Annotated in this window: 53 protein-coding genes and 1 tRNA gene (1 of these 54 only partly in view); 15 read left to right on the plus strand and 39 right to left on the minus strand. The window is 66.3% G+C overall.

What is annotated here, in order from left to right; genetic code table 11:
* Positions 1 to 267: 267 nt before the first annotated feature.
* Both leuS and pabB read right to left on the minus strand, forming a co-directional pair.
* Positions 268 to 2,847 (minus strand): leucine--tRNA ligase, encoded by a 2,580-nt coding sequence (gene leuS / locus HDC95_RS10585; protein WP_259063430.1) that lies wholly within the window; start codon positions 2,845 to 2,847, stop codon positions 268 to 270.
* A 75-nt stretch (positions 2,848 to 2,922) separates the two neighbouring features.
* The gene (pabB, locus tag HDC95_RS10590; protein ID WP_396652694.1) at positions 2,923 to 4,236 is read right to left on the minus strand and encodes an aminodeoxychorismate synthase component I; all 1,314 of its coding nucleotides are present in this window, start codon (positions 4,234 to 4,236) and stop codon (positions 2,923 to 2,925) included.
* Positions 4,237 to 4,278: 42 nt separating this feature from the next.
* On the opposite strand from pabB, the gene HDC95_RS10595 reads away from it, so the two are divergent.
* The 3 genes from HDC95_RS10595 to HDC95_RS10605 are packed head-to-tail and all read left to right on the plus strand — an operon-like array spanning position 4,279 to position 6,960.
* Positions 4,279 to 4,962: a DedA family protein gene (locus tag HDC95_RS10595; protein ID WP_259063431.1), complete on the plus strand. Its 684-nt coding sequence runs from the start codon at positions 4,279 to 4,281 to the stop codon at positions 4,960 to 4,962.
* A gap of 4 nt (positions 4,963 to 4,966) precedes the next feature.
* Positions 4,967 to 5,995 carry an App1 family protein gene (locus HDC95_RS10600; protein WP_259063432.1) on the plus strand — a complete coding sequence of 343 codons (1,029 nt, stop codon included), beginning with the start codon at positions 4,967 to 4,969 and terminating at the stop codon, positions 5,993 to 5,995.
* 14 nt (positions 5,996 to 6,009) lie between these two features.
* Positions 6,010 to 6,960: a 3-methyladenine DNA glycosylase gene (locus HDC95_RS10605; RefSeq protein WP_259063433.1), complete on the plus strand. Its 951-nt coding sequence runs from the start codon at positions 6,010 to 6,012 to the stop codon at positions 6,958 to 6,960.
* On the opposite strand, the gene HDC95_RS10610 is transcribed toward HDC95_RS10605, so the two are convergent.
* Positions 6,864 to 8,069, minus strand: coding sequence for a glycoside hydrolase family 3 N-terminal domain-containing protein (locus HDC95_RS10610; protein WP_259063434.1), 1,206 nt, complete (start codon positions 8,067 to 8,069; stop codon positions 6,864 to 6,866). The genes HDC95_RS10605 and HDC95_RS10610 overlap by 97 nt on opposite strands.
* Before the next feature lie 63 nt (positions 8,070 to 8,132).
* Between HDC95_RS10610 and HDC95_RS10615 the strand changes: the two genes are divergently transcribed.
* Positions 8,133 to 8,693, plus strand: coding sequence for a DUF805 domain-containing protein (locus HDC95_RS10615; RefSeq protein WP_259063436.1), 561 nt, complete (start codon positions 8,133 to 8,135; stop codon positions 8,691 to 8,693).
* Between the two features lie 19 nt (positions 8,694 to 8,712).
* On the opposite strand, the gene HDC95_RS10620 is transcribed toward HDC95_RS10615, so the two are convergent.
* The gene (locus tag HDC95_RS10620; RefSeq protein ID WP_259063437.1) at positions 8,713 to 9,369 is read right to left on the minus strand and encodes an NAD(P)H-binding protein; all 657 of its coding nucleotides are present in this window, start codon (positions 9,367 to 9,369) and stop codon (positions 8,713 to 8,715) included.
* Between the two features lie 106 nt (positions 9,370 to 9,475).
* Positions 9,476 to 10,543, minus strand: a complete 1,068-nt coding sequence (locus HDC95_RS10625; protein ID WP_259063687.1) for an NAD(P)/FAD-dependent oxidoreductase — start codon at positions 10,541 to 10,543, stop codon at positions 9,476 to 9,478.
* A gap of 115 nt (positions 10,544 to 10,658) precedes the next feature.
* Here HDC95_RS10625 and HDC95_RS10630 point away from each other — a divergent pair.
* The 3 genes from HDC95_RS10630 to HDC95_RS10640 all read left to right on the plus strand — a co-directional run bounded on the left by HDC95_RS10630 (position 10,659) and on the right by HDC95_RS10640 (position 13,007).
* Positions 10,659 to 10,734 (plus strand) — tRNA-Ala (locus tag HDC95_RS10630).
* Positions 10,735 to 11,202: 468 nt separating this feature from the next.
* A complete protein-coding gene (locus HDC95_RS10635; protein WP_259063690.1) occupies positions 11,203 to 12,876 on the plus strand; it encodes a sodium:solute symporter family protein in 1,674 nt (557 codons plus the stop codon).
* Positions 12,873 to 13,007, plus strand: a complete 135-nt coding sequence (locus HDC95_RS10640; RefSeq protein WP_310503252.1) for a putative transporter small subunit — start codon at positions 12,873 to 12,875, stop codon at positions 13,005 to 13,007. The genes HDC95_RS10635 and HDC95_RS10640 overlap by 4 nt, the downstream gene beginning before the upstream one ends.
* A gap of 50 nt (positions 13,008 to 13,057) precedes the next feature.
* Here HDC95_RS10640 and HDC95_RS10645 read toward each other — a convergent pair whose 3' ends face one another.
* The 3 genes from HDC95_RS10645 to HDC95_RS10655 are packed head-to-tail and all read right to left on the minus strand — an operon-like array spanning position 13,058 to position 16,213.
* Positions 13,058 to 14,635 (minus strand): tripartite tricarboxylate transporter permease, encoded by a 1,578-nt coding sequence (locus HDC95_RS10645; RefSeq protein WP_259063438.1) that lies wholly within the window; start codon positions 14,633 to 14,635, stop codon positions 13,058 to 13,060.
* Entirely contained in the window at positions 14,628 to 15,191 is a 564-nt protein-coding gene (locus HDC95_RS10650; RefSeq protein ID WP_259063439.1) for a tripartite tricarboxylate transporter TctB family protein, read from the minus strand. Before HDC95_RS10650 ends, HDC95_RS10645 begins: the two co-directional genes overlap by 8 nt.
* Complete coding sequence (locus HDC95_RS10655) at positions 15,188 to 16,213, minus strand: tripartite tricarboxylate transporter substrate binding protein (RefSeq protein ID WP_259063440.1); 1,026 nt, start codon at positions 16,211 to 16,213, stop codon at positions 15,188 to 15,190. The genes HDC95_RS10650 and HDC95_RS10655 overlap by 4 nt, the downstream gene beginning before the upstream one ends.
* Before the next feature lie 159 nt (positions 16,214 to 16,372).
* Between HDC95_RS10655 and HDC95_RS10660 the strand changes: the two genes are divergently transcribed.
* Together HDC95_RS10660 and HDC95_RS10665 are read left to right on the plus strand one after the other, a co-directional pair.
* Positions 16,373 to 17,968 (plus strand): sensor histidine kinase, encoded by a 1,596-nt coding sequence (locus HDC95_RS10660; protein WP_259063441.1) that lies wholly within the window; start codon positions 16,373 to 16,375, stop codon positions 17,966 to 17,968.
* Positions 17,965 to 18,648: a response regulator gene (locus tag HDC95_RS10665; protein ID WP_259063442.1), complete on the plus strand. Its 684-nt coding sequence runs from the start codon at positions 17,965 to 17,967 to the stop codon at positions 18,646 to 18,648. The genes HDC95_RS10660 and HDC95_RS10665 overlap by 4 nt, the downstream gene beginning before the upstream one ends.
* A gap of 6 nt (positions 18,649 to 18,654) precedes the next feature.
* Here the strand turns inward: HDC95_RS10665 and HDC95_RS10670 are convergent, their stop codons facing one another.
* The 10 genes from HDC95_RS10670 to rplU form a co-directional block, all read right to left on the minus strand.
* On the minus strand, positions 18,655 to 19,344 hold the full coding sequence (locus HDC95_RS10670; RefSeq protein WP_259063443.1) for an SDR family oxidoreductase: 690 nt from the start codon (positions 19,342 to 19,344) through the stop codon (positions 18,655 to 18,657).
* Positions 19,345 to 19,362: 18 nt separating this feature from the next.
* Positions 19,363 to 19,743, minus strand: a complete 381-nt coding sequence (gene rsfS, locus HDC95_RS10675; protein WP_259063444.1) for a ribosome silencing factor — start codon at positions 19,741 to 19,743, stop codon at positions 19,363 to 19,365.
* Positions 19,743 to 20,867, minus strand: coding sequence for a hypothetical protein (locus tag HDC95_RS10680; protein ID WP_259063445.1), 1,125 nt, complete (start codon positions 20,865 to 20,867; stop codon positions 19,743 to 19,745). Before HDC95_RS10680 ends, rsfS begins: the two co-directional genes overlap by 1 nt.
* Positions 20,864 to 21,466, minus strand: a complete 603-nt coding sequence (nadD, locus tag HDC95_RS10685) for a nicotinate-nucleotide adenylyltransferase (RefSeq protein ID WP_259063446.1) — start codon at positions 21,464 to 21,466, stop codon at positions 20,864 to 20,866. Before nadD ends, HDC95_RS10680 begins: the two co-directional genes overlap by 4 nt.
* A gap of 5 nt (positions 21,467 to 21,471) precedes the next feature.
* The gene (locus HDC95_RS10690; RefSeq protein ID WP_259063447.1) at positions 21,472 to 21,696 is read right to left on the minus strand and encodes a hypothetical protein; all 225 of its coding nucleotides are present in this window, start codon (positions 21,694 to 21,696) and stop codon (positions 21,472 to 21,474) included.
* 52 nt (positions 21,697 to 21,748) lie between these two features.
* Entirely contained in the window at positions 21,749 to 23,014 is a 1,266-nt protein-coding gene (locus tag HDC95_RS10695) for a glutamate-5-semialdehyde dehydrogenase (protein ID WP_259063693.1), read from the minus strand.
* 107 nt (positions 23,015 to 23,121) lie between these two features.
* A complete protein-coding gene (gene proB, locus HDC95_RS10700; protein ID WP_259063448.1) occupies positions 23,122 to 23,916 on the minus strand; it encodes a glutamate 5-kinase in 795 nt (264 codons plus the stop codon).
* Positions 23,913 to 25,424 (minus strand): GTPase ObgE, encoded by a 1,512-nt coding sequence (gene obgE / locus HDC95_RS10705; protein ID WP_259063450.1) that lies wholly within the window; start codon positions 25,422 to 25,424, stop codon positions 23,913 to 23,915. The genes proB and obgE overlap by 4 nt, the downstream gene beginning before the upstream one ends.
* 75 nt (positions 25,425 to 25,499) lie before the next feature.
* A complete protein-coding gene (rpmA, locus tag HDC95_RS10710) occupies positions 25,500 to 25,760 on the minus strand; it encodes a 50S ribosomal protein L27 (RefSeq protein ID WP_259063452.1) in 261 nt (86 codons plus the stop codon).
* Between the two features lie 20 nt (positions 25,761 to 25,780).
* On the minus strand, positions 25,781 to 26,089 hold the full coding sequence (gene rplU, locus HDC95_RS10715; protein ID WP_033107562.1) for a 50S ribosomal protein L21: 309 nt from the start codon (positions 26,087 to 26,089) through the stop codon (positions 25,781 to 25,783).
* Between the two features lie 215 nt (positions 26,090 to 26,304).
* Between rplU and HDC95_RS10720 the strand changes: the two genes are divergently transcribed.
* Entirely contained in the window at positions 26,305 to 26,574 is a 270-nt protein-coding gene (locus tag HDC95_RS10720; RefSeq protein ID WP_259063454.1) for a DUF4031 domain-containing protein, read from the plus strand.
* Here the strand turns inward: HDC95_RS10720 and HDC95_RS10725 are convergent.
* Complete coding sequence (locus HDC95_RS10725) at positions 26,536 to 28,890, minus strand: Rne/Rng family ribonuclease (protein ID WP_259063455.1); 2,355 nt, start codon at positions 28,888 to 28,890, stop codon at positions 26,536 to 26,538. The two genes, HDC95_RS10720 and HDC95_RS10725, sit on opposite strands and share 39 nt — an antisense overlap.
* Before the next feature lie 295 nt (positions 28,891 to 29,185).
* Here HDC95_RS10725 and HDC95_RS10730 point away from each other — a divergent pair, with 295 nt between their 5' ends.
* The gene (locus HDC95_RS10730) at positions 29,186 to 29,803 is read left to right on the plus strand and encodes a vitamin K epoxide reductase family protein (RefSeq protein WP_259063456.1); all 618 of its coding nucleotides are present in this window, start codon (positions 29,186 to 29,188) and stop codon (positions 29,801 to 29,803) included.
* Positions 29,804 to 29,898: 95 nt separating this feature from the next.
* On the opposite strand, the gene ndk is transcribed toward HDC95_RS10730, so the two are convergent.
* Genes ndk through ileS form a run of 4 tightly spaced genes read right to left on the minus strand, consistent with a single transcriptional unit; the run spans position 29,899 to position 35,444 of the window.
* Entirely contained in the window at positions 29,899 to 30,315 is a 417-nt protein-coding gene (gene ndk / locus HDC95_RS10735; protein ID WP_259063457.1) for a nucleoside-diphosphate kinase, read from the minus strand.
* A gap of 1 nt (position 30,316) precedes the next feature.
* Entirely contained in the window at positions 30,317 to 30,745 is a 429-nt protein-coding gene (locus tag HDC95_RS10740) for a DUF4233 domain-containing protein (protein WP_259063458.1), read from the minus strand.
* Complete coding sequence (locus HDC95_RS10745; protein WP_259063459.1) at positions 30,742 to 32,094, minus strand: folylpolyglutamate synthase/dihydrofolate synthase family protein; 1,353 nt, start codon at positions 32,092 to 32,094, stop codon at positions 30,742 to 30,744. Before HDC95_RS10745 ends, HDC95_RS10740 begins: the two co-directional genes overlap by 4 nt.
* Positions 32,091 to 35,444 carry an isoleucine--tRNA ligase gene (gene ileS, locus HDC95_RS10750; protein WP_259063460.1) on the minus strand — a complete coding sequence of 1,118 codons (3,354 nt, stop codon included), beginning with the start codon at positions 35,442 to 35,444 and terminating at the stop codon, positions 32,091 to 32,093. The genes HDC95_RS10745 and ileS overlap by 4 nt, the downstream gene beginning before the upstream one ends.
* A 303-nt stretch (positions 35,445 to 35,747) precedes the next feature.
* Here ileS and HDC95_RS10755 point away from each other — a divergent pair, with 303 nt between their 5' ends.
* Positions 35,748 to 36,398, plus strand: coding sequence for a pentapeptide repeat-containing protein (locus HDC95_RS10755; RefSeq protein ID WP_259063461.1), 651 nt, complete (start codon positions 35,748 to 35,750; stop codon positions 36,396 to 36,398).
* 43 nt (positions 36,399 to 36,441) lie between these two features.
* Here HDC95_RS10755 and HDC95_RS10760 read toward each other — a convergent pair whose 3' ends face one another.
* The 8 genes from HDC95_RS10760 to HDC95_RS10795 form a co-directional block, all read right to left on the minus strand.
* The gene (locus HDC95_RS10760; protein WP_259063463.1) at positions 36,442 to 37,419 is read right to left on the minus strand and encodes an ArsA family ATPase; all 978 of its coding nucleotides are present in this window, start codon (positions 37,417 to 37,419) and stop codon (positions 36,442 to 36,444) included.
* Entirely contained in the window at positions 37,410 to 37,694 is a 285-nt protein-coding gene (locus HDC95_RS10765; protein WP_259063464.1) for a cory-CC-star protein, read from the minus strand. Before HDC95_RS10765 ends, HDC95_RS10760 begins: the two co-directional genes overlap by 10 nt.
* Before the next feature lie 3 nt (positions 37,695 to 37,697).
* A complete protein-coding gene (locus HDC95_RS10770; RefSeq protein ID WP_259063465.1) occupies positions 37,698 to 39,425 on the minus strand; it encodes a carbon starvation protein A in 1,728 nt (575 codons plus the stop codon).
* Between the two features lie 85 nt (positions 39,426 to 39,510).
* On the minus strand, positions 39,511 to 41,013 hold the full coding sequence (locus tag HDC95_RS10775) for an ABC transporter ATP-binding protein (RefSeq protein WP_259063466.1): 1,503 nt from the start codon (positions 41,011 to 41,013) through the stop codon (positions 39,511 to 39,513).
* Positions 41,013 to 41,870, minus strand: coding sequence for an ABC transporter permease (locus HDC95_RS10780; protein ID WP_259063468.1), 858 nt, complete (start codon positions 41,868 to 41,870; stop codon positions 41,013 to 41,015). Before HDC95_RS10780 ends, HDC95_RS10775 begins: the two co-directional genes overlap by 1 nt.
* Positions 41,867 to 42,820 carry an ABC transporter permease gene (locus HDC95_RS10785; RefSeq protein ID WP_259063470.1) on the minus strand — a complete coding sequence of 318 codons (954 nt, stop codon included), beginning with the start codon at positions 42,818 to 42,820 and terminating at the stop codon, positions 41,867 to 41,869. The genes HDC95_RS10780 and HDC95_RS10785 overlap by 4 nt, the downstream gene beginning before the upstream one ends.
* 7 nt (positions 42,821 to 42,827) lie before the next feature.
* Positions 42,828 to 44,447, minus strand: coding sequence for an ABC transporter substrate-binding protein (locus tag HDC95_RS10790; RefSeq protein ID WP_259063471.1), 1,620 nt, complete (start codon positions 44,445 to 44,447; stop codon positions 42,828 to 42,830).
* Positions 44,448 to 44,484: 37 nt separating this feature from the next.
* Positions 44,485 to 45,651, minus strand: a complete 1,167-nt coding sequence (locus HDC95_RS10795) for a dipeptidase (protein ID WP_259063473.1) — start codon at positions 45,649 to 45,651, stop codon at positions 44,485 to 44,487.
* A 179-nt stretch (positions 45,652 to 45,830) separates the two neighbouring features.
* Here HDC95_RS10795 and valS point away from each other — a divergent pair, with 179 nt between their 5' ends.
* On the plus strand, positions 45,831 to 48,419 hold the full coding sequence (gene valS / locus HDC95_RS10800) for a valine--tRNA ligase (RefSeq protein WP_259063474.1): 2,589 nt from the start codon (positions 45,831 to 45,833) through the stop codon (positions 48,417 to 48,419).
* Complete coding sequence (locus HDC95_RS10805; RefSeq protein WP_259063475.1) at positions 48,419 to 48,634, plus strand: hypothetical protein; 216 nt, start codon at positions 48,419 to 48,421, stop codon at positions 48,632 to 48,634. Before valS ends, HDC95_RS10805 begins: the two co-directional genes overlap by 1 nt.
* 76 nt (positions 48,635 to 48,710) lie before the next feature.
* Here HDC95_RS10805 and HDC95_RS10810 read toward each other — a convergent pair whose 3' ends face one another.
* Together HDC95_RS10810 and HDC95_RS10815 are read right to left on the minus strand one after the other, a co-directional pair.
* Complete coding sequence (locus HDC95_RS10810; protein WP_259063476.1) at positions 48,711 to 48,941, minus strand: hypothetical protein; 231 nt, start codon at positions 48,939 to 48,941, stop codon at positions 48,711 to 48,713.
* Positions 48,938 to 49,558 (minus strand): helix-turn-helix domain-containing protein, encoded by a 621-nt coding sequence (locus HDC95_RS10815; RefSeq protein WP_259063477.1) that lies wholly within the window; start codon positions 49,556 to 49,558, stop codon positions 48,938 to 48,940. Before HDC95_RS10815 ends, HDC95_RS10810 begins: the two co-directional genes overlap by 4 nt.
* Positions 49,559 to 49,637: 79 nt before the next feature.
* Between HDC95_RS10815 and HDC95_RS10820 the strand changes: the two genes are divergently transcribed.
* Positions 49,638 to 51,689: a M3 family metallopeptidase gene (locus HDC95_RS10820; protein ID WP_259063478.1), complete on the plus strand. Its 2,052-nt coding sequence runs from the start codon at positions 49,638 to 49,640 to the stop codon at positions 51,687 to 51,689.
* Positions 51,690 to 51,705: 16 nt separating this feature from the next.
* Here HDC95_RS10820 and HDC95_RS10825 read toward each other — a convergent pair whose 3' ends face one another.
* The 6 genes from HDC95_RS10825 to HDC95_RS10850 all read right to left on the minus strand — a co-directional run.
* Entirely contained in the window at positions 51,706 to 52,074 is a 369-nt protein-coding gene (locus tag HDC95_RS10825) for a hypothetical protein (RefSeq protein ID WP_259063479.1), read from the minus strand.
* Positions 52,075 to 52,151: 77 nt separating this feature from the next.
* Complete coding sequence (locus tag HDC95_RS10830; RefSeq protein WP_259063480.1) at positions 52,152 to 53,030, minus strand: ketopantoate reductase family protein; 879 nt, start codon at positions 53,028 to 53,030, stop codon at positions 52,152 to 52,154.
* A gap of 26 nt (positions 53,031 to 53,056) precedes the next feature.
* Positions 53,057 to 53,599, minus strand: coding sequence for an NUDIX hydrolase (locus tag HDC95_RS10835; protein ID WP_259063481.1), 543 nt, complete (start codon positions 53,597 to 53,599; stop codon positions 53,057 to 53,059).
* Positions 53,596 to 54,864: an ATP-dependent Clp protease ATP-binding subunit ClpX gene (gene clpX / locus HDC95_RS10840; protein ID WP_259063482.1), complete on the minus strand. Its 1,269-nt coding sequence runs from the start codon at positions 54,862 to 54,864 to the stop codon at positions 53,596 to 53,598. The genes HDC95_RS10835 and clpX overlap by 4 nt, the downstream gene beginning before the upstream one ends.
* 83 nt (positions 54,865 to 54,947) lie before the next feature.
* Positions 54,948 to 55,799, minus strand: coding sequence for an aldehyde dehydrogenase family protein (locus HDC95_RS10845; RefSeq protein WP_259063483.1), 852 nt, complete (start codon positions 55,797 to 55,799; stop codon positions 54,948 to 54,950).
* Positions 55,796 to 56,820 carry the 3' portion of an aldehyde dehydrogenase family protein gene (locus HDC95_RS10850; RefSeq protein ID WP_259063484.1) on the minus strand. 418 nt of this gene lie beyond the right edge of the window, so 1,025 of the gene's 1,443 nt are visible here — the last part of the coding sequence; its start codon lies off the right edge, out of view; it ends in the stop codon at positions 55,796 to 55,798. Before HDC95_RS10850 ends, HDC95_RS10845 begins: the two co-directional genes overlap by 4 nt.

The raw sequence follows: 56,820 nt of genomic DNA on the forward strand, positions 1-56,820 counted from the left end.
CTGCGGTTCTGGTTCGAGAAGGGCTCGGACCTCTCCACACACACGCCCGAGGACCTGCGCCGGGTCGCTGCGACGCTGAATCGTCGACCCCGACCCACTCTCGAGCTACAGACTCCAGCCAACCGACTCAACGAGCTACTACTCGCCGCATGACCCCGGCGTTGCTCCCACCACTTGACATTGCCCGGTCATAACCAACCGAAAGCTCCTTTCAGCATTGCGAGACGGGGGGGTCGTGGATGCGGCGGCGCAGAGCAGGCGGAGCCGTCACCCCTTGACGGCGAAGCTCACGATCTTCGGCGCTCGCACGATGACGCGCATGATCTCCTTGTCGCCGAGCGCACGGATGACGCGCTCATCGGCGCGCGCCAGCGCCTCCAGGTCGGCCTCGCTGATGCGGGCGGGCACCTCGAGCTGCGCGCGCACCTTGCCGCCGATCTGTACGACCGCCGTGACGGTGTCCTCGACGAGCAGCGTCGGGTCGGCCTGACGCCAGGTGACCAGCCCCACAGAGGGCTCATGGCCGAGGCTCTCCCACATCTCCTCCGCTGTGTGCGGAGCGATGAGGTCGAGCATCACGGCGATCGTCTCGGTGGCCTCGCGCACGGCGGGATCCGCGGCGCCGCTACCTGCGTCGATCGTCTTGCGGGTGAGGTTCACGAGCTCCATCAGACGCGCGACCAGCACGTTGAACTTCGTGTGCTCGACGAGCGCGGGCGCATCAGCGAGCAGGCGGTGTGTGCCACGACGCAGCGCAGCATCGCCGCCCTTGAACAGCACGTCGACGGGGCTGTCCACGTCGTGGCTGAGGCGCAGCGCACGCGCGAGGAACTTCTGCGCACCCGTCATCGAGACGTCGGCCCAGTCCTTGTCGTCCTCCACCGGGCCGGCGAACGCGAGGCCGACGCGCAGTGCGTCTGCGCCGTACTTGTCGAGCTCCTCCTGGAAGAGCACCAGGTTGCCCTTGCTCTTGGACATCTTCGCGCCGTCAAGGATCACCATGCCCTGGTTGATCAGACTGCTGAACGGCTCGGTGAAGTCGATCACGCCCATATCGAAGAGCACCTTGGTGATGAACCGCGCGTACAGCAGGTGCAGGATCGCGTGCTCGACACCGCCGATGTATGAGTCGACGGGCGCCCAGCGCGACGCTTCCTTCGGGTCGAACGCGACGGTGTCGCTGGTCGGCGAGAGGAAGCGCAGGAAATACCACGAGCTGTCCACGAACGTGTCCATCGTGTCCGGGTCACGCAGCACCGGGTCGCCGCTCGCCGGGTCGACCGTGCGCACCCACGACTCGGCAGCTCCAAGCGGAGACGCGCCCTTCGGGGAGAGATCGAGGCCGTCGACGCTCGGCAGCTTCACCGGCAGCTGGTCCTCGGCGACGGGGATGATCCGGCCGTCCTCCGCGTGCAGCATCGGAATCGGCGTTCCCCAGAACCGCTGACGCGAGATCAGCCAGTCACGCAGGCGGTAGTTCTTGGATGCGCGGCCGGTGCCGTTCGCCGTCAGCTGCTCGATCGCACGCGCCACGGCGTTGCGCTTGGACAGCCCGTTCAGGTCGCCGGAGTTGATCATCCGTCCCTCGCCTGTGAGGGCGATGCCGGTGACAGACGGATGCTGGTCGTCCAGGCTCGGCAGCGTGTCGATCGGCACGCCATCCTCATCGACCTCGATGACGGGCATGGCGCCGGTGATCGGCGCCGTCGTGTCGACGACCACCTTGACGGGAAGGTCGAAGGCGCGCGCGAAGTCGAGGTCGCGCTGATCGTGGGCGGGAACGGCCATCACGGCACCGTGACCGTAGTCGGCGAGCACGTAATCGGCGGCCCAGATCGGCAGCTTCTCGCCATTGACCGGGTTGATCGCGTAGCGCTCCAGGAACACGCCGGTCTTCGGCCGGTCGGTGGCCTGCCGATCGATGTCTGTGGTCTTCTGCACCTTCGCCAGGTACTCCGCGAAGCGCGCACGCACCTCATCAGAGGCATCCGCCACCAGTTCGGCGGCGAGTTCGGCATCCGGTGCCACGACGAAGAACGTCGCGCCGTGCAGAGTGTCAGGGCGCGTGGAGAACACCGTCACCGGCTCCTCACGGCCCTCGATCACGAAGTCGACGTCCGCGCCGATCGAACGGCCGATCCAGTTGCGCTGCATCTGCAGCACCTTGTGCGGCCACGACCCCTCGAGCTGGTTCAGGTCATCCAGCAGACGATCTGCGTAGTCGGTGATCTTGAAGTACCACTGCGTCAGCTTCTTCTTGATGACCTCGGCACCGCAGCGCTCACAGCGCCCGTCGATGACCTGCTCGTTCGCGAGCACGGTCTGGTCGTTGGGGCACCAGTTGACGGGGCTCTTCTTGCGGTACGCGAGGCCGCGCTCGTGCAGCTTGAGGAACAGCCACTGGTTCCAGTGGTAGTACTCCGGGTCGGAGGTGTGCAGCTCGCGCGTCCAGTCGAACGAGACGCCGTAGGCCTTGAAGCCCTCCTTCTGCTGGGCGATGTTCTGGTAGGTCCACTCCCGCGGGTCGGCACCGCGACGGATCGCCGCATTCTCGGCGGGGAGGCCGAACGAGTCCCATCCGATCGGATTCAGCACATTGTGCCCACGGTGACGCCAGAAGCGCGCCACGATGTCGGAGTAGAGGTAGTTCTCGGCGTGGCCCATGTGCAGGTCGCCCGAGGGGTACGGGAACATCGCCAGCACGTACTTGCGCGGGCGGGTGTCCTCAGCACCTCCTGCGAGGAACGTCTCGTCGTCCGCCCAGTACTTCTGCCACTTGGCTTGGATGGCGTGCGCCGATGACGACTCGTCGACGGGCTCGGCGGAGGACGACAGATTTTCAGACAACGAACGGCCAATCTCAGGAAGCGGACTGCACAGATTTGAACTGCAGAAGTCAAGAACTTCCAGGATATCCGATACCTACGAACGCCAGGCTTCCGGGAGCTCGGCGCCCAGCGCGGCCAGCGGCGCGCGCGCCTTGGTCGTCACCTCTTCCACTTCGGATGCTGCGTCAGAGCCCCACGTGATCCCTCCGCCGGCGCCGACCACGGCGCGATCGCCGTCGATCAGGATGCTGCGGATCACCATCGCAAGATCCATCGCGCCGTCCGCGCCGACGTAGCCGAAGCATCCGCTGTACACACCGCGGGGTGCTCCGCCCTCCAACTCATGCAGCAAAGTCATGGCCGACAGCTTCGGAGCACCGGTCATGCTGCCGGCCGGGAACGCGGCATCCCACAGCCGCCCGACCGTCAGCCCCTCGGCCGGTCGCCCGCTCACCGTGCTGACGAGCTGGTGCACGGCCGGATACGACTCGACCTGCCACAGTCCGTCGACGCTGATCGTCCCCGGCACGCACACGCGAGAGAGATCATTGCGCATCAGATCGACGATCATGACGTTCTCAGCGCGCTCCTTCTCGCTGGCGAGCAGCTCTGCGGCGAGCGCATCGTCGGATGCCGGATCAGCGCCGCGCGGACGCGTGCCCTTGATGGGTCGAGTGCGGATACGCCCGCTCGACGCATGCAGGAATGTCTCCGGGCTCGCGCTGAGCAGCGCTCTTCCACCGATCCGCACGAATCCGCCATGGTGCGCTGGCGTCGCTGTCCGCAGCCGCAGGTAGGTCTCGACATCGTCGTGCGACCCGTCGATCTGGAATCGGGTGGTGAGGCAGAGCTGATACGCGTCTCCCGCACGGATGGCGTCTCGGCACCGCTGGATGAGTGCCGCGTACTCGCCAGGGGTGTGGCGAGCGGATGCTGTCGCTGGTGTCGTTTCGACTGGTCGCTGCGCTCGCTCAACGCGTTTCGTCTCACTTCGCTCGCTCAACGATGCGCGGAGGTCCGCCAAGCTCTCCCCCAGCTGCCAGACCGCACCCGTCGCGTGGTCGACGGCCACTGCTGCGGTCACCCGCAGCCATGCCGGTCCGCCCTCTGAGCGAGCGGCAGGAGCACCGGCCGCCGCTGCCCCGCTCTCGTAATCCAGCCATCCGACCCAGCCGCCCCGGAAAGGCGGACCGTCGTGGACGACGGGAGGTGCGACGTCGAGCCGCACGTCCGCCGGGCCCCGCCGATCGATCTCCCCGACCCCGAGCACGCTCCAGCCGACTGCGGCTCCGGCTCCGGCATCCAGCCAGAACAGCTCCTCATGCCGTGCAGAGAGTGCCCGGAAAAGCGCCACGAGGTCGATGGCCGAATCAAGGCGGCGGAGCTCGAGCGACGGAAGGCGAGTCACCTTCTCAGCGTACGGGTCCGTGGAGCACGTATTCTCGTGAGGGTGGACGACATCCTGCTCTGGATCCTCGACGCCGTCCAGGCCGTCGATCCTGTCGCCCGCACGCTCATCGCGGGTGTCGCGGTATTGCTGGAGACCAGCATCCTGATCGGCCTCATCGTCCCTGGCGACACGATCGTGATCATCGCTTCGATGGGGGTCGACGGCATCGTCGAGACCATCGCGATGGTCATCGCCGTTTTGGTGGGCGCGCTGATCGGCGAGAGCATCGGATTCTGGCTCGGCCGGTGGCTCGGTCCTCGTATCCGCCGGTCCTGGATCGGCCGTCGCGTCGGTGAGGGCCACTGGGAACGTGCGGAACAGTACCTGCAGCGTCGTGGCGGACTCGCGATCTTCCTCTCGCGCTTCCTGCCTGTGCTGCATTCGCTCGTGCCCCTGACCGTCGGGATGAGCGCATACTCGTACCGCCGCTTCCTGGCATGGACGGCACCAGCCTGCCTCATCTGGGCGACGGCCTACGTCAGCATCACCTCCCTCGCTGCAGGCGGCTTTCGCGAGCTCGTCGACCGGGTGCACTTCGCCGGGTACATCTTCGTCGGTGTGATCATCGCCTTCCTGCTGCTGATCTACATCGGCAAGAGGCTGCTCACCCGTGGGGAGAGCCGTCACATGCGCGTCGCTGTGGACGACGCAGATGAGGACACCGCTTCAGACGTGAAAGACTGAAGCGATGTCCGAAGACAGCGCCCCCCGCGCCAGGATCCACTGGTTCGCACGTTTGGAGCACCGCCTGCACGTCTGGCGCGAGAGCCGAGCGCGCCGACGTGGCCGCACGGCGACCGTTCTGCCCTTCGCCGGATACGGCGGAAGCGGCTGGGTGCGCGTCGTGGGCAGGGTGCTGATCGTTCCTCCTCCCCATCGCACCGAGAGCGGCGAGTACGCGAGTGTGCGCGGGTGGCGCAGCTTCGTCGGCATCCCGGTCAGCTTCGCGAGCGTGCACATCACGATCGCCGGACGCACGCACGTGGTCGTCGCAGACCGCGGCGGCGTCGTCGACACGGTCATCGACGCGGACCTCCCCGCGGGGTGGCAGAGCTTCGCGATGTCGGTCGAGGGGCAGAAGCCGGTCGAGGCGTCCGCGTTCATCGTGGCCGACGACGTCGACTTCGGTGTGCTCTGCGACATCGATGACACCGTCATGGTCACCGCCCTTCCCCGTCCGTTCATCGCCGCATGGAATTCCTTCGTGGTCGACGAGCATGCCCGCCTCCCCGTTCCCGGTATGGCGGTGCTGCTCGAGCAGCTGATGCGTCAGCACCCAGGCTCACCGATGATCTACCTCTCCACGGGTGCCTGGAATGTCGCGCCGACGCTGAGCCGGTTCATGAGTCGCCATCTGTTCCCCACCGGATCCATGCTTCTCACCGACTGGGGCCCAACGCATGACCGCTGGTTCCGCAGCGGCCGGGAGCACAAGCTCACGAACCTGCGCCGTCTCGCCGCAGAGTTCCCGCACGTGCGGTGGCTGCTGATCGGCGACGACGGCCAGCATGACGAGGCGATCTACACCGAGTTCATGCAGGAGCAGCCGGACTCGGTCGCCGGAGTGGCGATCCGCCGGCTGTCCCCCGCCGAGGCCATGCTCGCCGGTGGCCGGGCCACCAGGGACGACCACCCCGAAGACACCGCACCGTGGGTCGCGGCATCCGATGGTGCGGGGCTCCGCGAACAACTCACCGACGCCGGCATCCTGCACTGAGCCGATCGACGCGCATGCCTGCACCTGTTCTCGATCACGCGACGTGGACAGATCGCGAACGCGCGCATCGGGTGCGCGCGGATGAGCTCACCGCCGCGCATCGCGAGCGTGCGGCACGGGGAGACAAGCATCCCGTGTGGGATTTCCTCTTCACCTACTACTCCTACTCGCCGTCGCAGCTGCGCCGCTGGCACCCCGGCGCCGGCGTGCAGCTCGATGCCGCAGAGGAGAGACTCGGATGGCGCTGGTACTCCCCCGGTGCGGCACCGGGTTCTGCTGTACCGGACGCCGACGCGTTCGCCAGCGAGAAGGACGCGCTCGCGGGTCTCATCGAGCGGATGCTGCGACGCACAGCCGCCCGGCCCGGACAGTTCGGCTGCTTCGGGCTGCATGAGTGGGCCATGGTCTACCGCGACCCCGAGCACCGGCACACCGCCCCGCTGCGGCTGGGCCAGGACGGCACCGATGCGGTGGTGGAGGCGCACGACCTGCGCTGCACGCACTTCGACGCGTTCCGCTTCTTCACGCCGGACGCTGTCCCGCGCAATCGCCAGCGGCTGAGCCGCACCGACCAGCCGGAACTCGAACAGCCGGGATGCCTGCACGCCGGCATGGATCTGTACAAATGGGCCACGAAGCTCGGTCCGCTCGTCCCCGGTGAACTGCTGCTGGACACGTTCGATCTCGTGCGTGACATCCGTCTGCTCGACATGGAGGCGGCGCCCTACGACCTGTCCGCGTGGGGCGTCGTCCCCGTGCCGATCGAGACGGCCGACGGCAAGGCCGAGTACGTCCGCCGCCAGCGTGCATTCGCCGATCGAGGCAACGAGCTGCGCAGACGGCTGCTGGCGGCGTGGCTCGGTGCGGGTCAGGTTGCCGGGGCGCAGTCCGCGCAGGCCGCCCAGACGGCGCCGGATGCCGCGCGCTCCAGCCGCAGCGTCATGGTCCGCTCCGCGGCATCCTGAAGGCGGTCAGCCGGCAGCGTGCCGGTGCCAACGGCCGCGGCGATGCCGGCCGCAAGCTGGCTCGCCGTCTCAGGTGTGGAATGGGCGATCATCAGCACCACGTCGTTGCCGGCCGCGATCGCCGCCACCGCGTTCGCCACGGGGTCGGAATACTCCGCGATGCCTGTCGACTGCAGCATTCCCAGATCGTCTGTGATCATGACGCCGTCGAACCCCAGTTCGTCACGGGCGATCTCATGCCAGCGCGCAGAGAGCGACGCCGGCGCCTCGTCCACGGCCGTATAGTCGAGGTGGCCGAACATCAGCACCGAGGCGCCCGCGTCGATGCCGGCGACGAACGGCAGCGCGTCGCTCTGCCGCCACTCGTCCAGCGTCTCGTCCGTGCGAGGAATCAGTGCGTGCGAATCACCGGGGGCGGCTCCGTGGCCGGGGAAGTGCTTGAGCGTGGAGGCGACGAACGGCTCTTCTGCGGTGACCGCCGCTGCGACCCGTTCTGCCGCTGCAACGGGATCGGCACCGAGCGAGCGTCCGTAGATGAACGACGAGCTGTCGGACGTAGTGTCGGCGACCACCCCGAAGTTCACGTTCGCCCCACCGCGCGCCGCGAGTGACGCCCGTGCGGCGAATGCGGCGCCGGTCTCGCCGGCGGGCCGGTCCTTGAGGACCTGCGACGCCGGGAACCGGTCCCATGGCAGCCGCGAAACGTACCCGCCCTCCTGGTCGATCGCGATCAGCGGCGGCAACGCGGGGTCGACCGTCAGAGCGGCAGTCACCGTACGCAGCTCCGCCTCGCTCGTCGGGACGTTCGCGCCCATCAGGATGAATCCGCCGAGTCCGCCGGTCTCCATATAGGCGGAGAGCGCGGCCGGATCAGCGGACGGGATGTGGCTCATCACGACGCTCGAGGCCTGCTGCGCGGTGCTCATCTCCGACACGAGCTTCGCGGCGCGCGCGGCCGGACCACCGGCATCCGCAGGCTCGACCACGGCGGGGCGATGGCTTGCCGAACCAGGTGCCGCTGAGGCCATCCCAGTCGAGACCAGTGCGGTCGAGATCACAAGTGCCCCCGCCGCGGCCGCGGCGACCCAGAACGGGAGATGTCGGCGCATGCCCCCACCCTACGTCCTACCCCTCACACCCGACATGCTTGAATGTGTGCGGAGAGGACCCACATGTCGACACCGCACGTCCCGCCCGCGAACTGGTACCCGGATCCATCTGGCGGGCAGTACCTGCGCTTTTGGGACGGCGCGGCGTGGACGACCCACACCCGGCCGACCGCCGATCCCGTGGTCGCTGCGGGCGCGCCGGTGGCAGCGCCGATGGTTCTCTACCCTCAACATGTTCCGGTTCACGCTCCCATCGGCGCCTGGCGCGGACCTGTCGATTCCCGACCGCTGGTGCGTAACATGGTCGATGCCGTGCGCGTGTGCGTGCAGAAGTATGCGCGCTTCGACGGTCGCGCGAGCCGGCCGGAATTCTGGTACGCCGAGCTGACCTCGCTGCTCGTCGTCTTCGCCGCTCTCTTCGTAGTGTGGATCCCGTTCGTGGGCTGGCTGGCACTGCTTCTGCTATGGGTGTTCGCCATGGCATCGATCGTGCCGCTGCTGGCCGTGACGGTCAGGCGCCTGAGAGATGCCGGCTTCCACTGGGCATGGATCTTCCTCTACCTCGCACCGTTCGGCGGCATCGCGCTGCTGATCATGTGCGCGCAGCCGTCGAAGCATCCGTAGCCGCCGCCGGTGCGCAGGCTCAACGCACCAGCGCCACTTCGATGGGCTCCGACGTCTCTGCGGTCCCGTTGCCGAATCGGATCGTACGGCCGATCGTCAGCGGTTCGTTGAGCGCTGCGACGATCACGGCCGCGACGTCAGCACGAGACACGGCGCCGCGACCTTCGGGATCCAACTCGATGCGCCCGGTGGGCTCGTCGAAGGTGAGCGCACCCGGTCCGAGAATCGTTCCCTCGAGCGCCGTACCTCGCAGGTGCTCGTCGGCGGACCACTTCGCATCGGCGTAGGCGAAGAACGAATCGTCCCTCGACACCCCGTGGTCTGCCTTCGAACCCAGCCACGACACCATCACGTAACGGCTCACTCCCGCCAGCAGGGCGGCGTACATCGTGCGTATCGCCGCATCGCGGTCGACCGCATAGGTGCGTTCAGGGTCCCCACCGCCCGCGCCGGCCGACCACACGATCGCATCATGACCGCGGATGACCTCTGCGAGAGCGGCCGCATCCATGGTCTCGACGTCTGCCACGAGCGCGGTCCCGCCTGCGGCCTCGACATCGGCGATGTGCTCGGGGTTGCGGATGACGGCGGTCACTTCGTCGCCGTTCGCGACGAGAAGCGGCGCGAGCAGAAGGGCGATGCGGCCGTGGCCGCCGAAGACGATGATGCGGGACATGAGGATCTCCTGTCTGACGGCTCGACACCCAGGCTATCCGTCCATTGTCGCTGAAGGGCGGATTCCGCACCGTAGACTCACTGCGGACGACGGTCACAGGAATCGACTAGGCGATGACATCCGATCCTGTCATCGACAGGGCGCGTTGCACGCCCTTCGCCGCCGTACGTCCGGCGCGATTGGCGCCGATCGTGCTCGCCGAGGGGCCGTAACCGACGAGCTGGACGCGCGGGTCTTTGACCGCCGTCGTGCCGCGTCCATTGCGGTCGAGTTGGATACCGCCCGCGTCGCTGCGCAGATGCAGGGGTGCGAGGTGGGCGATGGCCGGACGGAATCCGGTCGCCCACAGGACCACGTCGACCTGTTCGAACAAGCCGTCCGCCCAGCGCACGCCGTCGGGCTCGATGCGCTGGAACATGGGTCGCCGGTCCGCATATGCGCCGAGTCGCTCAGCCTCGCGCTCCTGCGGACGCAGCATGAGCCCGGTGACGCCGACGACGCTCTGCGGAGGCAATCCCCGCGCGACGCGCTGCTCGACGAGCGCGACAGCGGCGGCACCGGCTTCGGGCGTGAAGTCGTCGTCGCGCCAGACCGGTTCACGGCGCGTGACCCAGAGCGTTTCGGTGATCGGCGCGAGGGCGCCGAGAAACTGGACGGCGGATGCTCCCCCGCCGACGACAAGAACGCGCTTGCCTCGGAAGTGCTCCGGACCCGGATAGTCGACGGTGTGCAGCTGCTCGCCGACGAAGGTCTCCATCCCCGGATAGTGCGGCAGGAACGGCTGCGTCCACGTGCCGGTGGCGTTGACGATGGTGCGAGCGCGCCATTCCCGCTCGCCCGCGTGGACGCGGAGCATCCCTTCACCGTCGGTGACCCTGTCGATGTGGACAGGCCGGATGACGGGGAGCTCGTGCATTCTCTCGTACTCCGCGAATGATGCCGGCACCACGACGTTCGCCTGTTTCGCATCTCGCGCCGGCGGCGTCGACCCCGGAAGCTCCGCGACACCGTGGACGTCGTTCATGGTGAGCGCATCCCAGCGATGCTGCCATGCACCGCCAGCGATCGCATTCGCGTCGAGCACGAGATGCTCGGTGCCGAGTCGCTTCAGATGGTACGAGGTGGAGAGGCCCGCCTGTCCGGCGCCGATGACGATGCTCTCCACGATCTGCATATCCATGACAACGCATACATCGATGTGGATGTTCCCATCGTCGGCTCGATTGGCGGTGGTCGCTTCCTGTGTTGTATTCTTTTGAAGTTGCCCCGCTCGCGCGGGCGGCGAAGATGGGCCTGTGGCGCAGCTGGTAGCGCACCTGCATGGCATGCAGGGGGTCAGGGGTTCGAGTCCCCTCAGGTCCACCATGAAGAAGCCCTCGGGAAGCCGGGGGCTTCTTGCGTTGCCCGCACCGACGCTCCGGCCCGACTCCAGGAGTTCCCTGGGAACTTGCTATGGTGGCAAGGATGCTCATGTCCGCATGAGCAGGGAGCGCCTGTTCGCGTTGCGCTCCCATGCGACGCGCGCCCGCCGCGCACGTCCGCAATCATTCGACTCCCGCTGAGGATGCGCCGGTGATCGGCGTGCCCGAAACGCGGACGACCGTGAAAGGAGCCGCACCCCGGGCCTCTCGTCTGTGCGCTGCCATGCGCCTCAGTGGTCCAGGTTCGTTCATCGCCATGCTCACAGTCTCAAAACTCCACATGACCATCTACTCCCCCACTTAGCGAGCGCTCACTCCATCGACCAGCGGCACTGCCGCATCAAAGACGAGAAAGTGAGAACACCCGGTGGGAGACCTCCAAACACTCTCGGGACCGATCGTGGTCCTGCTCATGCTGCTGTTCTTCGGCGGCAGCCTATATATGTCGATCCGCATCTCCCGCAAGAAGGAGAACGCCGACGGCTACATGACCGGCGGCGGCAAGATCGGATTCGGCATCTCCGCCGCATCCATGACCGCCACCTGGATCTGGGCGTCATCGATGTATGCCTCAGCCACGTCCGGCTACATGTACGGAATCTCCGGCCCCGTCCACTACGGACTCTGGGGCGCCCTGATGATCCTGCTCATCTATCCCTTCGGCCGTCGCATCCGCAAAGTCGCGCCGAAGGCGCACACGATCGCCGAGGTCATGTTCGCCAGGCACGGACGCTCCAGCCAGCTCCTGCTCGCCGGCTCCAACGTACTCGGCAGCGTCATCAGCCTCACATCGAACCTGATCGCCGGCGGCGCCCTCATCTCGATGCTCTCGCCCTTCAGCTTCACCCAGGGCATCGTCGCGATCGCCATCGGCGTCCTGGCCTACACGCTGTGGTCGGGCTTCCGCGCGTCCGTCCTCACCGACTTCGCGCAGGTGCTGGCGATGCTGGGCGCCGTCGCGATCATCGTCCCGGTGGTCTTCTTCGCCGCAGGCGGGCCCGACCTCTTCGTCACCGGGGCGTCGAATCTCACCCCGCAGCAAGGAGACTTCTTCTCGTCGGACGCGTTCTTCAACCAGGGCGCCCCGTACATCGCCGCCGTCCTCGCCTACGCGATCGGAAACCAGACGATCGCTCAGCGGCTCTTCGCCGTGCGTGAGGACCTGATCAAGAAGACGTTCGTCACCGCGACATTCGGTTACGGTGCATCCATCATCGGTATCGGCATGCTGGGCGTGCTCGCCCTGTACGCGGGTGTCGAGCCGATGGACGGCGACGTGAACAACCTGATCCCGCAGATGGCTGCAACCTATCTTCCGCCGGTGCTGATCTGTCTGTTCTTCGTGATGATCATCGGCTCGCTGTCCTCGACCGCCGATTCCGACATGACGGCGCTTTCGTCGATCATGATGGCCGACGTCTACGGCCAGAACATCGCTGGCAAGAAGAACGCCAACCCGAAGACGATGCTGCTCGTGGGACGACTGACAATGGTCGGTGCCACCGCAGCGGCGCTCTGCTTCGCGTCGATGCAGTTCAACATCCTCGACCTGCTGGTGTTCGTCGGCGCGATATGGGGAGCGCTCGTGTTCCCGGTGATCGCGAGCTTCTACTGGAACCGTGTCACCAACGTCGCGTTCAGCGTCGCAGTGGTACTCGGCCTCGCGGCGTTCCTCCCCGTGCGCTTCGAGTGGATCGACCTGTCAGGCGGTCTCGGCATCGTCAGCGATGTGCTTTCGGTGATCGGCATCGGCGTGGTGCTGGCGCTCATGGCATTCGGATTCTTCGGTCTGAGAATCGCCATCGGAGTCGGCGCGCTGTCGATCGTGGCATCCGCTCCGTTCGCGATCGGTTTCCTGCACATCTATCCGGTGCTTTCGGGATCTCTCGTCGCCTACGCCGTCAGCACGATCGTGTGTGTGGTGCTCACGATGCTGAACCAGAGGAAGCGGTTCGATTTCGATCTCATCAAGCAGCGCACCGGCGAGTTCGACACCACAGAGACCGAGATCATGATCGCCACCGAGCGGCTCCTGAAGGACGAGGATGCCGCCGGCGACGGTGCACTTGCAGGAAAGGACGCATGATGGAGATCATCGCAATGACCGCGTACGTGCTCATTTGGCCGGTGATCGTCATCGGCACTCTGGTCGTGATCATCCGCGCCTTCATCAAAGACGCGCGTGAGGCGAAAGAGCAGGGCCGTCAGATCATCTGATGAGCCTTCGGATGGGCGGCAGCAGGGGCTTCTGCTGCCGCCCATCTCTCTCACCGATCGCGCAGCTGCTCGGCGATCTCCTCGTCCACGGTGCGAATCGTTGCGGTGTCGATGTCGGACAGTGCCGCCTCGAAACGCGCCTGGCGGCGCTTCAGCCAGATGCCCAGCACGATGATCAACACCATCGCGGAGTAGATCACGATCGAGATGGGACTGTGCACGAGGTACAGCGCATCCCCCTGGCTGATCGCCATGGCCTTGCGCAGCTGCTCCTCGGCCATCGGGCCCAAGATCGCTCCGACCACCATCGGCGAAACCGGATACCCGTGCCGGCGCATGAAGAAGCCGATCACGCCGAGCAGCAGCAGCACGCCGATGTCGAAGATCGTGAAGTTCGCCGCATACGCGCCGAGCCCCGCGAAGACGAGGATCCCGGCATAAAGGTACGGGCGCGGGATCTGCAGCACCTTTGCCCACATGCCTACCAGCGGCAGGTTCAGGATGATCAGCACGACGTTGCCGATGTACAGGCTCGCGATCAGCGCCCACACCAACGCCGGCTGGCTGTCGAACAGCAGCGGGCCAGGGCGGATGCCGTAGGTCTGGAATGCCGAGATGATGATCGCCGCCGTGGCAGTGGTCGGCAGCCCCAGCGTCAGCAACGGGACGAGCACACCAGCCGCCGCCGCGTTGTTCGCAGCTTCCGGCCCTGCCACGCCCTCGATCGCTCCCTTGCCGAACTGCCTCCGGTAGGGATCCTTGGCGAGCTTCTTCTCGGTCGCGTATGACAGGAAGGTCGCGACGTCCGCACCGCCCGCCGGGATCGCTCCGATCGGGAACCCGATCGCCGTCCCACGCAGCCATGGTTTCCATGAACGCTTCCAGTCGCTCTTCTTCATCCAGGAGCGCCAACTGCCGGAGACGGGGATGATCGGCAGAGCACCGCTGCGCAGCCGGGAGCCGACGTAGAGCGCCTCGCCGACCGCGAACAGGCCGACCGCGACGATCACGACGTCGATGCCATCGCCCAGGTTCGGGATGCTGAAGGTGAAACGCGCCTGCCCGGTCAGAGTGTCCGTGCCGACCAGTCCGAGGAACAGGCCGATCGACAGGGACACGATGCCGCGAATCGGACTCGCTCCCAGGAGCGCGCCCACTGTGAGGAACGCCACTATCATCAGTGCGAAGTAATCCGCAGGGCCGAGTGTCACGGCGAAGTCGGCGATGAACGGCGCAAACAGTGTGAGGAGCGCTGTGGCGATCGTCCCCGCGATGAAGGAGCCGATGGCCGCTGTGGCGAGTGCCGTCGCGGCCCGGCCCATCCTGGCCATCTTGTTGCCCTCGAGGGCCGTGACGATGGATGCCGATTCTCCTGGGGTGTTCAACAGGATCGACGTCGTCGACCCGCCGTACATGCCGCCGTAGTAGATGCCGGCGAACATGATGATCGCGCTGGTGACATCCAGCGTGTATGTCAACGGCAGCAGCAGCGCGACAGTCATCGCAGGGCCGATCCCTGGAAGCACACCCACCGCCGTGCCGAGCAGCACGCCGATGAACGCGAACAACAAGTACTGCGGCTGCAGCGCTGTCGCGAAGCCGTCCATGAGCAGTTGCAGGCTATCCACCGAACACCCCCATGCCCTCGAACAGGCCCGGAAGGATCGTGCCGAAGGGCGGCAGCGACAGCCCGAGCAGACTGCCGAACACCAGCTGCGTCAGCACGCCGAGTCCGAGTCCCAGCAGAAGCGCCTTCCACCAGGTCGATGCCCCCAGCGCCAGCGAGGCGCCGGTGAAGAGCACGACCACAGCCGCCGGCCAGCCGGCGATCGGGATCACGATCATGAGCGACGCGAACGCCAGCGCGAGGAGGATCACGATCTTCCAGGATGTGCGCGCCTCGGTGTCGATGTCCTCGCCCTCATCCGGAGCGCCCACGTCACCGCGCAGAACCGCCACGAACGCACCCAGCGACGACAACAGCATGAGGCCGGTGACCGCATACGGCACCACCCGCGCGCCGAGGACGTTCGAGGATCCGACCGGCTCGCGGATGAAGCCGGTCATCACCAGCGCGATCACGGAGAACACGATGATCACGCCGACGAACACGAGCTCTCCGAGCCTGCGCGACCGGGGAGCGCCGGCGATCGCCGACGCTCCCGTCGTGATCTGGTTCGTCATTCGATCAGGCCGATCGTCTTGAGTGTCTCCTTCGTCGTCGAGATGTCGCCATCGAGGAACGTGGAGAAGTCATCGCCGACGAGGAACGCGTCGGTCCAGCCGTTGGTGTCCAGGATCTCGGTCCATGCGGCACTGTCGTGCACCGCAGTCACGAGCTCCTCCAGAGCCTTCTTGTCGTCGTCCGAGACGTCACCGGGGGCGATGAGTCCCCGCCAGTTGGTGACGACGAGGTCGACGCCCTCATCGGCGAGGGTGGGCACGTCAGGCAGGAGCAGCGCCGGCTCCCCTGACGACACGGCGAGGGCCTTGAGCTCGCCGGCTTCGACCTGCTGAGAGAACTCCCCCACGCCTGAGATGCCTGCCTGCACTTGACCGCCCAGCAGCATCGTGAGCGCCTCACCGCCACCGGAGTTGGCAATGTAGTTGAGGCTGCTCGGCACGTCCGCAGCATCCACGCCGGCATCTGTGAGCAGCAGTGCGGCGAGGATGTGGTCGATACCGCCGGCCGAGCCGCCGGTGACCGCCATGCCCGCTCCCTCGTCCACCCAGGCGTCGATGAAGTCCTCCAGCGTGTCGTACGGGCTGTCCTTCGGTACGACGATCACGAGCGGCTCTTCTGTGAGCTTCGCGATCGGGGTCATGTCCTCGATGCGCACATCGGATGCGTTCGTCTCCACCGCGCCGACCATCACACTGCCCGTGATCATGAGGGTGTTCGGATTGCCTTCCGTGGCGAGCGAGGCGAGTCCGACGGTGCCACCGGCCCCGCCGATGTTCGAGACCGGCGCAGAGGAGACCAGCGATTCATCGTTCAGGGCCTGCCCGAATGCACGCGCCGTCTGGTCCCAGCCCCCACCGGGATCCGCTGGCGCGATCACCGAGACGCTGTCGATGCTCGAGCCGCCGCCTTCGGCCGAGCCTCCGCCCCCGCCGGCAGGGGTTCCTGCGCACGCGGCGAGGCCCAGTGCGGCGACGCCGATCAGTGCGCCGAGCGTGATTCGGGTGCGAGTGTGCTGTGTCATGAACTCCTCCTCGAGTCCTTCCGCCCGACGCCGATGCCGGGAGCAGGTGACGCGAGCCTAGAACCGCCCACATCGTCGGTTCTGCTTGTGTTCAGAACGAGGAGTTCTGGTCATTTCGTAACCTGCACCGTGTCGCCTCGCCTCGCCTAGCATGGGAGCGTGGTGAAGGCGATGACGCTCCGCACGCAGCTCGTGCTGCTGCAGGTCGTCATCGTGCTCGCGATCGTGCTGACGGCAGGCCTCGCCGCCATGCTCATGCAGGAGCGGCAGATCCGCGAGGCATCGCAGGAGCGCATGGTCGCCGTCGCGCAATCCGTCGCCCAACTGCCGACGATCGTCGAGGCTTACCGTTCGCCGGACCCCTCTGCGGTGATCCAGCCGATCGCCGAACTCATCCGCGACTCGTCCAACGTGGCGTACGTCGTCGTGACGGATGATCGGGGCATCCGGTTCTCGCACCCGAACCCCGATCGCATCGGCGAGCCGGTATCGACGGATCCCAGCGTCGCGCTGTCCGGCGACACGTACGTCGGAACCCAGACCGGCACCCTCGGCGAATCGTGGCGTGTGAAGGTGCCGGTGTTCGATGCGGACGGCGTCGTGATCGGGCAGGTGTCCGTCGGCATTCTCGAGTCCGAGATCCGCGCGGATTTCCTCGGCGACATCACAGGCTTCCTGCTCGCTCTCGGCGCCGCCACCGTGATCGGCGTGATCGCCGCGACCGGCGTGGCTCGCATTGTGCGTCGCCGCTTCTACGGGCTCGAACCGGAAGACATCCGCGGGCTGCTGGAGACCAGAGAGGCGACGCTGCACGGCATCCGGGAGGGCATGCTCGCGCTGGACGAGAAGGGAGTGGTCTCCCTCTGCAACGACGCAGCCGCCCGGCTGCTGGGCCTGTCGGGGCCCGCAGGGGCCCTAGGGCGTTACGCATCGGAGCTGCTGGACGATCTGGCCGTCCTCATAGATGAGACGGACATTGACGACGATGCCGCCCCACAGCGACTCGTGCTGTCGGGCGAACGCGTTCTCGTGGCACGAGCGGCACCGGTGCGCGTGCAGGAGCGGCGTGTGGGCACGGTGGTGACGCTGATGGATCGCACGGAGCTCGACCGTGCTCTGCGCGAGCTGGCCGGTGCGCAGAGCCTCGCGGAAGGGCTGCGCGCGCAACAGCACGAGTTCTCCAACACATTGCACACGATCGGAGGTCTCATCGAGCTGGGCGAGTTCGATGCTGCCAGGCGCGTGGTCGATCGTGCGGGAGACGGCGGGGCGCTCAGCAGACTGGACGTCCCTGATGGCGTGCAGGACATCGAGCTCGCGGCGATCCTGCTGGCCAAACGCGCACGTGCGCGAGAGCTGGGTGTGGAGCTCACGATCTCGGACGACGGCCGGGTTCCGGCGCGTCAGGGCGATGGCGATCTGGGCACGGTTGTGGGGAACCTTCTGGACAACGCTCTGGATGCGGCGGGCCGCGGCGGTCACGTGGCGATCTCGATCGAACAGACCGATGAAGACGGCATCCGCATCCGCGTCGAAGACGACGGCCCCGGCGTGCCGATCGAAAGGCGTGGCGACGTCTTCCGCCTCGGATATTCGACGAAGACCGATGATCGACAGCGCGGATACGGGCTGACTCTCGTCGCTCGCGTCGTGGAGCGTCTCGGCGGCTCCGTCGAGCTCTCTCCCGCCGACAGCGGCGGTGCGCGTTTCACCGTGAGGATCCCTGCATCCGCGCTGGCGGAGGCGGACGCATGAACCGTTTGCGCACCCTCATCGTCGAGGACGACTTCGCTGTGGCGCACGTCACCCGTGGCTTCGTGGAACGACACCCCCACTACGAGGTCGTCGGCGTCGCGCCGACGGGAGCAGATGCTCTGCGCCTGCTCGACGAACTCGAACCCGACGTCATGCTGCTCGATGTCTACCTGCCGGACATGTCAGGGATGACCGTGCTTCGGCGGGCTCGTGCCGCCGGCGCACATGTCGAGGTGGTCGCCGTCACCGCGGCGCGCGATCTGGAGACCGTGCGACGCGCCCGCGCGCAGGGCGTGCATCACTACGTCGTGAAGCCGTTTCCGATGCGGACGCTGCACGAGCGGCTCGATGACGTGTGGCGGGTGATGGCGCGTGATGCCGAGTTCACCGCCACCGGCGAGCTCGACCAGGCGAGCGTCGACGCGCTCATGAGGCGCGATGCCATCGCCATGGCCGGTCAGCGCAAAGGGGTCTCGCGTGTGACACTGCAACGCGTCGTCGAAGCGATGCAGGATGGTCGTGACCCGCTCTCGGCCAGCGAGCTCGCCGAGGTGCTCGGGATGTCGAGGGTCAGCGCGCGACGCTATCTCGAACGACTCGTCGAATCCGGACTCGCAATGAGCTCCCCGACCTACGGCGGGGTGGGAAGACCGGAACTGCGGTATCAGCTTCGCGGGTGAACGCGTCTACCGTCCCGGCCGCACCGTCAGGTCGACGATCTGTGCATCGCGCGGCAGGTCGAGAGCGGTCAGGATCGTGGTCGCAACGGAGTCGGGATCGATGAAGAGCTCGGGATCGTAATCGCGGCCCTCCTGCTGATGTACGCGCGCCTGCATCGGGGTCGAGGTGCGCCCAGGGAAGATCGAGGTCACTCGCACGCCGTTATCGGCCTCTTCGGCACGAAGTGCATCAGCGAGCGCCTTGAGTCCGTGCTTCGATGCCGCGTATGCAGACCAGTCCGCGTTGGCGCGCAGACCGGCACCGGAGTTCACGAACACCACCTGGCCGTGCGATACCCGCAGCACGGGAAGAAGCAGACGCGTCAGCTCGGCCGGAGCGACCAGGTTGACAGCGAGCTGCCGCTCCCACAGCGTCGGCGAAAGATCGGCGACGCTCCCCAGATCCACGACGCCCGCGACATGCACGAGCGAATCGATGCGCTCGGGAAGATTCTGCTTGGACAGCGCCCAGGAGATGCGGCCCGGCTGCGCTAGATCACCGACCAGCGTCGATGCACCGGGGAACTGCGCCGCGATCTCGCGCGCACGCCCTGCATCCCTGGCGAAGAGCACGAGCTCGTCGCCTCGATCCAGCAGTCGGCGTGCGAGTGCCGCTCCGATGCCCGACCCGGCGCCAGTGATCAGATGGACCGTCATATCAGGGCCGCCACCACGTCACGGGCGGTCGGCTGCCGGCTCGGACACATCGATCGGAACGACAGGGCAGTCCTTCCACAGGCGCTCCAGGCCGTAGTAGACCCGCTCTTCCGAGTGGAACACGTGCACGATGAGATCGCCGAAGTCCAGCAGTACCCAGCGGGCCTCCTGTCGTCCTTCGCGTCTGACGCGCTTGTGCCCGGCTTCGATCAGTTTGTCCTCGATCTCGTCGGCGATCGCGGCAACATTGCGCTCGCTGTTGCCGGTGACGATGAGGAAGATGTCCACGAGCGGAAGAGGTTCCGACACGTTCAGTGCGACGAGATCCTCTCCGCCCTTTGAGATGGCGGCGGATGCTGCCAGTTGCAGCATCTCTTCGGCGTTTTCAGGTGATTGCATTAGAAGATATTCGTGGTGAATGCGACGATGAGCGCCACCGCGAGGGCGAGCGCGAGCCCGCCGGCCGTGATCGCCAGAGTCAGCATGAGCTTGTTGCCCTTTTCAGGCGCCGGGGGTCGGATGACCTCACCGGCAGGTTTGATCGTGCTGATCGCGGAGCTTGCCGCGATCGGCGTTGGAGAGGATGCCGGTGGCAGCTCTCCGTCGATGAGAACGGCATCCGATTCCTTGCCGTCTGCGGCGCCGTGTGCGTGCCCCTGGGAGCCGATCCCGCGCGGGAGCTCGTAACTGCCCGTCACAAGAATCTCACCTGTGGAGGCGACCGGCCCCGACAGAGATCGCTCGCCCGGTGACGGGGTGAAGATCAGAGTGTTCGGAGCAAGATGCTGAGAACCGCCCGAGTCCGCGGTGATCAGCTCATCGAACGACGGTGCGAACGAGGGCACCTCGCTCTTTTCTGCAAGCAGTCCATTGCCGAACGTGGGACTGACGACGTGGTTCTCGCCCGTCTCGATCGGCTCGGCGACGGGAAGCTCGTCGGCTTCCTCGTCGCCTGCGGCCTCATCCTCGTCGGGCGCAGCGAGGACCAACGAGTCGATCGGGTCAGCATCGGCGGCAGGCTCGTCGTCACGCGGAACGTCACCGGTGGCTTCAACTGCGACAGCCGCACTCACGGGCTCGACATCGACAACCTCTTCGCCGAGATCGTCATCTTCGTCGCCCGCGTCGCCCGAGGGCGCGTGCTCCTCGTCGGCTGCCGGTCCCGCGAACGAGGGCACGCCGGAGACGAGCACGTCGTCCGAGTCGCTGTCCGTCGCGTCCGCCGCCGATTCCTCCGGTGTGATCACGGGGACGGACGCCGTGCGGATGCGCTCCTGCTCACGTACCTGACGCCGGGTCAGCGGTGCGTCATCAAGGTCGACATCGCCGTCTGCAGTAGGAGCGGCGGCGACGTCAACGGGCTCAGCGGGACGCGGCAACGGAACCGCCGGCGTAGGCTGCGCTTCTCCTGCAGCAGCCGCTGCCTCTTCCTCGCTGATCACCGGTGTGGTGCCGGTGAGACGAATCTCCCGCAGCTGCTTGCGGGTCAGCGGCTTATTCCCCTGCTGATCCGATGTACTCATGCCTTGCTCCGATACAGATGATGCTTCGCTATGTATTGAACGACCCCGTCGGGAACGAGATACCAGACCGGCTGATCATCGGCCACACGCTCTCGACAAGCTGTCGACGAGATCGACAGGGCCGGAACCTCCAACTGGCTGACGTTTTCGGTCGGCAGTCCATCTGTGCTCAGGATGTGTCCTGGACGGGATACCGCGACGAAGTGGGCCAGTTCCCACAACTCATCATGGTCCCTCCAACTGAGAATTTGCGCTACGGCATCCGCTCCGGTGATGAAGAAGAGCTCCGCATCGGGACGCTCCTGCTTCAGATCACGCAGAGTGTCGATCGTGTAGGTGGGGCCTTCCCGATTGACGTCGACTCTGCTCACGGTGAACTGCGGGTTCGACGCGGTCGCGATCACCGTCATCAGATAGCGATGCTCGCTGGGGGTGACATTCGACTTCTGCCACGGGTGGCCAGTCGGTACGAAGACAACCTCATCGAGGTCGAAGGAGTGCGCGACCTCGCTCGCAGCGACCAGGTGCCCGTGGTGGATCGGGTCGAACGTTCCGCCCATCACTCCGATTCTCGGGGCGCGCGTGGTCGTGGTCTTCATACGCCCTAGTGGCCGTGCCCTGCCCCGTGTCCGTCCTTGCCGTGCTTCTCAGCCCAGGCCTCGGCCTTGGCCGAGTGACGGTTCGCGACGTTGCGATAGGAGAAGGTCACCAGGCCGAGCACTGCGAACAGCCCGGCGGCGATGAGGCCGAAGATGAGAGTCTCCATGGCCACGTTACCGTGGTGCTCCGTTTCGGCTGCAGCCATCGCAATCTGTGCGACGAGGTTCATCCTGACTCCGTTTCGTGACCGGTTGCGAGAAGACGCTCGTCCATCCTATCGCTCAGGGGCGCGTCTGACCTGACCCACGCGCGAGCCACTTCGTGCTCGTCAGCTCTGCGAGCCCCATCGGACCGCGCGCATGAAGCTTCTGGGTGGAGATCCCGACCTCAGCGCCGAATCCGAATTCGCCCCCGTCGGTGAACCGTGTGGAGGCGTTCACCATGACCACCGCGGAGTCCACCTCGGCGAGGAACCGCTCGGCGTTGCGGGAATCGATCGTCACGATCGACTCGGTGTGTCCGGTGCTGTACTGACGGATGTGCGCGAGTGCATCATCCAGGTCGTCGACGACCTTCATCGCGATGTCGAGGCTGAGGTACTCGGTGGCCCAGTCCTCCTCCGTGGCGGGAATGATATTGGCCACCATCCCTGCGACGACGTCGTCGCCGTGGATCGCGACGCCCTCGCTGTGCAGCGCATCGGCGATAATCGGAACGAGATGCGGCGCCGCCTGCCGCAGTACCAGCACGGTCTCCACGGCATTGCAGACGCTGGGCCGCTGAACCTTGGCGTTCACGACGATCTCCCGCGCCCAGTCCTCCGGCGCGGACTCGTCGAGCACGATATGCACGTTGCCGGCGCCGGTCTCGATCACCGGGACGATCGACTCCGTGACGACGGTCTCGATCAGCGACGCGCTTCCTCGCGGAACGAGCACATCGACGAAGCCGCGCCCGCGCATGAGCGCCATCGCTCCGTCGCGCCCGAAATCGTCCACCGTCTGGATCGCCTCCGCGGTGATACCCGATTCTTCGAGTGCGTCGCGCATCACTCGCACGAGCACCGTGTTCGACTCACGCGCCGCGCTGCCGCCGCGCAGCACGCTGGCGTTCCCCGAGCGCAGCGCGAGGGCCGCGATGTCGACGGTCACGTTGGGCCTGGCCTCGTAGATCACACCGACCACCCCGAACGGCACTCGCACCTGCTCGAGCGACACTCCGTTCGGCATCCGGTGGCCGCCGACGACCTGGCCGACGGGATCCGCGAGAGCGGCGACGTCGCGCACAGCAGACGCGAGCGCGGCGACGCGCGTCTCGTCAAGACGCAGTCGATCGATCAGTCCCTCGCTGATCCCGCTCGCCCGGCCGCGCTCGATGTCGCGTGCGTTGGCCTCGATGATCACCGCGGTGTGCGCCTCGAGCGCTCGCGCGATCGCCTCCAGCGCACGAGCCTTGTCATCGCTGGTCATGCGCGCCGTGGCGCGAGACGCCTCCTTCGCGAGCACGAGACGATCCTGCGCGGTGTCCGCCGGCTCGGCCGGACTCATCGTCCCGGACAACGCAGAAGCATCAGTCGAAGAAGCGGTCTCGGAAGCGGCGTCGATCATCCGGTCATTCTACCGACGCTCGTCAGCGCGGAGCGTTCGATGACGCCTCAGACGGCCGCGGTCTCCGCCGGTTCGAACCAGGTACCGATGTCCCGGCCGTTGAGTGCATCGGCGACGAGGTCGGCGCTCGTGACGAGAACGCCGATCCCGGATGCTGCGGCGAGTCTCGCCGCGGACACCTTGGTCGCAGCCCCTCCGGTTCCGACACTGTTCACGACGGTCGCACCGAACTCGAGACCGGCGAGGTCGGCATCGGCGGCGATCAGCTCGATCGGCTCCGCGTCCGGCTCGGTCGGCGGCTTGGTGTAGAGCGCCTCGATGTCGCTGAGGAGCACCAGCGCGTCAGCCTGGATCAGCTGCGCCACGAGAGCGGCGAGCCGGTCGTTGTCGCCGAAGCGGATCTCCTGCGTGGCGACGGTGTCGTTCTCGTTCACGATCGGAAGGATTCGCAGACCCAGCAGGCGCTCCATCGCACGACGCGCGTTGCTGCGCGACATCGAGTTCTCGAGATCGCCGGTGGTGAGCAGCACCTGGCCTGCAACGACCTTGAACGGCCGCATGGCCTCCTGATAGCGGTAGACGAGGATGTTCTGTCCCACCGCGGCCGCAGCCTGCTGCGTCGCGAGGTCCGTGGGCCTGGCATCCAGATCCAGGAACGGGATGCCGGTGGCGATCGCTCCCGATGAAACGAGCACGATCTCGCATCCGCGCCCGTGCGCTGACGCCAGGGCGTGGACGATCATCGGTATGCGCCACGACGACTCACCGCTGATCGACGAAGAGCCGACCTTCACGACGATGCGCTCGGCTGTCGCCAGCTCTGCGCGTGTGCGTGCGGTCATGCGCCTTCCCCGTCGAAGTCCTCCTCGACCGTGACGCGACGCTTCAGGTCCTGCTCGGCTCGGATCGCAGCCTTCTCGTCCATCCGCTCGTAGTACTTCTCGCGGCGCTCGCTTGTCGTGCGGCGCGAATTCGGCGCGAGACGCGGGTCGGTGCCGCGGGGCGCAGTCATCAGCTCGGCAGCCGAGGCCATCGCGGGCTCCCAGTCGAACACCAGACCCTCGCCCTCGCCGATGACGACGGTGGCACCAGGTGCCGCACCGAGACGGAACAGCTCCGTCTCGACACCGAGACGTTCGAGGCGGTCGGCGAGATATCCGACGGCCTCTTCGTTCTGGAAGTCGGTCTGCTGCACCCAGCGCACCGGCTTCTCGCCGAGGATGCGATAGTACGTGCCGTACGATCCGCCCTCGATGCGGATCGTGAAGGGCTTCTCCGACCCCTTGGGTCGGATGACGACCCGCTCGGTGGGAACCTCGACCGCGGCCTCGGCCCGGTGCTTCTCGACGATCTCGCCGAGCGCGAAGGTCAGCGGACGCAGCCCCTCATGCGATACGGTCGAAATGTCGAAGACGCGGAATCCACGAGCCTCGAGCTCTGGGCGAACGAGGTCGGCGAGATCCCGAGCCTCGGGAACGTCGATCTTGTTCAGTGCGACGAGTTGCGGTCGCTCCAACAGCGGAGTCTGGCCCTCTGGCACCTCGTAGGCAGCGAGCTCGCCGAGGATGACATCGAGATCCGAGATCGGATCGCGGCCCGGCTCGAGGGTCGCACAGTCGAGGACGTGCAGCAGCGCTGAGCAGCGCTCCACATGGCGGAGGAACTCGAGTCCGAGACCACGGCCTTCGCTCGCACCTTCGATGAGCCCCGGAACGTCCGCAATCGTGTAGCGGGACTCGCCTGCCTGGACGACGCCGAGGTTCGGATGCAGTGTGGTGAACGGGTAGTCCGCGATCTTCGGACGCGCCGCGGAGACGGCTGCGATAAGGCTCGACTTGCCGGCCGATGGGTAGCCGACGAGCGCGACGTCGGCGACCGTCTTGAGCTCGAGCACGATGTCGCCCTCGAACCCGGGAGTGCCGAGCAGCGCGAATCCTGGAGCCTTGCGCTTGGTGGTGGCGAGTGCGGCATTGCCGAGGCCGCCACGGCCGCCCTGGGCGACGACGAAGCGCTCACCGGGAACGACCATGTCGATGAGCACGTCGCCGTCGGTGGTCTTCACGACGGTGCCTACCGGAACGGGAAGCTCCAGCGCCTCTCCGTCGAAACCGGAGCGGTGATCCCCCATGCCGAAGCCGCCATTAGCCGACTTGCGGTGCGGTGAGTGATGATACGAAAGCAGCGTGCCGGTCTGAGTATCGGCCACGAGCACGATGTCGCCGCCGTTGCCGCCGTTACCGCCATCGGGACCGCCGAGGGGCTTGAACTTCTCACGGTGAACGGAGACACAGCCGTTGCCGCCCTTGCCGGCGCGCAGATGCAGCGTCACCGTGTCGACGAACGAGACCATGTCTGGATTACCCCTCAGATACGCGGACGGGGCGAGCCGAAGCCCGCCCCGAACCGGATGTGTGCTGTGCTGCGATTACTCGGCAGCAGCGGCGACGATGTTGACGACCTTGCGGCCGCCCTTCGCGCCGAATGCGACAGCGCCCGCCTCGAGAGCGAACAGCGTGTCGTCACCGCCACGGCCGACGTTGATGCCGGGGTGGAAGTGGGTGCCGCGCTGACGGACGATGATCTCGCCTGCGCTGACCTGCTGACCGCCGAAGCGCTTCACGCCAAGTCGCTGGGCGTTGGAGTCACGACCGTTGCGGGTGGAGCTTGCGCCCTTTTTGTGTGCCATGTCCTGAGCCTCTTCTGTGCTTACTTGATGCCGGTGATCTTGACGCGCGTGAGGTCCTGACGGTGGCCCTGGCGCTTCTTGTAGCCGGTCTTGTTCTTGAACTTCTGGATGATGATCTTCGGGCCGCGGAGGTTGCCGATGACCTCAGCGGTCACCTTCACCTTGGCCAGCTTGTCGGCGTCGGTGGTCACCGTTGCGCCGTCGACGAGGAGCACTGCGGCCAGCTCGATCTTCTCGCCCTGGGCGGCCTTGACACGGTCGAGCTGAACGATCGTGCCGACCTCGACCTTCTCCTGCCGTCCACCGGCGCGCACTACTGCGTAAACCACTTCATACCTGTTTCGTTGGGGAGCTCACGGCTCCGTAAATCTCACGGGAAGACTGTGCCTGCGTTCGTCGCAAGTCCGACGGGTGCGAGCACAAGGCTGTACCGCGCCGACCCGTGGGGACGACTCAGCTCGCGCACCAAAGGACAACTTTACCGGATAGATCGCTGAGTCGCAAAGCGAGCCGACTCGCGTGTTCGGCGCCGTAGGATCGCTGGGTGACCGTTCTGATCGACGACCCTATATGGCCTGCGCACGGACGGCTCTGGGCACACCTGGTCAGCGAAGACAGCCTTGAGGAACTCCACGCGTTCGCGCTCCTCAACGACCTTCCGGCTCGGGCCTTCGATCTCGATCACTACGATGTGCCTGCCGACGCACTCCCCCGGCTCATCGCCGCCGGCGCCGTGCACGTCGGCGGCAAGGAGCTCACGAGGAGATTGATTGCCTCAGGACTCCGAATCCCCGCCCGCGACCGCCGTCGCTGACGAGTTCACGGACACCGGGGTGCCTGTGAGTGCCGCCGTCGTCACCCGACGCCTGTTGCGACCCTGACCCGGCGCCTTCGGCTCGGGAAGGGCATCCAGCACGGAATCGAGCAACTGCTCGGCCTGAGTCTTCGGCGCCGCCTTGCCGCGCTCGGATGGGCGCTTCTTGCGGGGCTTCTTCGGACGCTCTGCCGCGGCCGGCTGCTCGGCGTGAGCCGTTGCAGGCGCCTCGGCAACGGCCTCCGCTGCAGTTTCCGCACTCGGAGCGCGCGTCGACGCGGCGATCTGCGCGAGGGCCGTCTTGGCGCCTTCGGGGATGCTGTGGGTCGCCGCGCTCGACGGCTGAGTGCTCTGACTCGACTGGCCGTTCCCGCCGCGCTGGCGACGATTGTTCGACGAGCCGCCATTGGTGGAGCTCGAACGGTGCTTGACCACAGGATCGTGATGCACGACGACGCCACGGCCGGCGCAGACCTCGCAGGGCTCACTGAAGGTCTCCAACAGACCGAGGCCGAGCTTCTTGCGTGTCATCTGCACGAGGCCGAGCGAGGTGACCTCTGCGACCTGGTGCTTCGTGCGGTCGCGGCTGAGGCACTCGATGAGGCGGCGGAGTACGAGGTCGCGGTTGGACTCGAGCACCATGTCGATGAAATCGACGACGATGATGCCGCCGATGTCGCGCAGCCGCAGCTGACGGACGATCTCCTCCGCTGCCTCGAGGTTGTTCTTGGTGACGGTCTCCTCGAGGTTTCCGCCTGATCCCACGAACTTGCCCGTGTTGACGTCTACGACCGTCATCGCCTCGGTGCGGTCGATGACGAGCGAGCCGCCGGAGGGCAGCCATACCTTGCGGTCGAGTGCCTTCTCTATCTGCTCAGTGATGCGGAACGCATCGAACGGATCGGTCTCGTCCTCGTACGGCTCGACGCGCTCGAGAAGGTCGGGAGCGACGCTTTCCAGATATGCCCGGATGGTCTGCTGCGCATCCTCGCCCTGGATCAGCATCTTCGTGAAGTCCTCGTTGAAGACGTCTCGGACGATCTTGACGAGAAGATCGGGCTCGGCGTGCAGCAGCGCGGGGGCCGACTGGTTGTCGACCTGCTTGCGGATGTGCTCCCACTGCGTGGTGAGGCGCTGCACATCGCGTGTCAACTGGTCTTCCGTCGCGCCTTCTGCAGCGGTGCGCACGATGACGCCGGAGGACTCGGGCAGCACCTCCTTGAGGATGCGCTTGAGGCGGGCTCGCTCGTTGTCGGGAAGCTTGCGCGAGATGCCGTTCATGGACCCGTTCGGCACATACACGAGGTACCGACCGGGAAGGGAGATCTGGCTGGTGAGGCGAGCACCCTTGTGCCCAACCGGATCCTTCGTGACCTGCACGAGGACGCGGTCGCCCGGCTTCAGTGCCAGCTCGATGCGCCGGGGCTGGTTGCCGGTCTCGACGCCATCCCAGTCGACTTCACCGGAGTAGAGCACCGCGTTGCGTCCGCGGCCGATGTCGACGAAGGCCGCCTCCATGCTCGGCAGCACGTTCTGCACGCGACCGAGATAGACGTTGCCGATCAGCGACGCGTCCTGGTTGCGGGCGACGTAGTGCTCCACGAGTACACCGTCCTCGAGAACGCCGATCTGGGTGCGCGAGTTCTTGGAGCGCACGACCATCTTGCGGTCGACGGATTCACGACGTGCGAGGAACTCGGCCTCGGTCACGACAGGGCGACGCCGACCGGCATCCCGACCGTCACGACGACGCTGCTTCTTGGCCTCGAGGCGAGTGGAACCCTTGATCGCCTTCGGCTCTGTGATGTACTCGACGGCGCGCTGACGCTGACGCGGCTCCTCGCGCTGGTCGTCACTCTCGCTGCTGCCGCCGCGACGACGACGCCCGCGGCGTGCCGCGGGTGCGTCATCCTCGTCGCTCTCGCGGATGTCGCGATCACGCCCGCCACGCGGGTCACGATCACGGTCGCGCCCAGACAGTGCAGGCAGCGGAACGATCTCCGGTGCGTAGAAGCGCAGCTGGGTCGAGACCTGCGAGACGAAGACCTCCGGAAGAAGGCCCAGTGTGACCGCCGTGATCGGCTCGGAGTCCGTCGGTGCGGTCGGCGCATCTTCTGCGACGGGCTCCGCCTGCTCAGGCTCAGAGGCCTGCTCAGGCTCGGAGGCCTGCTCAGGCTCAGCCGCCTGCTCGGCTTCAGCAGCCTGCTCGGTCTCAGCGACCGGATCCGGTGCGGGAAGCGAATCCTGCGGTGCTACCGGAGCCTCCGTGTGCGCGTCGAGGGTAGGGGTGTTGTTGTCATTGTTCTCATCGGCCATCTCTGGCTAACTCCCTGCGCGGAGCAACAGGTGCTCCGCGAAATCTCATGCGGCACCCGCGGGTGCCGCGAACTCACTCGGTTTGCGACCGGCTCATGGCTCTGATCGCGAGGGGCATTGGACCCCGAAGTCTGCGTCGATGCGTTTCACGGCTGCGCCGCTCGATGCATCAGATCTCATTATCGCATCATGTTGCCCAGTTCGCGGCATCCGCGCCGTCTGCGCCGTGTAGCGGAACCGGTTCAGACCGCGCGAATGAGCCCGGATCCATAGGAACCGCTGAGATAATCACGACATGAGCGAGCAGCGCACCCGCCCCGTCGGCTTCGGAATCTGGCTGATCGTCGCCAGTGTGATCGGCTGGTGGGCGGCGTTCCAGCTCACGATCGACAAATTCATCCAACTCGAGAATCCGGATGCCGATCTGAACTGCAACGTCAGCGTCATGATCCAGTGTGGCAAGAATCTAGATTCATGGCAGGGCGAGATCTTCGGTTTCCCCAACCCGATCATCGGACTCACCGGTTGGATGGCGCCCCTCGTCGTCGGCGTGGCGGTGCTCGCCGGAGCCCGCTTCCCCCGCTGGTTCTGGGCGGCATTCGGCGCCGGGATGACCTTCGCGATCGGATTCGTCGGCTGGCTGATCTGGCAGAGCCTCTATGCGACGAACCTCGGCGTCCTGTGCCCCTGGTGCATGCTCACGTGGGCGATCACGATCCCGACCTTCTTGGCGACGATGGTGCATCTGGCGCGCAACGGCACGTTCAGCAGATCAGAGCGTTTCCGTGAACGAGCCGGTCGCCTGATGATCTGGGTTCCGCTCGCGACGATCCTCGTCTACGCCGTCGTCATCGCTCTCATTCAGCTGCGCGGCCTCGACCTGCTCGGAGAGGTCGTCGGGATGATCGTCTGACGGGAGCCGAGCCCGAACACGACGAAGCCCGCCGGCTCCTGTGCAGGACTCCGGCGGGCTTCGTGCTGTCAGGATCAGTCGAGGCGCTGTTCAGGTCAGGCGAACCAGATTCCGAGCTCGCGTGCGGCAGACTCTGGGCTGTCCGATCCGTGCACGAGGTTCTGCTGCACTGCGAGGCCCCAGTCGCGTCCGAGATCACCGCGGATCGTGCCGGGTGCGGCGGTGGTGGGGTCGGTCGTGCCCGCCAGCGAGCGGAATCCCTCGATCACGCGGTTGCCGGTGAGGCGGATCGCCACGGACGGGCCGGACATCATGAACTCGAGCAGGGGCTCGTAGAACGGCTTGCCCTCGTGCTCGGCGTAGTGCTCGGCGAGCACATCACGGTCGGGCTCGACCAGACGGATGTCGACGAGCGCGTAGCCCTTGGCCTCGATGCGGGCGAGAATCGTGCCGGTGAGGCCGCGGGCGACGCCGTCGGGCTTGACGAGGACGAGGGTTTCTTCAGTGGCCATGTCAATCGCTCTCTGTGTGAGTGTCGGTTTCTTCAGTGAGTCGGCTCGGCTCGTCAGGACGTCGTGCGTCCAGACGGGCCCCCATGATCGTCGCATACGCCCACATGCCACCGAAAACCAGAACGACGAGCAGGACGGCCGGCACGAAGAACGCCGACAGTGCGACGATCACCTGCAGCACCCAGCCGGCGCTGATCGCCCAGGGCCTCGTGATCATTCCGGCGACGGCCACCATCGCGACCGCAACGATGACGCCTCCGACGATCGCCCACCACTGCGGCAGACCCCAGGGCAGCGAATTGAGGCCGAAGATCGTGAGGCCGACGAGCAGTACGACGATGGCCTCGAAACCGAGGACGATCGGAGCGAGCTTCTGCACGAGGGTTCGCGGAGCACGGGCGGGGCGCGGCGCGGGCGCGGCGTCGCTCATGCGCGCCACCCCGACTTCCAGTCCTCTTCCTCCGCAAGCGCGATCGCTTCTCCTGCGAGCACGATGGATCCGGCGATCACGACGGCGCGACGATCCGACGATGCTGCCCACTCGCGTGCCGCGTCTGCCGCGTCTGCAAGCGTCGGATGCACCGTGGCGCGCTGTCCGGTGGATTCAACGAGATCGGCGATGACGTCTGCATCGCTCGCCCGCTCGCTCTCCGGCGCGGTCGCGAACACATGGGACACCGCCGGGGCGAGCTCGGCGATGATGCCGGCTGCGTCCTTGTCGGCGAGAACACCGAGCACCAGCCCCCACTCGTCGAAGTCGAAGCTGTCGTCCAGCGACTGCGCGAGCGCCTTGGCGCCGTGCGGGTTGTGCGCGGCGTCCACGACCACGGTCGGTGCGATCCCGAGCAGCTGGAGCCGCCCTGGTGATGTCGCACCTTGCAGACCGTCGGTGATGATGTCGCCGGCGATGTGCTGCGTGCCTGCGCCGATCAGCGACTCCACGGCCGCCACGGCGAGGGCAGCGTTGTGCCCCTGGTGCGCGCCGTACAGAGGCAGGTACTCCTCGACATAGGCGCCGGCGAGCCCGCGAATGGTCAGCAGCTGTCCGCCGACGGCGAGCTTCTGATCGGTGAGTCCGAACTCCTCACCCTCGAACGCGATGGTGGCGTTCTTCGAGCTCGCGACCCTGCGCAGCACTTCGGCGGCCTCGGCGGGCTGCTGGGCTGACACCACGGCAGCGCCCTCCTTGATGATGCCGGCCTTGACCTCCGCGATCGCTGCGATCGTGTCGCCGAGTCGGTCGGCGTGGTCGATGGCGATCGGAGCGAACACCGCGACATCGCCGTCTGCGGTGTTCGTGGAATCCCAGGAGCCGCCCATGCCCACTTCGAGCACGAGCACATCGACCGGGGCATCCGATGCCGCGACGAACGCCAGCACGGTGAGCAGCTCGAAGAACGTCAGCGGTGCATCGCCCGTCTTCTCGAGCTCAGCATCCACGATCGACACGAAGGGCTCGATCTCGTCCCAGGCGTCGGCGACCGCACCGTCGTCGATGGGCTCGCCGTCGATCATGATGCGCTCTGTGAATCGCTCGAGGTGAGGACTCGTGAACAGACCGGTGCGCAGCCCATGTGCCCGCACCAGGCTCTCGATCATGCGAGCGGTCGACGTCTTCCCGTTGGTGCCGGTGATGTGCACGACGCGGTACGTGCGCTGCGGATCGTCGAGGAGCTCGAGGATGCGCGCTGTGCGCTCCTTGCGCGGCTGCACCCAGCGCTCGCCCGCCCGGCTCAGCAGAGCCTCGTATACGGCGTCTGCGCGCTTGCGGTCGCTCATGCGGATGCCCCTTCGATATTGGAGTCGATCGTGACGATGATCGCGGACTTGTCCGATCCGAGCGCGGTGGCGCCGCTGCGGAAGACGCCGTCACCGGGGCTGGTCACGGACTTGATCAGTTCGTCCATGTCGTCGGTCGCCTGCACGGCGAAGGCGATGGCGAGGGTCTCCCCCGCGATCAGCTCAGCATGCGTGCGCAGCGCGTCAGAGTTCTCCGGAGAGACGTTCAGCGCCAGCACGATCCGGTCGCTCACGTCGAGACCGGCGTTCTTGCGCGCCTCCTGCACGACGCGGATCGCATCGCGGGCCATCCCTTCGGATTCCAGCTCCGGGGTTGTCTGCGTGTCGAGCAGCACGAAACCGCCACTCGGCACAATCGCGAGGGCCTCACCCTCCGGCCGACCTGTCGTCTCGAGCGCGAGCTCGTACTCGGCGGGCTCGAGAGCGATCCCGTCGACGACGACAGCCCCGTCCTTCTCCTCCCATAGCCCGGCTCTGGCACCGGCGATGACATGCTGCACCTGCTTGCCCAGGCGGGGTCCTGCCGCACGTGCATTCACGCTCAGGCGGTGGCTGATGCCGTATTCCGCCGCCGCGGTGTCGGTGAGCTGCACGAGCTCCACGGACTTCACGTTGAGCTCGTCGCGCAGGATGTCCTCGAACTGGCCCAACGTGTTCGCGAGCGGCGACACGACGCTGAAGCGCGCGAGCGGCAGACGCACGCGCAGCTTCTCCTTCTTGCGCAGGGCGTTGCCGACGCTGGAGAGTTCGCGCACGGCATCCATCGCATCGCGGATGTCATCCGCGGCGGGGAATGCCTCAGCATCCGGCCAATCGGTCAGATGCACGCTGCGGCCACCGGTGAGGCCCTGCCAGACCCGCTCACTGACCAGCGGCACGAGGGGCGCAGCGACACGGGTGAGCGTCTCGAGCACGGTGTAGAGCGTGTCGAACGCCTCGCGGCTCTTCGGATCGTCGGTCACGCCGGTCCAGAACCGATCACGGGAGCGACGGATGTACCAGTTCGTCAGCACCTCGGCGAAGTCGCGAAGACGAGCGGATGCTGAAGTCGAGTCGAGTCCCTCGAGATCGGCTCGGACCTCACGGACGAGGTCGCCGGTGCGTGCCAGGATGTAGCGATCGAGCACGTCGGTCGAGTCCGTGCGCCACGTGGCTTCGTATCCGTCGGAGGCGTTCGCATACGTCGCGAAGAAGTACCACGAGCTCCACAGCGGCAGCAGGAACTCCCGCACGCCGGCACGGATGCCCTCCTCCGTGACGGCGAGGTTGCCGCCCCGCAGCACCGAGCTCGACATCAGGAACCAGCGCATCGCGTCGGAGCCGTCACGGTCGAGCACCTCGGAGACATCCGGGTAGTTGCGCAGCGATTTCGACATCTTGTAGCCGTCGTTGCCGAGCACGATGCCGTGGCAGCTGACGCCGGTGAACGCCGGACGGTCGAACAGCGCGGTCGACAGCACGTGCATCAGGTAGAACCAGCCACGGGTCTGCCCGATGTACTCGACGATGAAGTCGGCCGGCGAGTGCGAGTCGAACCACTCCTGGTTCTCGAACGGGTAGTGCACCTGCGCGTAGGGCATGGATCCGGAGTCGAACCAGACGTCGAAGACGTCCTCTATGCGGCGCATGGTCGACTTCCCCGTCGGGTCGTCGGGGTTCGGACGCGTCAGCTCGTCGATGTACGGCCGGTGCAGGTCGACTTCACCCTCTGGGTTGCGCGGCAGCGTGCCGAAGTCGCGCTCCAGATCCGCCAGCGACCCGTACGAGTCGACGCGCGGGTATTCCGGGTCGTCGCTCTTCCAGATCGGGATGGGAGAGCCCCAGTAGCGGTTGCGGCTGATCGACCAGTCGCGCGCGCCCTCGAGCCACTTGCCGAACTGCCCGTGCTTGACGTTCTCCGGAACCCAGGTGATCTGCTCGTTGTTCGCGAGCATCTTGTCCTTGATGTCGGTGACACGGACGAACCAGCTCGAGACGGCCTTGTAGATCAGGGGGTTCCGGCAACGCCAGCAGTGCGGGTAGGAGTGCTCGTAGCTGGCCTCGCGCACGAGTCGTCCACTGTCCTTGAGCAGGCGGATGAGCGGGCGGTTGGCGTCCATCCACAGCTCGCCGGCGACGTCGGTGACGTTCGGTAGGAACCGTCCACCGTCATCGAGGGAGATGATCGTCGGGATGCCGGCCGCGCCGGCCACTCGCTGGTCGTCCTCACCGTAGGCGGGCGCCTGGTGGACGATGCCGGTGCCGTCGGTGGTGGTGACGTAGTCGTCAGCGAGGATGCGCCACGCGTTCTCGGTGCCATAGGTCTCGGCGTCGGCGTAGTAGTCGAACAGGTGGTCATAGGTGACGTCCTGCAGTTGGGCGCCTGTGAGCGTCACGTCGACGGCGGCGACAGCATCCGCCGCCGACTCGTAGCCGAGATCCTTGGCGTAGCCGGCGAGCAGATCGCGGGCCAGCAGGTAGCGGTGTGCGGATGCTTCGACCGGCTCACCGGCGTTGTGCACGTCGGCTGCGCCGCCGGGACCTGCAGGAAGAACGACGTACTCGATCTCCGGTCCCACGGCGAGCGCGAGGTTGGTCGGGAGGGTCCACGGGGTCGTCGTCCATGCGAGGGCGCGCACGCCGGTGAGCCCTAGCGACTCGGCTTTGACGCCGGTGAGCGGGAACGTCACGGTCACGGACGGGTCCTGACGCATCTTGTAGACGTCGTCGTCCATGCGCAGCTCGTGGGCGCTGAGCGGCGTCTCGTCGCGCCAGCAGTACGGCAGCACGCGGTAGCCCTCGTAAGCGAGCCCCTTGTCGTACAGGGTCTTGAACGCCCAGAGCACGCTCTCCATGTAGTTCGTGTCGAGCGTCTTGTAGCCGCGCTCGAAGTCGACCCAGCGCGCCTGGCGGGTGACATACTCCTGCCACTGATCGGTGTATGCCAGCACCGACTCGCGCGCCTTGGCATTGAACGTGTCGATGCCCATGGCTTCGATCTCGCTCTTCTCGGTGATGCCGAGCTGCTTCATCGCCTCGAGCTCTGCGGGCAGGCCGTGCGTGTCCCAGCCGAAGACGCGGTCGACCTTCTTGCCGATCATGGTCTGGAACCGGGGGAAGAGGTCCTTGGCGTACCCGGTGAGCAGGTGGCCGTAGTGAGGCAGGCCGTTGGCGAACGGCGGGCCGTCGTAGAAGACCCACTCCTCGGCGCCCTCACGCTGCGCGATGGATGCGCGGAAGGTGTCGTCCTCCTCCCAGAAGTCGAGCACCTCGCGCTCGATCTGCGGGAACCGAGGGCTGGGGGCGACGTCGGCGGCAGGGCCGAAGGATGAAGGGCGTGGGTATGTCATCGTGTCTCGCAGTGCTCGTGGCGGATGCTCCGTGCGAGGACGATCCTCGCGGACCGCGGTACCACCTCGCGTGCGGTGCCTCACGGCACTGCCACTCTCACTGCGGCGATGACGGGCCTGCCCCGCTCGGTTCTACTGGGCCTTGCGACTGTTCTTCCGAGAGCTCCCCGGTGATGGCCGGATCAAAGCGTGTGCGTCCATTGTACGCGCGGTGCGCTGTACCCCGCGCCTGGGCCGGCGAATGGATTGGCCCGGCGCAGCGCTTCGGCCGGATATGTCCGCTGCACCGCATACGCTCAAGGGGTGGCTCGCGCATCCGTCTCTCCTGCTCCTCCCCGTGTCTCCGAACCGGATCTGCCGCGGCATCTCGAACGCGTCGAGCCGGCGCGCGGCGCAGACCTCCTCCAGGCGACGCTGCACTTGTCCGGCGACGTCGACCTCGCCCACTCCTCGCTCGAGCAGTGCGTGCTCACGGCGGATGCCGAGCGCGTCGACCTCACCGGCGCCACAGTGCTCGATGTAGATGCGAAGGATCTGCGCGTCGCCTCCATGTCATTGCGGAACGCCGGCATCCGTCGTCTGCGCATCACCGGCGGACGCATCGGCACGCTCGATCTCAGTGGCAGCCGCCTCGACGAGCTGGAGATCCGCGACGTGCGCATCGACTACCTGACGTTCGGGGGCGCGAAAGGATCGGACATCCTCATCGCAGACTCCACGATCCGCACGCTGGATCTTCCCCAGGCCGAGATCACCCGGATGGCGTTCGTCGCCTGCCGCAGTGATGAAGTCGACCCGCGCGGTCTGCGCGCGAAGGACGTCGACCTGCGCGGACTCGACGCCGAGATCTTCACCGATGCCAACGGCCTGCGCGGCACCACTCTCACGACGTTCCAGATCCAGAAGCTCGCGCCCGCGATCGCTGCGGGGCTGGGCATTCAGATCAAGGACTGAGTCCCGCGCGGTCCGAACCGGCGCAGATCGCGGCACACGCGGGTCAGCGAGGTGATGTCACGAGGAGTGCTGCGAGGTTCTCCAGCGCGGCGAAACCCGTGAGTTCACCCGCAACCAGCGGCACCTCCACGAGCGGCGTCCCCGGAATTCTCGCCCGAACCGACTCCAGTTGACGATCCTCCATGACGCGCCGCCGGTGCAGCAGCTCGCCCGCATCAGCCGGAGAGCGACGATTGGCCACGAGAGCGACGATATGCACGCGCATCCCTGTCAGCGTGTCGACGACCTCGAGCGTCTCTGCCACCGGCAGAGCCTCCGCGGTGAACACGACCACGAAGCCGGCGCGCTCAGAATCGGTGATGGCCCGCTGCAGGTTCTCGAAACGCTCGCGGCGACGCTGCAGCAATCGTCGCAACTTCGCGTCAGCCGAGGGCGCAGGATCGGCCTTCCCCGTCAACCCGCGCATCGCCGCGGAGAATCGTTCAGAGCGGTCCCGGTTGCGCAGCAGAGTCTCGGTCCAGCCCGCCAGTTGCCCTGGAAGCGCGAGCAGGCGAAGCGTGTGTCCAGACGGCGCGGTATCGAACACCACCAGATCGTATTCGCGCTCCCCGAGCTCGGCGGCCTCCGCGATCCGCTCGAGTACCGCGGCTTCGTGGCTGCCGGGGGCGTGACGCGCGCGTTCCAGGTGGGCACGCGCCTCGGCATGCTGCCGCTCGGGCAGCAACCTGGTCATGGTCTGCTCGACGGCAGACAGATGTCTCTCGATCGTCGCCTCGGGGTCGATCTCCATGCCATCGAGTGTGCCGCCGTGCGCACCGGGCTGTGCCAGGCGAACGGGAGCATCACCGACCTCCCGCTCCCAGAGATGACCGAGGTTGTGCGCTGGATCGGTCGAGACCACCAGCACCCGCGCACCCTCTCTCGCTCTCGCCAGCGCGATCGCCGAAGCAAGAGAAGTCTTGCCCACGCCGCCCTTGCCGCCGATGAAGAGAATCCGGCGGCGAGGGTCCGTCAGCAGCAAGAGACCTGGTCCAGGGGTGAGCGGGGCATCCCCATCCTTCGGTGCCAGGCGTGGAAGTCCTCTGCAAGCATCGGCATCAATTCTGCACTGTAATACGCTGCGGGATCCGGTACCCCGAGTGCCTCGCCGAGAACGACCATGGTGAACAGGTCGTCCTCATCACGTCGCTCCCGAGCCAGCGTCTGCCGGTACGGCCCCGCGTAATACTCGGTCAATCCGTCCCGGAAGGCGGCCCAGCGTCGGTACAGACGCTGGGCCGCCGCACGGTTCTTCACGAATCAGACCTCCTCGCGAACCGCCTGCGCATTGACGTCGTCGTCTTCCGGTTCGGGCGGTTCTCGCGCCGCCTTGCGCATGGCGATGACCGCCTCGATGGCAACCCAGATGCTCGCGATGATGATGATGACATCGAGCACGAACAGCAGCCAGTCGGGCTGGGCCGGGTCAGCAAAGGACGTGAGCTGATCGATCGCCGCCCAGAACGACATGATGAATACGAACGCCAATGGAAGAAGGGCCGGCAACGGGTTGCGGCGCTTGCGGATGAGCATCACCGCGATGATCGACAGCGTCAGCGACGCCATCAACTGGTTCGTCGTGCCGAACAGCGGCCAGATCCGCAGACCTCCATCGCCGCCGAGTCCCTGGGAGAACGTCAGGCCGAGTCCGACGATGACGACGATGATCGTCGCCGGGATCTTAGTGACACGGATTCGCATGGAATCGCCGATCTCCTGCACGACGAATCGCAGCAATCGCATACCGGTGTCCATCGTCGTCGCGGCGAACAGCACTGCCATCGTCGCGAGCACCGTGGCGCTCAGCGACGCCGGCAGACCGATGCCGCTCTCCATGAGCGCCGCGCCTCCCTGGACGAACGCACCGACACCGCCGGCACCGAACGAACTGTAGATCTCATCCCATTCGGCCACGGTGCGGAAGCCGCCGATGACCGCGAGGATCGTCCCCAGCGCGAGCAGCCCCTCCCCGACAGCGCCGAAGTAGCCGACGAAACGCGCATCGGTCTCCTTGTCGAGCTGCTTCGAGCTCGTCCCGGAGGACACCATGCCGTGGAAGCCTGAGATGGCACCGCAGGCGATCGTGACGAACAGCAATGGCACGAGGCTCGGCGTGCCGGCAGGCAGATCCATGTTGATCATCGGTGCGACGATCTGCGGCTTGTCTGCAGCGAACAGGGTGGCGAGGAGGACGGCGCCGTACAGAAGACCGAGGCCGACGAACAGCTGTACGCCATTGATGTAGTCGCGCGGCTGCAGCAGCACCCAGACCGGAAGCAGCGAGGCAATCGCCCCGTAGACGAACAGCGCGACGATCCAGAACGTCGCCGGGCTCATGCCCAGGGTACTCTCGGGCAGCACGACCGGCACCTGGTTGCCGAGCACGATCAGTGCGTACAGTGCGACGACCCCGACGATGGTGATCGGCACCAGCGGCCAGCGCAGCCGGTACACCGCCACGCCCACCAGCAGCGCCACCACGATCGCTCCCCAGGTGGGAATCACCGCGGTCGGGGTGCTGATCAGCAGATTCTTGATGACGACCGCAAAGGCGGCGATGACCATGAGCAGCAACAGGAAGATGACCACGAGGAACAGGTTCGCCCCGCGTTTGCCGATGTAACGGGCGGAGAGGGCACCTATCGAGCGGCCCTTGTTGCGCGTCGACGCCCACAGCGCACCGAGATCGTGCATCCCGGCGAAGAGCACGGTGCCCAGCGTGACCCAGAGGAAAGCAGGGAGCCAACCCCAGATCACGGCGATCGCCGGACCAACGATGGGCGCTGCACCGGCGACCGAGGTGAAGTGGTGCCCCCACAGGATGTATTTGTTGGTCGGCACGTAGTCGACGCCATCTTCGAGCTCGTGCGCCGGCGTCTTGAAAGAGGCGTCGAGCTTGTACACGCGCTTCGACAAATACTTCGAATAGACGAAATAGCCGAACACGAACATCGCCAAGCCGATGAACATCAGCAGAACAGGAGTCATGAAAGCTGGATTCCTCTCCGGCAGCGACCACCCTGTCGCTGTCTCGTCCCCACCGTAGCAACCCTGAGAAAATGCTGAAAGAACATCACCGGGGTGTCGGTGCAGACGCCGTGAGCAGCTCCTTCGTGAACGGATGCTGCGGGGCCGCGAACACCGCAGCCACAGGACCCTGCTCCACGATGACGCCGTCCTGCATGACGAGCACGTCGTCGGAGACCGCAGCGACCACGTCGAGATCGTGCGAGACGAAGATCATCGTGAGATCACGCTCGCGCTGCAGACGCCCGAGCAGCAGCAGCACCTTCTCGCGCACGGACGGGTCCAGCGCGGACACCGGCTCGTCGAGCACCAGCACATCCGGGTCTGCGGCGAGCGCTCTCGCGATCGCTGCACGCTGCCTCTGCCCGCCGGACAGCTGCGCCGGGCGGCGTCGACCGAGGGATGCGTCGAGACCCACCTCGGCCATCAACGCCGCCACGCGCGCGGCACGAGCGGCGCGCGGCACCTCACCCGCCTCCAGCGCCTCACGAAGCGACCGATCGATCGTCCAACGGGGATCGAAGGCTCCGAGCGGGTTCTGATGCACGAGCTGCACCCTGTGCTCGCCGTTCCAACGGAGCTCACCGGAGTCCGGCTTCTCCACGCCGACGAACATGCGTGCGAGCGTGGTCTTCCCAGACCCCGACTCCCCCACGATCCCCAGAGTCTGCCCCTGGAGCAGTGTGAAGGACGCCCCGTCGACGGCCGGAATGCCCGAGAAAGCCTTCGACACCTCGACGCCTGTGAGCACTGCGTCCCCCAGGCCGAAGCGGTCCGCACGGGGCTCGTGCCTCGTCGCGGCGATCAGCTCACGGGTGTATTCTTCCTGCGGCGCATCCAGCACATCCGCGATCGCACCCTGCTCGATTACCCGCCCCGCGCGCATCACCATCACCCGATCAGCCACACAGCGCACCGCCGCGATGTCATGGCTTATGAAGACCACGGCCGTGCCGGCATCCGCGATCGAACGCAGCAGACCGAGCACGCGCGCCTGCACCGTGGCATCCAACGCCGTCGTCGGCTCATCGGCGACGAGCACCGCCGGCCCACCGGCGAGTGCGGAGGCGATCAGCGCCCGCTGGCGCAGCCCGCCGGAGAGCTCGTGCGGATACTGGCCCGCACGCCGCGCGGCATCCGTCATGGAAACCGATTCGAGCAGCTCGACCGCCCGATCCCGACGCTCGCGTCTCGACAGCCGGGTGTGAATCGCAAGAGGCTCTGCCACCTCGGCGCCGACGCGTCGCAGAGGGTCGAGCGACACCAGGGCATCCTGCGAGACCAGCCCGATCCGGTTCCCCCGCAGCTCACGCCAGTCGGAGTCGGAGAAGTCCCGTGCATCCACGCCGTCGACGCTGAGCACGTCGGCTGCGACGAGTGCGGCATCCGGCGTCAGACCGAGCAGCGCGGATGCCGTGAGCGACTTCCCGGCACCGGACTCTCCCACGATGGCCAGACATTCGCCGGGTGCGACGTCGAACGACACGCCGTCGACAAGACGCATCCCACGGATCGTGATCGACAGATCCTGCACGACGAGCGCGCTCATCACGCCCTCCCCTCGGCCCGCGCGCGCAGCGTCCGACCGACGATGGTCGCTGAGACCACTGTGAGCGTGATCGCCACACCGGGGAACACGGCGATCCACCAGGCCGTGCCGAGCACGTTGCGCCCGCCCGAGAGCATGAGACCCCACTCCGGCGACGGTTCGATCGGTCCGAGTCCGAGGAAGCTGAGGCCTGCGGCTGCGAGGATGCTGGAGCCGATGCCGATCGTCGCGAGCACGCTGAGCGAGCCGAGCACACCGGGAACCACATGGCGGATGAACGCCCGCATCGGCGGCACCCCGAGAATGCGGGCCGCCTCGACATGCTCGGCGAGGGAAAGCGACCGCGTCTGCACCCGCGCAAGTCGCACGTACACGGGGACGGCCGCGATCGTCACGGCGATCGCGACATTCGTCGGTCCGGGTCCCAGCACTGCCACCACCACCAGCGCGACGAGGAATTCCGGGAATGCGAGCAGCACATCCGTGACACGCATCACCGTCGCGTCGATGGCCCGAGGGGCGATGCCGGACAGCGCACCGACGACGAGGCCGATCACCAGCGCCAACGCAGTGGCGAGCAGTCCGATTCCCACCGAACGACCCGCGCCGTGGACGACGCGGGAGAACACGTCACGCCCGCTCTGATCCGTGCCGAACAGGTGCGACGCACTCGGCGGCGACAACGCGGCACGCACATCGGTGCGCAGCGGGTCGTGCGTCGCGATCAGCTGAGGGAACAGCGCCATGGTCGCGACGACGGCGAGAACGGCGAGCGCCGCCCAGGGCAGTACTCGCCGTGAGACTCCTGCCTGCGGTGCCGTGCGCACATGGCCGTCCAACCTGGGCGATACGCTCATGCGCTCACCTCCCGAACGCGCGCGTCGATGGGACGCAGACGCGGATCGAGCAACGGGTACAGCAGCTCGACGATGAGGTTGACTATCACGAACACCAGCGCACTGAACAGGATGATCCCGGTGATCACCGGAAGGTCGCGGTCGGTGATCGCCGACAGTGTCACGCGCCCGAGCCCCGGGCGGGCGAACACCGTCTCGACGAGAACGGCGCCGCCCAGCAGCGATCCGACGAGGTAGGCGGCGAGGGTGAGAGCACCTGCGGCGCCATGGCGGAGCGTGTGGTGGGCAGTGAGGCGCACTTGTCCTGCCCCGTGCGCACGGACCGTGGTCGCCCATGGCTGCCGCTCCGCCGCCTCGATGCCGTCGCGCAGCACCTGACCGAGCAGAGCCGCGACGGGCAGCGCGAGCGTGACGGCAGGGAGCACGATCGTCGCCGGATTGCGCGTGCCGGAGACCGGGAACCACCCCAGCCCGAACGCGAAGACGCTCAAAAGCAGGATGCCGATCCAGAACACCGGAGACGACAGCACAACGAGCTCTAGCCCGGCGACGACACCGCGCGACACCCTGCCGCGGGCGAACAATGCCACGGCGAGGGCGAGAACCACCGCGATCACGAGGGCGAGTGCCGTCAGCTGCACTGTGGCGCCGAGCTGGCGACCGATCACCTCGGTCACCGGCATCCGCAGCTGATACGACTCGCCCAGGTTTCCCTGCAGCAGTTGCCAGAGGTAGGAGAAGTACTGCTCGAGCGGCGGGCGGTCCAGTCCGAGTTCGGCCCGTATGCCGTCTTTGACCGCCTCGCTCACCTGTGCCTGCGGCCCGAGCATCACCGAGACCGGATCGCCGGGGATCACCCTGAATGCGAGGAAGGCGAGCGTCGCCGCACCCCACAGCACGATGACGACGGATGCCGCGAGTCCCGCAACCCGGATGATCAGAGGCTTCACGACCGGATCAGCCGACCGTGACCTCATAGAACAGCGGACGGCCGTACAGGTCGTACTCGAGACCTGAGACGGTGTCGTTCACGGCGGTGATGAGCGACGGGCTGTAGAGCGGCACGATCGCAGTGTACCCAGCGTTCCACTGCTGCAGCTGCTGGTAGATCGCTGCCCGCGCGTCGGCATCGCCGGTGGAGATACCCTCCTCGAGCAGCCCGTCGATCTCAGGATCGGTGACCTGCGAGGCGTTCTGGAAGCCGTCGGTGTGCAGGTGGCTGCGGAGCAGATCACCGTCGACACCGGAGAAGCCCCAGTCCGTGAGATCGAACGTCTTCGGACCGTACTGCTCGTTGTAGGCGCCCGGTTCGAGCACCTCGCGCACCACCTCGAAGCCGATGTCGGCGAGATCGGACTGGATGGCGTTGGCCAGGGCGGCGTTGTCGTCGGACACCGGCGTGTAGGCGATCCATCGCACGGAGAGCCGCTTGCCGTCCTTCATGCGGATGCCGTCGCCGTCGCGCTCGGTCCATCCGGCCTCGTCCAGCAGGCTGTTCGCCTCATCCTGATCGAACGGCCAACTGCCTTCGAGCGAGGCGTCGTATCCCGGGGTCGTGGAACCCAGGATGCTCCAGGCGCGGGGGAACTGGCCGAAGAAGATCTCCTCGACCGCGGCGTCGATGTCGACACCTCTGGCGAACGCCTGCCGCACCTTCTCATCCGCGAACACACCGTACTTCTCGTTCAGGTACAGCGAGTACGGCAGGCCGGGGTATTCGTTCGAGTCGACCGTGAGCGTGTCAGGCAACGAGGCTGCGAGGTTCGGCGGGATGTTGCTGGCGAGGTCGGCCTCGCCGCTCTCCACCACGCCTGCCCGGACAGAGGCCTCCGGCAGTATCTCGACGCGCAGCGTCTCGAACTGTGCAGCCTTCGCACCAACAGGACCCCACGCGTAGTCGGGGTTGCGGGTATAGACGATCTCCTGATCCGGTGTGTACTCGGTGAGTTCGAAAGGTCCTGTGCCCACCGTGACATCCGGGCCGCCCGCCTTCAGCTGATCGGCCGAGCTCTCGAGCACCGCCGGCGAGTAGAAGCCGAGCAGCGGAGTGCTCGCCGCCTGCAGGAACGGCGCATAAGGCTGGCTGAAGCTGACCTCGACCGTGTGCTCGTCGATCACCTCGGTGCCGGCGTAGAAGTCGGCGCCGAGCATGCTCGCCGCCTGGGCCGAGGCCGTCTCGGGGTCGGCGATGCGATCGAAGTTCGCCTTCACGGCGTCCGCATCGAACCGTTCCCCGTCGTGGAAGGTGACGTCGTCGCGCAGATCGAACGTGTAGGTGGTGCTGTCCTCCGACACGGTCCAGTCGGTGGCGAGCCACGGGGAGAACGATCCGTCGGACTCCTGGAAGACCAGCGAGTCGAGCGCGACTCGCTGCACCATGCTCGACACGTCGAGCTGGCTTGTCTGCGGATCCATGTGCCCGGCCGAGAGGTTCGCCCCTTCGATGGCCCAGATCACTTCTCCGCCTCCCTCGCCTTCCGAGGAGCCACCAGGGCCGGCGCAGGCGCTGAGCGCCAGAGCGGTGGCCGCGGCGAGCGCGGTGATGGGCAGAATACGGCGCACGAGCGTGGTAGGCATGCGAGTCCTCAGAAAGAGTGAAGGGGGTCTCTCGATTCTAGCCGGGTTTATTAGACAGGGTCGATCTAATCGAATCAGCCGAAGTATCGGCGCGCTGACGTGCGCGCTTCCGTTCCGCGGCGTCCACCGCCGGCACGATTGCCGCCGCGGACGGGGCACCGGCCTCCCCCGCGAGGAACGCCCCGTAGTCCGCGTCTGATACCTCGAGCACTCGCAGGACGTTCCCGTGTGCTGCAGCCTCGAGCTCGCCCTCCGACCATCCGCGCGCTCGCAACTCCGCGAACAGCGCAGGGTACGAGGAGACATCGTCCAGACCGTCCGGTATCTCATCCGTGCCGTCGTAGTCGGCGCCGATACCGACGGCGTGCACCCCCGCGACGTCTCGGATGTGCTCGATGTGATCGACCGCATCGGAGACGCTGACCGCAGGAGGAGCCCCTTCGCACCCCGCCACCCACCAATCTCGCCGCTGCTGCGAAAGAAAAGTGGGCACGAACGCGAGCATGACGACGCCGCCCTGCTCTCCGATCGCGGCGAGCACGTCATCCGGCACGTTTCTGGGGTGATCGCACAGGGCGAGAGCCGCGGAATGACTGACGATGACCGGGCGCTCAGTCTCCCGGAGTGCGTCGCGCATCGTGCTCGGCGCGACGTGGGCGAGATCGACGAGAACTCCGATCCGGTTCATCTCGCGAACCGCCTCGCGGCCGAAATCGGTCAATCCGCCGTGTCGCGGCTCGTCCGTGGCGGAGTCGGCCAGCGTCGACGTCCGCGACCAGGACAGTGTCAAGTACCGCGCACCTGCACGCGCGAACTGCCGCAGGACCGCGAGGGACCCTCCGAGCTGGTCACCGCCCTCGATGCCGATGAGGGAGGCGATCCGCCCACCGGCCATTGCCGCTCTCACATCCGCGGCGCTGCATGCGAATGCGAGACGTGTCGGATGCGCATCGATCAGGCGATGAACGAAGTCGATCTGCTCCAAGGTGGCGACGACCTGCTCGGCTCCCTCCAGTACCGGATCGACCCACACCGACCAGAACTGCCCGGCGACTCCGCCCGCCGTCATTCGTGGAAGATCGGTATGGAGAGTGGGAACGGAGCGGTCGAGTTCGTGAACCGCGTAGCCGAGCGATGTGCGGCTCGCCCATGCGAGGTCGTTGTGCCCGTCGATGACCGCCGGCGACGTTCTGCTCACGTCCATGCGTCCGCCTCGCTCTCGTTCTGTCATTTCTCGATCATTACAGGGCTGCCTGTCCGCACTGGGCACCGCGCTGTCGCTTCACCGTCATCCCCACCCCGGAGCGCTTCGGTAAGATGAAGACACAACCCACACTCAGGCACGCTCACACAGTGCCGCATACATCGCGCAAGGAGACCTCCATGTCGGCAACCGTCCAGAACCAGATCCCTGACAAGCCCGCACTCGAAGGTCTCGAAGCGAAGTGGGACGGCGTCTGGGCAGAGCAGGGCACCTATCTGTTCGACCGTCTGCGCGCAGCGGAGCTCGGCCGCGACGGCGTGTACTCGATCGACACGCCTCCGCCGACGGCATCCGGTTCTCTGCACATCGGCCACGTGTTCTCGTACACCCACACCGATGTGAAGGCGCGCTACGAGCGCATGCGCGGCAAGAGCGTCTTCTACCCGATCGGCTGGGACGATAACGGACTGCCCACCGAACGCCGCGTGCAGAACTTCTACGGCGTGCGCGTCGATCCGACACTCCCCTACGACGCCGACTTCGTGCCTCCCTTCGAAGGCAACGCGAAGAGCCTGAAGGCCGCCGACCAGCAGCCCATCAGCCGACGCAACTTCATCGAGCTGTGCGAGCGCCTCACGGTCGAGGACGAGAAGCAGTTCGAAGACGTCTTCCGTCAGCTCGGGCTGAGCGTCGACTGGACCCAGACTTACCGCACGATCTCCGACGAGACGATCCGGCAGAGCCAGCTCGGCTTCATCCGCAACCATGAGCGCGGCGAGGCGTATCAGGCGCTCGCGCCGACGCTGTGGGATGTCGACTTCCGCTCCGCCATCGCGCAGGCGGAGCTCGAGGATCGCGACCAGCAGGCGTCGTTCCACCGCATCGCGTTCCACAAGACCGACGGCTCTGGCGACATCCACATCGAGACGACGCGTCCCGAGCTCCTCGCGGCCTGCGTCGCCCTCGTGGCGCACCCCGACGATGAGCGCTATCAGCCGTACTTCGGCCAGACCGTGCGCACACCGCTGTTCGACGTCGAGGTCCCCGTGCTCGCGCACCACCTCGCGCAGCAGGACAAGGGCTCTGGCATCGCCATGGTCTGCACGTTCGGCGACGTCACCGACATGATCTGGTGGCGCGAACTCGACCTGCCGATCCGCACGATCCTGGGTCTGGACGGCCGCGTGATCGCGGAGGCACCCGAAGCGATCACCTCGGATGCCGGGACCGCCGCTTACGCGGAGCTCGCAGGAAAGACCGTCTTCAGTGCCAAGAAGCGCGTCGTCGAGCTGCTGGAGGAAGCGGGCGAGCTGCTCGAGGTCTCCAAGCCCTTCAACCACGCCGTGAAGTTCTTCGAGAAGGGCGATCGCCCGCTGGAGATCGTCTCGACCCGTCAGTGGTACATCCGCAACGGTGCGCGCGATCAGGAACTGCGCGACCAGTTGATCGCGCACGGCAAGCAGTTGCAATGGCACCCCGACTTCATGCGCGTGCGCTACGAGAACTGGGTCGGCGGCCTCACCGGAGACTGGCTCGTCTCGCGTCAGCGCTTCTTCGGTGTGCCGTTGCCGGTCTGGTACGGCCTGGACGAGAACGGCGAGCGCGATTACGACCGCGTCCTGATGGCATCGCCCGAGCAGCTGCCGATCGACCCGACCGGCGATGTCCCCGCGGGCTACACCGAGGCCCAGCGTGGTGCAGCAGGCGGTTTCGAGGCCGAGACCGACATCCTCGACACCTGGGCAACGTCATCGCTGACCCCGCAGCTCGCCGGTGGATGGCAGCGCGACGAGGAACTGTGGAATCTCGTCGCACCGTTCGACGTGCGTCCGCAGGCGCAGGACATCATCCGCACCTGGCTGTTCTCGACCATGCTGCGCTCGACGCTCGAAGACGGCCGCTCGCCATGGAAGCACGCCTCGATCTCCGGCTTCATCGTCGACCCCGACCGTAAGAAGATGTCGAAGTCCAAGGGCAATGTCGTCACACCGGCCGACATCCTCGAGAAGCATGGCTCGGATGCTGTGCGCTACTGGGCGGCTTCCAGCCGCCTGGGTGTGGATGCGGCGTTCGACCCGCAGAACCCTACGCAGATGAAGATCGGCCGCCGCCTGGCGATCAAGGTGCTCAACGCCGCGAAGTTCGTGCTGTCGTTCCCGGTGCCGGAGGGCGCCCAGGTCACGCACGCTCTGGACGCATCGATGCTCACGGCTCTCGATGAGGTCGTCCGCGAGTCGACCAAGGCGTTCGACGCGTTCGATCACGCTCGTGCGATGGAAATCACCGAGTCGTTCTTCTGGGCGTTCTGCGACGACTACCTCGAGCTCGTTAAGGAGCGCGCCTACGATCAGACCGATGTCGGCCAGCCTTCTGCCGCCCTCGCACTGCGCATCGCCCTGTCGACGCTGCTGCGCCTGCTCGCGCCGGTCGTGAGCTTCGCGACCGAAGAGGTATGGAGCTGGTTCGAAGAGGGCTCGATCCACACTGCCGCCTGGCCGAAGCCGCTCGGGACCGACGGCGATCCTGCTGTGCTGGCCGCCGCGAGTGCGGCTCTGATCGGCATTCGCCGCGCCAAGACCGAGGCGAAGGCTTCACAGAAGACCCCGGTGTCGCGTGCCGTGATCGTCGCTCCCGCCGAGACGCTTGAGGCTGTGCGCGCCGCGGCTGACGATCTGCGCGCTGTCGGTCGCATCGCCGAACTGGAGTTCGCAGTGGGCGATGAACTTGCCGTCACCGAGATCGAACTCGTCCCTGTTGAGGCGAACTGATGCAGCTCGGTACGCGTTGGGCGACGGGTTCGGATGCCCCGGCATCCGTCCCCGCGGTCCTGCGGCCGGCCATCGCCGAGGTCGAGTCGCGGGGCGTCACCGGTATGTGGACGCTCACGTGGTTGGAAGGTCGGCCGATCGCCGAACTGGATGCCGGATGGGAAGTGCTGCTCACAGCATCCGGCGAGGTCATCGCCCGCCCGTTCCAGGACTGAGCTGCTCGCGGGTCGTTGAGCGAGCGTCAGCGAGCCGAAACGCGTTGAGCGAGCGCAGCGCGTCGAAGCGAAGTCCTCAGCGCCGCAGGCCCATCTGCGACAGTAGATGCTCCGTCGCCAGAGGGTCGGACCTCCGCGTCTGCTCAGCCTGAATCGCAGCGAGCATCGCCTCGCGCCGATCCTCCCGAAGCTCAGCCCGCGCGATCGCCCATCGCGCGACCCCCTCAGCGATCCTGATCGACGCCCGCTCGAGTGCGGTTGCACCTCGCGGGACGACGTGCGTGCGGGTCATGACCGCTGCGCTCATGACGCGGTCTCCTTCTTGGTCGTGAGGTTCTTCAGCGGGAAGATGTCGGCGCGAACGCTGACCCGGCGAACCCCCTCCCCCTTCTGCCCGCGATACATATCCGCGGCCTCGTCGATGACGGATTCCATCCTGCGGATGAGGTCAATGGTCTGCTCGGCCGTCATGCTGATGCCGCTGGTCATCGACGAACTCGCGTCAACCCACGCGGCCGGCTCCTTGTCGATGCGGCCGCTGAAGAACTCCATGAGCTCTTCGTGGCGACGGCGATGCACTTCGGCGACGGCGACCTGGAGCGCAGCTTCACCCGCCGGTGATCCCTGCACCGCTCGCGAGTCGTACACGATGCCGCCCCCCGGGCGTTCCCACCAGCGTTCGCGACCTCCATGCTCCCCGGCGACCTCGCGGATGAGATCATGCCGCGCCAGCGCCCGCAGGTGATAACTGGTAGCCCCGGAGGACTCCCCCAGTATCTCGGCCAGAGTGCTCGCCGTCTGAGGGCCCTCCTGAGCGAGGATGTCGAAGATCCGCACGCGCAACGGGTGAGACAGCGCGCGCAATGCACCGGCGTCCAGCACCCGCCGTTCCGGTGCGGCGGAGTTCTTCTCGGGCTCGGTCATAATGCAAAGATATCTTTGCAATACATTGTTTGCAAGCATTTCTTTGCATGGCTTTCCGGATTGGCCATAGGCTCGTGGGATGACAGTTGCCGTGAACCCGCTCCTGACGCCATCCACGCTCCCGTACGCGCTCCCCGACTACGCCGTGATCCGCCCCGAGCACTATCCGCCCGCCTTTCACGCGGCGTTCGATGAGCACCTCGCCGAGATCCGACGCATCACGATGGTGCGGTCGATGCCGACCTTCGAGAACACGATGGTGCCTCTGGAGCAAGCAGGCGCGATGCTGGAACGCGTCGCCAACGCGTTCTACACGGTCAGCTCCGCGGATGCGACGGACGAGATACAGGCGATCGATGAGGAGCTCGCGCCACTGATGGCCGCGCACGAAGACGCCATCCGTCTCGACGCACAGCTGTACTGGCGAGTGAAGACGTTGCACGAGCAGCTCGACGATCTGGAACTCGATGGCGAGAGCCGCTACCTGGTGCAGCGCCACTTCCGCGAGATGACGCATGCCGGGGCCGGCCTCGACGACGACGCGAAAGCGCGCCTCACCGCACTGAACCAGCAGCTGTCGACTCTCACCACGACCTTCGAGAAGAACCTGCTTGCCGACACCAACGAGCTCGCGGTGCTGTTCGAGAACGCCTCCGAATTGGACGGGCTCACCGACGGCGAGCTCTCAGCGGCTGCACGTGCGGCTGCCGAGCGCGGCCACGAGAACGGCTACCTGATCTCGCTGACACTGTTCACGGAGCATCCGTATCTCGCGTCCCTGACGAAGCGTGAAAGCCGCCGACGCATCATGGAGGCGTCCCGCTCTCGCGGGACTCGCGGCAATGCGAACGACAACCGCGCGGTGCTGACCGAGATCGCCGGCCTTCGAGCCGAGCGTGCTGCGTTGCTCGGCTATCTGTCGCACGCCGAGTACGTGACGGCGGACGAGACCGCCGGCACGCCAGAAGCGGTGTCCGATCTGCTTCACCGATTGGCGCCAGCCGCGGCATCCAATGCTCGCGCCGAACTGGAAGCGCTTCAGGCCATCGTCGATGAGACCGAGGATGTGCCGTTCGTGCTCGAGGCGCACGACTGGGCGTTCTACACCGAGAAGGTGCGCACGGCGGAGTACGACATCGATACGGTAGCGCTGCGGCCCTGGTTCGAGGCAGAGCGCGTATTGCAGGACGGCGTTTTCTACGCCGCGACGCAGCTGTACGGCGTGACGTTCACCGAGCGCACCGATCTGGTCGCCTACCATCCGGGTGCTCGAATCTTCGAAGTGCACAACCCCGGTGGAACTGCACTCGGTCTGTACGTACTCGACCTGTATACGCGCGACACGAAGCGTGGCGGAGCGTGGATGAATCCGATCGTCAGTCAGTCCGCGTTGCGGGGCACGGCGCCGGTGGTCGTGAACAATCTGAACGTGTCGCAACCGGGCGAAGGCCAGCCGACGCTGCTGACGCTGGACGAGGTGACGACGCTGTTCCACGAGTTCGGTCATGCACTGCACGGGCTGTTCGCGACGGTCAATTACCCGCACTTCGCCGGCACCAACGTGTTCCGCGACTTCGTGGAGTTCCCCAGCCAGGTCAACGAGATGTGGATCCTCTGGCCGGAAGTGCTGGACAACTATGCGCGCCACTACCAAACCGGCGAGCCTCTGGATGCCGGGATCGTGGAGCGCCTGCGCGCGACGGAGACGTTCAACCAGGGGCACGACACCAGCGAGTACCTTGCGGCTGCATGGCTGGATCAGGCGTGGCACCGCGTCGGCGTCGACGCGCAGATCGACGACGTCGTCGCATTCGAGGCCGCGGCGCTTGCCGAGATCGGACTCGACAACCCGGCTGTGCCGACGCGCTATTCGTCCACCTACTTCGCACACGTGTTCTCCGGCGGCTACAGTGCCGGGTACTACTCGTACATCTGGAGCGAGGTGCTCGACGCCGACACCGTGGAGTGGTTCCGAGACAACAGCGGTCTCACCCGCGAGAACGGCGACCGCTTCCGCGCGCGGCTGCTCGGCGTCGGCGGCTCAAGGGATCCGCTCGAGGCCTACCGTGAGTTCCGCGGCCGCGACGCCGAGATCGCCCCGCTGCTGAAACGCCGCGGGCTGGGTGGTTGACGGGGCCGGAGCGCACCTACGCGCGCAGAAGCCCGAGCTCAAGCGCGAAGTCACGCATGCGCGTGGCCATCGACTGCGGCGCTTCTGCGACCCCGAAATGCCCGCCCTCCGGCATCCGATCGAACGAGCGCAGGCCGCGGTAGAAGCACCGCGCGTTACTCTCCGGATAGTCGTGTTCATGACGCTGGATGGCCACCGCCGCCGGAACCTCGACCGGCGGTATCCGCTCGTCATCGCCGGAGTCGAAATATCGCCTGCGCAGGTAGTCGGCGGACATGCCTGCCTCGGGACGCCGCGGCGAGTCGGGAAGCAGTTGGGAATGTGAGAGCCTGTTTCGCAGATCGACGATGGTGTCGTCGGCAACGGAGATCTGAAAGCTTCGCATGGCCACACCCTAGAGCGGACCGCATCGCGATCGTTCCAGAGGACGTGGCCGCGCTGGCGCCCTTCACAACACGCTTGTCATCCGCTCTCGGACAACTTGGCGACGACCTTCTCCAGAGCAGGAACTGCAACATCGTGGCGCTCAGCCTGGCGCAGGAGCACGCCGCCGATCGAGTCGAGCTCGCTTGGGTTGCCTACCGCCAAGTCGGCTTGCAGGGAGGTGCGCATCGTCGCAGGAAATGCCGCCAACGTGGTCGCGAGCGACTCAACAGTGTCGTGTACGCCATCCGTTGCTTCGCAAGCGACGACGTCAGCCAGTAGCGCCTGTGTGAGTGCCGGGTCCCGATCGAGTGCCTCGCCGAGCCCGGTCTGCCAGTAAGAAGTCAACAGTGCCATCGGTGCGAGGAAACGAAACTTGCGCCACAGGACTTCGGCGTCTGTTCCGCCGACAGTCAGCTCGGCCGGAGTCTTCGCGAGGGTGCGCACCGACGTGAATTCCGCAGCACTCGACGGCACAGCAAGACGGAGGAACGGGCTCTTGTGCTCGATCCCTCGGTCTTCGGTTCGGATCGACTCAACAGCGATGCTTCCCGCCGCGACCGGGATGCCCTCGAGTCCCGCCCCCAGTACCTCGCGGTGACCAATTCCGTTCATCAGTGAGAGCACATCGAGGGGCGTGCTGCGCGCGATGAGCTTAAGACTGTCGTCCAATCCGAATGTTTTCACCGCGAGGACCACACTCGCGCCATCCGGCACGGTTTCGCGCGCCGAAACGAACTCGGTCCCCTCGCCGAACAACCCACTGGTGACACGAAGTCCTTGAGAGTTGATCGCCTCGACGGATGCCGCCCTGCCGACGATGACGACGTCTGCCCCGGCGCGTTGAAGAAGCCACGCCAACAGACCACCCACTGCTCCGGGGCCGACAACTGCGATCACAGGCTCGGTATCAGGCACGTCAACACCGTAGCAGTGACCCGGTGTCACATATACGGCAGCGACTTGTACCAGGTCAACTGGTGATAGCTCTGGGGAAGGTGCTCTCCCAATCCCACGAGCGGGAGGGTACGGACGGTGATCAGCTCGCCGTCGTCGAGTTCCTGCTCTGTCACACGCGAGCACCCGCGAGCCAAAAAGTGATGGACGCGGTTCGAGTGATTGCCGAAGTTCGCCCACGTCGCGCCGAGGTCGACGATCTCCTGAGCCTCATACCCGGCCTCTTCGAGAAGTTCTCGCGTCGCCGCGTCGCGTGGTTCTTCTCCGGGCTCCACGGCACCGCCGATCGTCCCCAAGGCGACGATTCCCGCACCGTGGCGGTACTCCTCGACGACGATCGCTGCGCCTTCGTCGTCGATGGCTAGAACCGAGACCCACTCGCTCGGCTCGAGGACGTAGTACGGCGAGATCGTCCGGCCCACGGCATCCACGCACTCGTCCGCGCGCAGCCGGAGCCATCGATCCGCGACGATCGTCTCGCTTGAGATCGTCTGCCAGGGTTCAGGACGGTTGAGATCCGCCACGCTCACGCGCTCTTGCGCTTGCGTTCCATCACTATGGTCGGCGGCGCGCCCTCGTCGACCGCCGCACGAGTGACGACGACCTTCTTGACGTCTTCGGCCGACGGGATCTCGAACATGATCGGACCGAGCACGTCTTCGAGGATCGCACGAAGGCCACGGGCACCTGTCTTTCGCTCCACCGCCAGATCGGCGATCGAACGCAGGGCGTCCTCTTCGAACTCGAGCTCGACGCCGTCGATCGCGAACATGCGCTGGTACTGCTTGACGAGGGCGTTGCGAGGCCCGGTCAAGATGTCGATCAGCGCGTCCTGGTCGAGTGGCGTGACAGATGCCACGACAGGGAGTCGACCGATGAACTCGGGGATCAGGCCGAACTTATGGAGGTCCTCCGGCAGCACCTCGCTGAAGAGATCGAGGTCCTTGGTCTTGTCGTGCAGTGGGGCCCCGAAACCGACGCCGTGCTTGCCGACACGCGCCGACACGATGTCTTCCAGGCCTGCGAAGGCGCCGGCGACGATGAACAGGACGTTCGAGGTGTCGATCTGCAGGAACTCCTGGTGCGGATGCTTGCGACCGCCCTGCGGCGGCACCGAGGCCACTGTGCCTTCGATGATCTTCAGCAACGCCTGCTGCACGCCCTCACCGGAGACATCCCGCGTGATCGAGGGGTTCTCCGACTTGCGGGCGATCTTGTCGATCTCGTCGATGTAGATGATGCCCTGCTCGGCACGCTTCACGTCGTAATCTGCGGCCTGGATGAGCTTGAGGAGGATGTTCTCGACATCTTCGCCGACGTAGCCGGCCTCGGTGAGCGCCGTGGCGTCCGCGACGGCGAAAGGCACGTTGAGACGCTTCGCGAGCGTCTGGGCGAGGTACGTCTTGCCGCAGCCGGTCGGCCCGATCATCAGGATGTTGCTCTTGGCGATCTCGACCTCATCGGCCTTCTGCTCGGCGAGCTGAAGCGTGCCGTGTGCGCGAACGCGCTTGTAGTGGTTGTAGACCGCGACGGACAGCGACCGCTTCGCGGCCTCCTGCCCGACGACGTACTCCTCGAGGAAGGCGTAGATCTCACGCGGCTTGGGGAGCTCGAAATCCGCGACGCCGTCGGCGGACGATTCCGCCATGCGCTCTTCGATGATCTCGTTGCACAGCTCGACGCATTCGTCGCAGATGTACACACCGGGGCCAGCGATCAGCTGCTGCACCTGCTTCTGGCTCTTTCCGCAGAACGAGCACTTGAACAGGTCAGCGCTTTCACCGATTCGGGCCATGCGCATCCTCCTTGGAGAGCCTGAGAGACATCTTCGAGCCTAACCTCTCCCTCAGACACTGGGTCGCATTGGCGCGGTCCGGCTCAGATCAGGCTCTTCGGGTGCCACACCGTCTTCGTCTCGGTGAATGCCGCGATCCGCTCGGGAGATGCCGTCACCTGGCCGGGCGAGAGCACCCGCTTGAGAGTGTCCGCCGCCGCGATCTGCAGGTCGACCCATTCGAGGGCGTCAGCACCGGCGAGGTCGAGCGCGTTGACGTCGGCGTGTGAGGCCAACCACGGTGCGATCTCCGCCGGTGATCCGGTGAGCACGTTCACGACTCCCCCTGGGACGTCGCTCGTCGCGAGCACCTCGGCGAAGCTGATCGCAGAGAGCGGATGCTGCTCGCTCGCGATCACGACGACGGAGTTGCCGGCGACCAGCGCGGGTGCGACCACGGAGACGAGTCCGAGCAGCGCATTGTCCTGCGGTGCGATGATCGCCACGACACCGGTCGGCTCCGGCACCGAGATGTTGAAGTACGGACCGGAGACGGGGTTCGCGTTTCCGGCGACCTGTGCGTATTTGTCGCACCATCCGGCATACCAGACCCACAGGTCCACAGCCTCGTCCACCTGGGCCCCGGCCGCTGCCGCCGAGACGCCCTCCTGCGCGACGATCTCGTCCACGAACTGAGCCCGTCGTCCTTCCAGCACCTCTGCGACCCGGTAGAGCACCTGGCCACGGTTGTATGCCGTCGCTCCTGACCAGCCCTTGACTGCCGAGCGAGCGGCGACCACGGCATCCCTGGCATCCTTGCGAGATCCCTTCGCGGCGTTAGCGAGGAACGCGCCCTTGGCCGAGAGCACCTCGTAGGTGCGGCCCGACTCGCTGCGCGGGAATTTTCCGCCGATGGCGAGCTTGTACGTCTTCGGAACAGTCAGTCGCTTGCTCATGCCGAAGCCCCCTTCAGGTATGCGGTGAGACCATGTCTGCCGCCCTCGCGGCCGTACCCGGATTCCTTGTAGCCGCCGAACGGGCTGGCAGGGTCGAACCGGTTGAACGTGTTCGCCCAGACGACGCCGGCGCGCAACTGATCGGCGACAGCGAGGATGCGCGATCCCTTGTCGGTCCAGATGCCTGCCGACAGTCCATACGGCGTGTTGTTGGCCTTGGCGATCGCTTCGGCCGGCGTGCGGAACGTCAGCACGGAGAGCACCGGTCCGAAGACCTCGTCACGCGCGATGCGGTGCGAGGCCTCGACGCCGGTGAAGATCGTCGGCGCGAACCAGAAGCCCTTGTCCGGGATGGCGCAGTCGGCTGTCCAGCGCTCGGCTCCTTCCGACTCTCCGATATCGCTGAGCTCGCGGATGCGCGCGAGCTGAGCGGCGGAGTTGATCGCACCGATGTCGGTGTTCTTGTCGAGCGGGTCGCCGAGACGCAGGGTCGAAAGGCGCGACTTCAGTCGATCGATGACCTCGTCATGGATCGACTCCTGCACGAGAAGGCGGCTGCCTGCGCAGCAGACGTGCCCCTGGTTGAAGAAGATGCCGTTGACGATCCCCTCGACCGCCTGATCGATCGGGGCGTCATCGAACACGATGTTCGCAGCCTTGCCGCCGAGCTCGAGCGTGACCTTCTTACCCGTGCCGGCGACGGCACGGGCGATGTCGCGCCCGACACCGGTCGAACCGGTGAAGGCGACCTTGTCGACGTCGGGATGACGCACCAGCATCGCCCCGGTGGAGCCTGCACCGGTGACGATGTTCACGACGCCCGCCGGGAGGTCTGCCTGCTGCAGGATCTCGGCGAAGATGAGCGCGGTCAGCGGTGTCGTCTCGGCGGGCTTGAGCACCACGGTATTGCCCGCGGCGAGAGCCGGCGCGATCTTCCATGCCAGCATCAGCAGGGGGAAGTTCCACGGGATTATCTGTCCCGCGACGCCGAGCGCACGCGGGTTCGCACCCAGGCCGGCGT

The sequence above is a fragment of the Microbacterium sp. AK031 genome (assembly GCF_024807145.1).
Taxonomy (GTDB): Bacteria; Actinomycetota; Actinomycetes; order Actinomycetales; family Microbacteriaceae; genus Microbacterium.

Excerpts from the sequence above, each read along its gene's own strand:
- HDC95_RS10600 (WP_259063432.1), top strand. The coding sequence starts at position 4,967 with ATGTCCGAAGACAGCGCCCCCCGCGCCAGGATCCACTGGTTCGCACGT.
- HDC95_RS10605 (WP_259063433.1), top strand. The coding sequence starts at position 6,010 with ATGCCTGCACCTGTTCTCGATCACGCGACGTGGACAGATCGCGAACGC.
- HDC95_RS10610 (WP_259063434.1), bottom strand. The coding sequence starts at position 8,069 with ATGCGCCGACATCTCCCGTTCTGGGTCGCCGCGGCCGCGGCGGGGGCA.
- HDC95_RS10615 (WP_259063436.1), top strand. The coding sequence starts at position 8,133 with ATGTCGACACCGCACGTCCCGCCCGCGAACTGGTACCCGGATCCATCT.
- HDC95_RS10620 (WP_259063437.1), bottom strand. The coding sequence starts at position 9,369 with ATGTCCCGCATCATCGTCTTCGGCGGCCACGGCCGCATCGCCCTTCTG.
- HDC95_RS10625 (WP_259063687.1), bottom strand. The coding sequence starts at position 10,543 with ATGCAGATCGTGGAGAGCATCGTCATCGGCGCCGGACAGGCGGGCCTC.
- HDC95_RS10635 (WP_259063690.1), top strand. The coding sequence starts at position 11,203 with ATGCTGCTGTTCTTCGGCGGCAGCCTATATATGTCGATCCGCATCTCC.
- HDC95_RS10640 (WP_310503252.1), top strand. The coding sequence starts at position 12,873 with ATGATGGAGATCATCGCAATGACCGCGTACGTGCTCATTTGGCCGGTG.
- HDC95_RS10650 (WP_259063439.1), bottom strand. The coding sequence starts at position 15,191 with ATGACGAACCAGATCACGACGGGAGCGTCGGCGATCGCCGGCGCTCCC.
- HDC95_RS10655 (WP_259063440.1), bottom strand. The coding sequence starts at position 16,213 with ATGACACAGCACACTCGCACCCGAATCACGCTCGGCGCACTGATCGGC.
- HDC95_RS10665 (WP_259063442.1), top strand. The coding sequence starts at position 17,965 with ATGAACCGTTTGCGCACCCTCATCGTCGAGGACGACTTCGCTGTGGCG.
- HDC95_RS10670 (WP_259063443.1), bottom strand. The coding sequence starts at position 19,344 with ATGACGGTCCATCTGATCACTGGCGCCGGGTCGGGCATCGGAGCGGCA.
- rsfS (WP_259063444.1), bottom strand. The coding sequence starts at position 19,743 with ATGCAATCACCTGAAAACGCCGAAGAGATGCTGCAACTGGCAGCATCC.
- HDC95_RS10680 (WP_259063445.1), bottom strand. The coding sequence starts at position 20,867 with ATGAGTACATCGGATCAGCAGGGGAATAAGCCGCTGACCCGCAAGCAG.
- nadD (WP_259063446.1), bottom strand. The coding sequence starts at position 21,466 with ATGAAGACCACGACCACGCGCGCCCCGAGAATCGGAGTGATGGGCGGA.
- HDC95_RS10690 (WP_259063447.1), bottom strand. The coding sequence starts at position 21,696 with ATGAACCTCGTCGCACAGATTGCGATGGCTGCAGCCGAAACGGAGCAC.
- HDC95_RS10695 (WP_259063693.1), bottom strand. The coding sequence starts at position 23,014 with ATGAGTCCGGCCGAGCCGGCGGACACCGCGCAGGATCGTCTCGTGCTC.
- proB (WP_259063448.1), bottom strand. The coding sequence starts at position 23,916 with ATGACCGCACGCACACGCGCAGAGCTGGCGACAGCCGAGCGCATCGTC.
- obgE (WP_259063450.1), bottom strand. The coding sequence starts at position 25,424 with ATGGTCTCGTTCGTCGACACGGTGACGCTGCATCTGCGCGCCGGCAAG.
- rpmA (WP_259063452.1), bottom strand. The coding sequence starts at position 25,760 with ATGGCACACAAAAAGGGCGCAAGCTCCACCCGCAACGGTCGTGACTCC.
- HDC95_RS10725 (WP_259063455.1), bottom strand. The coding sequence starts at position 28,890 with ATGGCCGATGAGAACAATGACAACAACACCCCTACCCTCGACGCGCAC.
- HDC95_RS10730 (WP_259063456.1), top strand. The coding sequence starts at position 29,186 with ATGAGCGAGCAGCGCACCCGCCCCGTCGGCTTCGGAATCTGGCTGATC.
- ndk (WP_259063457.1), bottom strand. The coding sequence starts at position 30,315 with ATGGCCACTGAAGAAACCCTCGTCCTCGTCAAGCCCGACGGCGTCGCC.
- HDC95_RS10740 (WP_259063458.1), bottom strand. The coding sequence starts at position 30,745 with ATGAGCGACGCCGCGCCCGCGCCGCGCCCCGCCCGTGCTCCGCGAACC.
- HDC95_RS10745 (WP_259063459.1), bottom strand. The coding sequence starts at position 32,094 with ATGAGCGACCGCAAGCGCGCAGACGCCGTATACGAGGCTCTGCTGAGC.
- ileS (WP_259063460.1), bottom strand. The coding sequence starts at position 35,444 with ATGACATACCCACGCCCTTCATCCTTCGGCCCTGCCGCCGACGTCGCC.
- HDC95_RS10770 (WP_259063465.1), bottom strand. The coding sequence starts at position 39,425 with ATGACTCCTGTTCTGCTGATGTTCATCGGCTTGGCGATGTTCGTGTTC.
- HDC95_RS10775 (WP_259063466.1), bottom strand. The coding sequence starts at position 41,013 with ATGAGCGCGCTCGTCGTGCAGGATCTGTCGATCACGATCCGTGGGATG.
- HDC95_RS10780 (WP_259063468.1), bottom strand. The coding sequence starts at position 41,870 with ATGAGCGTATCGCCCAGGTTGGACGGCCATGTGCGCACGGCACCGCAG.
- HDC95_RS10790 (WP_259063471.1), bottom strand. The coding sequence starts at position 44,447 with ATGCCTACCACGCTCGTGCGCCGTATTCTGCCCATCACCGCGCTCGCC.
- HDC95_RS10795 (WP_259063473.1), bottom strand. The coding sequence starts at position 45,651 with ATGGACGTGAGCAGAACGTCGCCGGCGGTCATCGACGGGCACAACGAC.
- valS (WP_259063474.1), top strand. The coding sequence starts at position 45,831 with ATGTCGGCAACCGTCCAGAACCAGATCCCTGACAAGCCCGCACTCGAA.
- HDC95_RS10805 (WP_259063475.1), top strand. The coding sequence starts at position 48,419 with ATGCAGCTCGGTACGCGTTGGGCGACGGGTTCGGATGCCCCGGCATCC.
- HDC95_RS10810 (WP_259063476.1), bottom strand. The coding sequence starts at position 48,941 with ATGAGCGCAGCGGTCATGACCCGCACGCACGTCGTCCCGCGAGGTGCA.
- HDC95_RS10815 (WP_259063477.1), bottom strand. The coding sequence starts at position 49,558 with ATGACCGAGCCCGAGAAGAACTCCGCCGCACCGGAACGGCGGGTGCTG.
- HDC95_RS10820 (WP_259063478.1), top strand. The coding sequence starts at position 49,638 with ATGACAGTTGCCGTGAACCCGCTCCTGACGCCATCCACGCTCCCGTAC.
- HDC95_RS10825 (WP_259063479.1), bottom strand. The coding sequence starts at position 52,074 with ATGCGAAGCTTTCAGATCTCCGTTGCCGACGACACCATCGTCGATCTG.
- clpX (WP_259063482.1), bottom strand. The coding sequence starts at position 54,864 with ATGGCCCGAATCGGTGAAAGCGCTGACCTGTTCAAGTGCTCGTTCTGC.
- HDC95_RS10845 (WP_259063483.1), bottom strand. The coding sequence starts at position 55,799 with ATGAGCAAGCGACTGACTGTTCCGAAGACGTACAAGCTCGCCATCGGC.